Annotated in this window: 32 protein-coding genes; 15 read left to right on the top strand and 17 right to left on the bottom strand. The window is 65.3% G+C overall.

Features of this window, described 5'->3' with window-relative positions:
• From MBELCI_RS10110 to MBELCI_RS10095, 4 genes are all read right to left on the bottom strand, one after another.
• A partial coding sequence (locus tag MBELCI_RS10110) for a DEAD/DEAH box helicase (protein ID WP_045319988.1) occupies positions 1-1,705 on the bottom strand: 1,705 nt, incomplete at its 3' end.
• Between the two features lie 217 nt (positions 1,706-1,922).
• Positions 1,923-3,665 carry an OFA family MFS transporter gene (locus MBELCI_RS10105; protein WP_021694098.1) on the bottom strand — a complete coding sequence of 581 codons (1,743 nt, stop codon included), beginning with the start codon at positions 3,663-3,665 and terminating at the stop codon, positions 1,923-1,925.
• 205 nt (positions 3,666-3,870) lie between these two features.
• Complete coding sequence (locus tag MBELCI_RS10100; protein ID WP_369385428.1) at positions 3,871-5,346, bottom strand: sensor histidine kinase; 1,476 nt, start codon at positions 5,344-5,346, stop codon at positions 3,871-3,873.
• 549 nt (positions 5,347-5,895) lie between these two features.
• Positions 5,896-7,215 carry a sigma-54-dependent transcriptional regulator gene (locus tag MBELCI_RS10095; RefSeq protein WP_200861267.1) on the bottom strand — a complete coding sequence of 440 codons (1,320 nt, stop codon included), beginning with the start codon at positions 7,213-7,215 and terminating at the stop codon, positions 5,896-5,898.
• Between the two features lie 194 nt (positions 7,216-7,409).
• On the opposite strand from MBELCI_RS10095, the gene MBELCI_RS10090 reads away from it, so the two are divergent.
• The 3 genes from MBELCI_RS10090 (at position 7,410) to rfaD (ending at position 10,673) form a co-directional block, all read left to right on the top strand.
• Positions 7,410-8,144 carry a hypothetical protein gene (locus MBELCI_RS10090; protein ID WP_021694092.1) on the top strand — a complete coding sequence of 245 codons (735 nt, stop codon included), beginning with the start codon at positions 7,410-7,412 and terminating at the stop codon, positions 8,142-8,144.
• Between the two features lie 235 nt (positions 8,145-8,379).
• A complete protein-coding gene (locus MBELCI_RS10085) occupies positions 8,380-9,636 on the top strand; it encodes a glycosyltransferase family 4 protein (protein ID WP_021694090.1) in 1,257 nt (418 codons plus the stop codon).
• 29 nt (positions 9,637-9,665) lie between these two features.
• On the top strand, positions 9,666-10,673 hold the full coding sequence (gene rfaD / locus MBELCI_RS10080) for an ADP-glyceromanno-heptose 6-epimerase (protein WP_021694089.1): 1,008 nt from the start codon (positions 9,666-9,668) through the stop codon (positions 10,671-10,673).
• Here the strand turns inward: rfaD and MBELCI_RS19905 are convergent.
• The 5 genes from MBELCI_RS19905 to MBELCI_RS10060 form a co-directional block, all read right to left on the bottom strand.
• Positions 10,558-11,181 carry a D-glycero-alpha-D-manno-heptose-1,7-bisphosphate 7-phosphatase gene (locus tag MBELCI_RS19905; protein WP_081698547.1) on the bottom strand — a complete coding sequence of 208 codons (624 nt, stop codon included), beginning with the start codon at positions 11,179-11,181 and terminating at the stop codon, positions 10,558-10,560. The two genes, rfaD and MBELCI_RS19905, sit on opposite strands and share 116 nt — an antisense overlap.
• Positions 11,178-12,299, bottom strand: coding sequence for a glycosyltransferase family 9 protein (locus MBELCI_RS10075; RefSeq protein ID WP_045319986.1), 1,122 nt, complete (start codon positions 12,297-12,299; stop codon positions 11,178-11,180). Before MBELCI_RS10075 ends, MBELCI_RS19905 begins: the two co-directional genes overlap by 4 nt.
• 1 nt (position 12,300) lies before the next feature.
• Positions 12,301-13,752, bottom strand: coding sequence for a D-glycero-beta-D-manno-heptose 1-phosphate adenylyltransferase (gene rfaE2 / locus MBELCI_RS10070; protein ID WP_021694087.1), 1,452 nt, complete (start codon positions 13,750-13,752; stop codon positions 12,301-12,303).
• On the bottom strand, positions 13,749-14,798 hold the full coding sequence (locus tag MBELCI_RS10065; RefSeq protein ID WP_235047613.1) for an AGE family epimerase/isomerase: 1,050 nt from the start codon (positions 14,796-14,798) through the stop codon (positions 13,749-13,751). The genes rfaE2 and MBELCI_RS10065 overlap by 4 nt, the downstream gene beginning before the upstream one ends.
• Before the next feature lie 106 nt (positions 14,799-14,904).
• Complete coding sequence (locus MBELCI_RS10060; RefSeq protein WP_021694084.1) at positions 14,905-16,107, bottom strand: polysaccharide pyruvyl transferase family protein; 1,203 nt, start codon at positions 16,105-16,107, stop codon at positions 14,905-14,907.
• Positions 16,108-17,658: 1,551 nt separating this feature from the next.
• Here MBELCI_RS10060 and MBELCI_RS10055 point away from each other — a divergent pair.
• Positions 17,659-20,241, top strand: a complete 2,583-nt coding sequence (locus tag MBELCI_RS10055; RefSeq protein WP_158497380.1) for a S8 family serine peptidase — start codon at positions 17,659-17,661, stop codon at positions 20,239-20,241.
• 118 nt (positions 20,242-20,359) lie between these two features.
• Here the strand turns inward: MBELCI_RS10055 and MBELCI_RS10050 are convergent, their stop codons facing one another.
• Positions 20,360-21,010 carry a sugar transferase gene (locus MBELCI_RS10050; protein WP_021694081.1) on the bottom strand — a complete coding sequence of 217 codons (651 nt, stop codon included), beginning with the start codon at positions 21,008-21,010 and terminating at the stop codon, positions 20,360-20,362.
• 729 nt (positions 21,011-21,739) lie between these two features.
• On the opposite strand from MBELCI_RS10050, the gene MBELCI_RS10045 reads away from it, so the two are divergent.
• Both MBELCI_RS10045 and MBELCI_RS10040 read left to right on the top strand, forming a co-directional pair.
• The gene (locus tag MBELCI_RS10045) at positions 21,740-22,000 is read left to right on the top strand and encodes a spike base protein, RCAP_Rcc01079 family (protein ID WP_021694080.1); all 261 of its coding nucleotides are present in this window, start codon (positions 21,740-21,742) and stop codon (positions 21,998-22,000) included.
• A 309-nt stretch (positions 22,001-22,309) separates the two neighbouring features.
• The gene (locus MBELCI_RS10040; RefSeq protein ID WP_021694079.1) at positions 22,310-24,337 is read left to right on the top strand and encodes a sialate O-acetylesterase; all 2,028 of its coding nucleotides are present in this window, start codon (positions 22,310-22,312) and stop codon (positions 24,335-24,337) included.
• 55 nt (positions 24,338-24,392) lie between these two features.
• On the opposite strand, the gene MBELCI_RS10035 is transcribed toward MBELCI_RS10040, so the two are convergent.
• Together MBELCI_RS10035 and MBELCI_RS10030 are read right to left on the bottom strand one after the other, a co-directional pair.
• Entirely contained in the window at positions 24,393-26,099 is a 1,707-nt protein-coding gene (locus MBELCI_RS10035; RefSeq protein ID WP_045319985.1) for a glycoside hydrolase family protein, read from the bottom strand.
• Between the two features lie 25 nt (positions 26,100-26,124).
• On the bottom strand, positions 26,125-27,519 hold the full coding sequence (locus MBELCI_RS10030) for an FAD-dependent oxidoreductase (RefSeq protein ID WP_021694077.1): 1,395 nt from the start codon (positions 27,517-27,519) through the stop codon (positions 26,125-26,127).
• An 869-nt stretch (positions 27,520-28,388) separates the two neighbouring features.
• On the opposite strand from MBELCI_RS10030, the gene MBELCI_RS19320 reads away from it, so the two are divergent.
• Complete coding sequence (locus tag MBELCI_RS19320; protein ID WP_158497379.1) at positions 28,389-29,117, top strand: calcium-binding protein; 729 nt, start codon at positions 28,389-28,391, stop codon at positions 29,115-29,117.
• Between the two features lie 91 nt (positions 29,118-29,208).
• Here the strand turns inward: MBELCI_RS19320 and MBELCI_RS10020 are convergent, their stop codons facing one another.
• The 4 genes from MBELCI_RS10020 to MBELCI_RS10005 are packed head-to-tail and all read right to left on the bottom strand — an operon-like array spanning position 29,209 to position 33,746.
• The gene (locus tag MBELCI_RS10020) at positions 29,209-30,270 is read right to left on the bottom strand and encodes a glycosyltransferase family 4 protein (protein ID WP_021694075.1); all 1,062 of its coding nucleotides are present in this window, start codon (positions 30,268-30,270) and stop codon (positions 29,209-29,211) included.
• The gene (locus MBELCI_RS10015; protein ID WP_021694074.1) at positions 30,267-31,376 is read right to left on the bottom strand and encodes a glycosyltransferase family 4 protein; all 1,110 of its coding nucleotides are present in this window, start codon (positions 31,374-31,376) and stop codon (positions 30,267-30,269) included. Before MBELCI_RS10015 ends, MBELCI_RS10020 begins: the two co-directional genes overlap by 4 nt.
• A gap of 12 nt (positions 31,377-31,388) precedes the next feature.
• Positions 31,389-32,234 carry a sulfotransferase family 2 domain-containing protein gene (locus MBELCI_RS10010; protein ID WP_021694073.1) on the bottom strand — a complete coding sequence of 282 codons (846 nt, stop codon included), beginning with the start codon at positions 32,232-32,234 and terminating at the stop codon, positions 31,389-31,391.
• Between the two features lie 51 nt (positions 32,235-32,285).
• Complete coding sequence (locus MBELCI_RS10005) at positions 32,286-33,746, bottom strand: oligosaccharide flippase family protein (protein WP_235047612.1); 1,461 nt, start codon at positions 33,744-33,746, stop codon at positions 32,286-32,288.
• Between the two features lie 199 nt (positions 33,747-33,945).
• Between MBELCI_RS10005 and MBELCI_RS10000 the strand changes: the two genes are divergently transcribed.
• The 8 genes from MBELCI_RS10000 to MBELCI_RS09970 all read left to right on the top strand — a co-directional run bounded on the left by MBELCI_RS10000 (position 33,946) and on the right by MBELCI_RS09970 (position 44,162).
• Positions 33,946-34,575, top strand: a complete 630-nt coding sequence (locus MBELCI_RS10000; protein WP_158497378.1) for a hypothetical protein — start codon at positions 33,946-33,948, stop codon at positions 34,573-34,575.
• On the top strand, positions 34,575-35,366 hold the full coding sequence (locus MBELCI_RS09995; protein WP_021694070.1) for a hypothetical protein: 792 nt from the start codon (positions 34,575-34,577) through the stop codon (positions 35,364-35,366). Before MBELCI_RS10000 ends, MBELCI_RS09995 begins: the two co-directional genes overlap by 1 nt.
• 61 nt (positions 35,367-35,427) lie before the next feature.
• Entirely contained in the window at positions 35,428-37,632 is a 2,205-nt protein-coding gene (locus MBELCI_RS09990; RefSeq protein WP_045319984.1) for a GumC family protein, read from the top strand.
• Positions 37,616-37,975, top strand: a complete 360-nt coding sequence (locus tag MBELCI_RS22570) for a polysaccharide biosynthesis/export family protein (RefSeq protein ID WP_110546458.1) — start codon at positions 37,616-37,618, stop codon at positions 37,973-37,975. The genes MBELCI_RS09990 and MBELCI_RS22570 overlap by 17 nt, the downstream gene beginning before the upstream one ends.
• Positions 37,888-38,826 carry a coiled-coil domain-containing protein gene (locus MBELCI_RS09985; RefSeq protein ID WP_021694068.1) on the top strand — a complete coding sequence of 313 codons (939 nt, stop codon included), beginning with the start codon at positions 37,888-37,890 and terminating at the stop codon, positions 38,824-38,826. The genes MBELCI_RS22570 and MBELCI_RS09985 overlap by 88 nt, the downstream gene beginning before the upstream one ends.
• A 557-nt stretch (positions 38,827-39,383) precedes the next feature.
• Complete coding sequence (locus MBELCI_RS19315; protein ID WP_021694067.1) at positions 39,384-41,399, top strand: acyltransferase family protein; 2,016 nt, start codon at positions 39,384-39,386, stop codon at positions 41,397-41,399.
• Between the two features lie 568 nt (positions 41,400-41,967).
• Positions 41,968-43,881: a hypothetical protein gene (locus MBELCI_RS09975; protein WP_131505531.1), complete on the top strand. Its 1,914-nt coding sequence runs from the start codon at positions 41,968-41,970 to the stop codon at positions 43,879-43,881.
• Positions 43,770-44,162, top strand: coding sequence for a calcium-binding protein (locus tag MBELCI_RS09970; RefSeq protein ID WP_110546450.1), 393 nt, complete (start codon positions 43,770-43,772; stop codon positions 44,160-44,162). The genes MBELCI_RS09975 and MBELCI_RS09970 overlap by 112 nt, the downstream gene beginning before the upstream one ends.
• A gap of 75 nt (positions 44,163-44,237) precedes the next feature.
• Here MBELCI_RS09970 and MBELCI_RS09965 read toward each other — a convergent pair whose 3' ends face one another.
• A complete protein-coding gene (locus tag MBELCI_RS09965) occupies positions 44,238-45,158 on the bottom strand; it encodes a glycosyltransferase family 2 protein (RefSeq protein WP_045319983.1) in 921 nt (306 codons plus the stop codon).
• Positions 45,159-45,301 lie beyond the last annotated feature (143 nt).

Genomic DNA, 45,301 nt, shown 5'->3' with positions numbered 1-45,301 from the left:
CGGGACGCTCCGCGCGCTCGGGGCGGGGTTCACGATCCGGGCGAGGTTCACGATCCGGGCGGGGGCCGCGGTCGGGCCGGGGCCCGCGATCGGGCCGCTGTCCGCGTTCGGGCCGGGGGCCGCGCGACAGGTCGGGCGCCGTGTCGAGCGCGGTCATCTTCAGACCTTCCTCGGGCGACATGTCGGGACCGATGGCGCGCAGGAAGCCCGGCACGGCGGTTTCAAGGATCTCGACGTAGGTTTCGGTATCCTGAATGCGGATCGCGCCGATCGCATCCTTGGAGATGTCGCCCGCGCGGCACAGCAGCGGCAGGAGCCAGCGCGCCTCGGCCCGCTCGTTGCGGCCCGCCGAAAGCGAGAACCACTTGCTCGGACCGAAGCTCTCGGTCGCGCGTTTCTGCGGCTTCGCGTCGGGGGCCTGAAGCTCCTCGGGTGCCGAGCGGCGGGCGCGGTAGAGCGCCAGATAGGCCGCGGCGATGGTCTCGGGCGCGTGGCGCTGCAGGAGCTTGGCAGCGAAGACCTTCGCATCCTCGGTGATTTCGGCGTTCCAGACCGGATCGTCGAGCAGCCGCGCCTCGTCGGCGGCGAGGATGTCCTCGGCCGAGGGCGGCACGGTCCAGTCGGCGGAAAGCTTGGCGGTGCCAAGCAGGCGCTCGGCCTTCTTGCGCAGCTTCATCGGCACGATCAGGGCGCTGACGCCCTTGCGGCCCGCGCGGCCGGTGCGGCCCGAGCGGTGCAGCAGCGTCTCGGAGTTCGAGGGCAGCTCGGCGTGGATCACCAGTTCGAGGTCGGGCAGGTCGATGCCGCGCGCGGCCACGTCGGTCGCCACGCAGATCCGGGCCCGGCCGTCGCGCATCGCCTGAAGCGCGTGGGTCCGCTCGTTCTGGGTCAGCTCGCCCGAGAGCGACACGACCGAAAAGCCCCGGTTCGACAGCCGCGCGGTGAGGCGCGCCACGGTGGCGCGGGTGTTGGCGAAGACGATGGCGTTGGTGGCGTCCTGATGACGCAGCGTGTTGATGATCGCCGCCTCCTCGTCGCCTTGGGCCACCTGCAGCGCCTTGTAGGAGATGTCGGCGTGCTGGCCGCCCTTGGTGGCGACGACGACGCGCTCGGCGTCGGTCTGGAAATCCTTGGCCAGCTTGGCGATGGCGGGCGGCACCGTGGCCGAGAACAGGAGCGTGCGGCGGCTCTCGGGACAGGCCGAGAGGATGAATTCGAGGTCCTCGCGGAAGCCCAGATCGAGCATCTCGTCGGCCTCGTCGAGCACGACGGCGCGGATGTCCGACAAATCGATCGCGCCGCGGCGGACGTAATCGGCGAGGCGGCCGGGCGTGGCGACGACGAAATGCGCGCCCCGGTCGAGCGCGCGGCGCTCGTCGCGGATTTCCATGCCGCCGATGGCGGTGGCGAGCTTGGCGCCGGCGCCGCGATAGAGCCATTCCAGCTCGCGCATCACCTGGCTCGCCAGTTCGCGGGTCGGCGCGATGGCCAGCGCCAGCGGGGCGGCGGCGCGGCCGAGCTGGCCGTCATCGTCGAGGATGGTCGGGCCGATGGCGAGGCCGAAGCCCACGGTCTTGCCGGAGCCGGTCTGCGCCGAGACCAGCAGGTCGCGCTCGGAAAGCTCGGGCGCGGTGACGGCCTCCTGCACGGGGGTGAGCGTGTCGTAGCCGCGCGCGTCGAGCGCGTCCCTGAGGGTCTGCATCATATGTAAGAAAGGTCCGTTGGTCTGGAGGCGGCCGGATTGGGGCCGGGGGCGGCCCCGGGGGACCACGTCAAGCGCGGACCCTTACCCGCAATCGGACGCGATGTATAGCGCCATTCCACGCATGGCCGCTGCCCGCAAAGCGAAAGGACCGCGCAATCGCGCGGCCCTTTGCCCCTCACCTGGATCGCGGCGGGCCGTTGCACCGGCCCTGCCTGCCTCACTCGCCGGGTACGGCGCTCATGCCCGCGTCGGCTTCGCGGTAGTGATGCTTCTCGCGCACGGGGCGCATCATGAGGTTGGCGAAGAACGCCACGACCAGCAGGGCGGCCATCACGTACATCGTCGTGTTGTAGAGGCTCGATGTCGGGTCGACCGTGCCGGCGGGCGCGATCTCCATCAGCCGGGCGATGGTGACGGTCTTGGCCGCCACGAGCTGATCGAGCTGGTCGAGCCCCGCGCCGAACTTCTCGGCGAAGGCCGCCGGATCGACCTTGGCCGCGAGATCGGAGATCGCCGAGGTGACCGACATGTCGCGTAGCGAGGTGATCAGGAGCGGCCCGAGCACGCCCGCCGTGGACCATGCGGTCAGCAGTCGGCCGTGGATGCCGCCCACATGCATGGTGCCGAACATGTCCGCCAGATAGGCCGGGATCGTCGCGAAGCCGCCGCCATACATGGTAAAGATGATCATGGTCGCGACATAGAAGCCGATCAGCCAGATGATCGAGGGATCCGACGCGGTGGCGCTGGCGAAGAACGGGATCGACAGGTAGAGCGCGGCGCCCAGCACGAAGAAGATCGTGTAGGTGGTCTTGCGGCCGATATAGTCCGAGGTCGAGGCCCAGAAGAAGCGGCCCACCATGTTGAAGACCGAGATCATCAGCACGTAGGTCGAGGCGAAGGCGGCCGTCACGATCAGCGGCATCGAGGTGCCGTAGATCTCGCTCATCATCGTCTTGGCCACGCCGATCACGCCGATGCCGGCGGTCACGTTGAAGCACAGCATCAGCCAGAGCTGCCAGAACTGCGGCGTCTTCATCGCCTGATCGATATGCACGTTCGAGCGGGTGATCATCCCGGCCGAGGCCGATTCCGGCTTGGGCTGCCAGCCCTCGGGCTTCCAGTCCTTGGCGGGCACGCGGAAGCCGAAGGCGGCGATGATCATCACCACGAAATAGGCGATGCCCAGCGTCAGGAAGGTCGAGGCCGCGCCGGTGTCGCCGGTGCCGACGGCATAGAGACCGTTGGTCACGACGCCCTCGATCTGCGCGGCCTGTGCTGCGGTGGCGGTCACGGCCTCGACCATGGTGCCGTTCTGCTCCACGAAGAGGCGGCCCTGTTCGGTGGTGGTCGCGACCTCACCGGACATGCCGAGGAAGGTGGGCGCCTCGGAGTAGAGGCTCAGCAGCCAGCCCTTGAGCGGGGCCGCGATGATCGCGCCGCCGCCGAAGCCCATGATCGCCATGCCGGTCGCCATGCCGCGCCGGTCCGGAAACCAGCGGATCAGGGTCGAGACGGGCGAGACGTAACCGAGGCCGAGGCCACAGCCGCCGAGCACGCCGTAGCCGAGATAGACCAGCCACAGCTGATGCGCCGCGATGCCGAGCGAGCCGATGACGAAGCCGCCGCCCCAGAGGCAGGCGGCGAGCACGCCGACCATGCGCGGGCCGACCTTTTCGAGCCACTTGCCGCCGAAGGCCGCGGCGAGGCCGAGGAACACGATGGAAACCGAGAAGATCCAGACCACCGAGGAGAGCGACCAGTCGTCACCGGCGGCCGAGACCACGCCCAGTTCGCGCGTCAGCGCCGGGTTGAACACCGACCACGCATAGACCGAACCGATGCACAGGTGGATCGCGATGGAGGCGGGGGGCACCCGCCAGCGGTTGAAGCCGGGTTCGGCCACGATGTTGTCCTTGTGAAGAAAGCCCAAGGGCCCCTTCGAGTCGCTCACGCTCATTGTCGTCTCCTCCCAGAGTTCGGCACGCGCGCGGCGGCGCGCGCCGTCATGGCGTGGATGCATGACCGCCGCCACTTGACCTGTCAAGAAGAATACATATATGAAACAATAGGTTAGCTGGACATTCTGTCCGCCAAGCATGGTGCCGGGGGCGGCAAAGTGGACATTTTGTCCGACGCTACCCGGACGGGCCTGCCGCTTTCGGTCAAACCGGCCCGCCCACGGGCTCCGCCGCCGGAAGCCGGATCGTGAAGCGGCTGCCCGCGCCGGGCGTGCTTTGGGCCAGGATCGTGCCGCCCGCATGGGTGACCAGCGTCTGGCTGATCGACAGGCCGAGACCGGTGCCGAGGCTGCGCTTGGTGGTGAAGAACGGATCGAAGATCCGCGCCAGCACCTCGGGCGGCATGCCGGGGCCGTCATCGGCGATCTCGATCTCGACCTCGGCCCCATCTCCGGCCCCGGCCTGCGCGTCGGCCTCGACGTCACGCGTTGCGATGCGCAGCGCGCCGCCTTGCGGCATCGCATGGGCGGCGTTGACCACGAGGTTGATCACCACCTGCGTCAGCTCGCCGCGATCCATGGCGACGCGGGCGCGGGCGACAAGATCGGTCGAGATGTCGAGAGCGTGGGTCTCGGCCTGATGGCGCGCAAGCTCCAGCGCCTCCTGGATCGCCTCGCTCGTGTCGAGCGCCGGGGCAGAGGCGGCGTAATCGTCGGGTCGGGCGAATTGCAACAGCTTGGACACCATGGCCGAGATCCGGTGCACCTGCGCGTCGATCAGGTCGAACTCGGTCTTCACCGCCGCCGCCGCATCCGCATCGAGGCTGTCGCGCGCGACGTCGAGATTGCCTTGGATCACCGCGACCGGGTTGTTGATCTCATGCGCGACGCTGGCGGTGATCTCGCCCACGGCGGCGAGCTTTTCCGACAGGACGAGCTGGCGCGTCGCCTGCTCCAGCCGGTCATTGGCCTCGCGCAGGTCGCGGGTGCGGTCCTCGACCTTGCGTTCCAGCTCGGCGGCCCAGTCGCGCAGCTTCGCGTCACGCTCCTGCACCTGATCGAGCAGCGTGTCGAGATGACCCGCGACCTGCCCGATCTCGTCGGGACCGCGCGCGTCGATGCGCGCGCGCAGGTCCCCCGCCTCGACCCGCGCCATGGTCTGGGTCATCCGCTCCAGCGGCAAAAAGATCCGCCCCGCCCATCGCAGGAACACCGGCACCGTGATCGCGAGAACCGCCAGAAGCGACAGCGCCACCGCGAGGAGCGAGTTGGCGCGCGCCGCCGAGAAGGGCGCTTCGAGAAAGCCGACATAGAGCATGCCGACGGCCTCACCGTGGCTGTCGAGGATCGGCTCATAGGCCGAGACGTACCAGTCGTTGACCACGAAAGCGCGGTCGAGCCATGTCTCGCTCGCGCCGAGCACCCGGTCCGAAACGGCGGCGGACACGCGCGTGCCGAGCGCGCGCACGTTCTCGAACAGGCGCACATTGGTCGAGACGCGCACATCGCCCAGAAACAGCGTCGCGGTGCCGCGGCTGCCTTCGGGCAGGGAACGTTCGCGGTAGACGAGGTCGTTGATCGTGTCGATGAAACCGAGGTTGCGATTGAGCAGCACGCCGCCCACCAGCGCCGCGCGGCCGCCGCCCGCCAGCGTCACCGGCGCGGCGGCGTGGACCATCATGCCGCGATCCTCCTGCACCCGGTCGGGTGGGGCGGGCGGCGGCCGTGGGCACCAGCGGGATCGCCGCGCGCGCGGCCAGATCGGGCGAGAGGGCTTCGAGCGTGCCCGCGTCGAAGAGATCGACGGCGCTCATGGCGCGGCCTTCGAGCGCGGCGGCGATGACCGGCCAATCGTCGGCGGGCAGGATCGCGTCGAAGCGCGAGATGCCGCCGGGCCGCGCCAGAAACAGGAAATCGAAGCCGAGCGTGTCGCGGCGTTCGGCGAGAAAGCCCTGCGCCGAAGGGTCGCGCGCGAGGGCGGCGGCGAATTCGGTCGAGGTGCCGAGCGCGTCGAGCCGCTCGGCCGCGTTCTCAAGGAGCCGCCCGAGATACTGGTCGGCGATGGTCAGGTCGGAGTTCACCTTGACGATCAGAAGCTCGTCGAGCCGGTCGGACCAGCGCAGCACGATGACGCCGATGAAAAGCGGCAGCAGAACCAGCACCGGCAGCAGCGCGATCGCCAGAAGCCGCGCGCGCACCGAGCGGGCGAAGATCCCGAAGGGGCGCAGGATCACAGCCCCCAGGCCGCGCATTTGCGGTCGATGGTCTTGCGGCTGACGCCAAGGCGCCGCGCGGCTTCGGCGCGGTTGCCGCCCGTGGCCTCCAACGCGGCGAGGATCTCGCGCCGCTCCACGTCGTCGAGCGGCTCGATCGGACCGCTGGGGGCGGGGGAGAGCTGCTCGATGGGGAAGCGCGCAAAGATCAGCGCGCGTTCGACGAAGTTGCGCAGCTCGCGGATGTTGCCGGGCCAGTCGTGGCGCAGGATCGCGGCGCGGGCGGCGGCGTCGATCTCGATCCGCGGCAGTCCGAGCTGCGCCGACAGCTCCTCGACGAAAAGCCGTGCCAGATCGACGGTGTCGGCGCCGCGCCGCCGCAGGGGCGGCATGTGGATTTCGAGCACGTTGACCCGGAACCACAGATCCTCGCGGAAGCGCCCCGCCGCGACCTCGTCCGGCAGGTGCTTGGAAGTGGCGAAGACGAGACGGATATCGAGCGGCAGCTCGCGCTCGGCGCCGATGGGGCGGATGGTGCGATCCTCGATCACCCGCAGCAGCGCGGTCTGGGCCGAGGCCGACAACTCGCCGATTTCGTCGAGGAACACGGTGCCGCCCTGCGCCGAGACCAAAAGCCCCTCGCGCGGGGCCTCGGCGCCCGGAAAGGCGCCGCGGGTGTGGCCGAAGAGTTCGATCTCCAGCATCTCGGCGGGAATCGCGGCGCAGTTCACCGGCACGAAGGGGGCGTGCGCGCGCTCCGACAGCCCGTGCAGATGCCGCGCCGCGACCTCCTTGCCGGTGCCGCTCTCGCCGGTGATGAGCACCGGGGTCGGCACCCGCGCCACCCGCGCCAGCATCCGGCGCACCTCCTCGACCTGCGCGGAGTCGCCGATCAGCCGGGCGCGGCGCGACCGGCCCGGATCGCCGGTGCTCAGCTCGTGGCGCAAAAGCGCGTTCTCCCGGCGCATCGCGGCCAGCTCCACGCAGCGGCGCACGGCGTTGAGGATCTGGTTCGAGCGGAACGGCTTCAGGACGAAATCCACGGCACCCGCGCGCATCGCCTCGATCGCGGTGTCGAGATCGGCGAAGGCGGTCATGATTATGGTGTCCGACAGGCTGCCGCGCCGCCGCTGTTCGGCGAGCCATTCGAGCCCGGAGGTGCCCGGCATCCGGTTGTCGAGGATCACCACGTCGAACATCCGCGCCGCGACGAGCGCCTCGGCCTCCTCGGCGCTGCCGGCCTGCGCGACGTCGAGGCAGTGTGGCGTCATCGTCTTGACGATGAAGTTGCGTATCCCCGGCTCATCGTCGATAACGAGCACCCGAGTGCGCAGCATGCCGCGACTGAACCCGCCGGAACCGACAGAGGCATTATCCGCTGATATCATGGGTGCCTCGACAGTGGCATTGCGTATGCCTGTGTTACATGAAACTGGCCTTCTGGCATCAAGTAGCCCGAAAGGGCTGACACATCCATCGTCGTGTGAGATACATTAATGGTATTTAAACTATTTGCCGTGGTGGATGCCGGATGATGAATGCCGTCGTGGAAACTGTCATGGTCAACAGTTTCAAGGTTCAAGTATACGCCGATCTTTACGAGCGCGCCGCGCGTAGTCATTCGAAGGTTCTGAGGAATTTCGCGCTTCGTGGTATTCCCAAGCAGATCTACAAAAACCGGACAATATTCATTCACGTGCCGAAGAATGGCGGTACGAGCGTTTCCCGCAGTCTTTACGGCCGTAGCATTGGCCATCGTTCGGCGGAGTTCTATCGTAGGACGGACCCGGAACTTTTCGCGAGCGCCACGTCCTTTGCGGTCTTGCGCGATCCGATATCCCGCTTCGGCTCGGCCTGCAACATGCTGATCAACGGCGGCGCGACCGATGTCAGGGTGCCTCCCCGTGTGGCGCGGCTATTGGCCGATCTGCGCACGGTACCGGATATTCTCGATTGGCTCGAGGGCGAAGGCGAGAACGCGTTCCGGTTGAATGCCAGCTTCAGGAGGCAGAGTTGGTACGTCACGGATGCCGTCGGCAAGGTTCTGGTGGACCGGCTGTTTGTCCTGGGCCGCGACGATGCGGAATTGAGTGAGATGGTCGAGACGTTGTCGGGCAAAGCCTTGTCACATGCCAACCGCGGGTTGAGCAAGCCGATTGAATTGTCGACGTCGGATGAGGCAAGGGTGCGCGAATTCTATGCCCCGGATTTCGAGTTGTTGGCAAATGTAGATGCAATGCGAGAGGTCACGATCGCGGCGTCGTAATGCCAGGCGATCCGGCCATTGCTGTAACCTCCTGACAATTGGTTTCGCGATAAGATACAAAGTCCCATTTTATGGGGGTCTGTCCAGGACGCCCGCGCTCGACACATGGGCGGGAGTGGAATGCCGCGTTCGGCGGGGGCGAAACCGCTTGCCTCCCCCGCTCTATCGGTAAAGGTAGTGGCAAATCGAAACGCGAGCGCGACAGGCGCTCGACCGCAGGACATGAGGGGCTGAAATGCCGAAAGTCGTGATCATCAACGATGCCAGCGTCGCGCGGGGCGGGGCCACCGGGCTGGCGCTGCTTCAGGCGCGCAGCCTGCAGGCGCGTGGCGTCGAAGTGGTCTACGTCGCCGGCGACCGTGGTGAGGATTCGCAGTTCGAGGCGCTCGGCATCGAAGTGCACAACATCGGCGGAGATGCGCTGCTGCGCGCCTCGCCGCTGCGCGCGGCGACCCGCGGGCTCTACAGCCAGGCGGCGCGCAAACGCGTGGCCGAGGTGGTGGCGCTGCATGACGGGCCCGATACGGTTTATCATGTGCACAGCTTTTCCAAGGCCCTGACCCCGGCGATCTTCGGGCCGTTGCAGCGGGTCGCGTCGCGGTGCTTCATTCACGCGCACGACTTCTTCCTTGCCTGTCCGAACGGCGCCTTCATGGATTACCAGGCGATGCAGCCCTGCCACCGGGTGCCGCTGTCGCGCGATTGCCTCGGCACCAATTGCGACAAGCGCAATTATGCGCAGAAGCTCTGGCGCACCGGCCGGCAGGCGGTCCTGCACCAGAGCATGCCGCGGCAGGCGCCTTGGGGCGGGATCCTGATGATCCACCCGGGCATGGCGCCATTCCTGCGTAAGGCGGGCTATCCCGAGGACACGCTGCACAGTCTTCGCAACCCCGCCGAGGCCATCGGCCCGACACGGGTGCAGGCCGAGCGCAACGACCGCTTCGTCTTCATCGGTCGCGTCGAGGCCGAGAAGGGCATCGAGGAGCTGATCGCGGCGGTCGGGGCCGTCGGCGTCCCGCTGACCGTGATCGGCGAGGGGCCTTTGCGCGAAACGCTGACCGCGCGCCACCCGGAAGTGACTTTCCGTGGCTGGATGGATCGGGCGGGGATCGCCGGTGAGATCGCCTCGGCGCGGGCGCTGGTGATGCCGACCCGCTACCCCGAGCCGTTCGGCCTCGTCGCCGCCGAAGCCTCGCTCAGCGGTCTGCCGGTGATCCTGTCGCGCAGCGCGCTGCTCGGCCCCGAGATCGACGCGCAGGGGCTTGGCTTTGCTTGCGACACCCGCGATCCCGCCGCCTTCGAGGCGATCTTGCGCCGCATGCGCGATCTGCCTGCCGAGGAGGTCGCCAAAATGAGCGAGCGCGGCGCATCGGGGCAGGCCGGATTGTGCACCAGCCCCGAGGAGTGGATCGACCGGCAGCTCGCGCTCTATGCCGGGGCGACCGGGCACGACACCAGCGCCGCACCGCGCCGCGCGGCGGCGCTCTGACGATATTCAAGGCAAGCAAGGAGTCCTACATGACTGACAGCGCGCTGCGCGCCGACGGGCTGGTCCTCGTGACCGGCGGCGGAGGTTTCATCGGATCCAACATCGCCCTCGCCCTCGCGGCGGAAGGGCGCGACGTGGTGATCTGCGACGACCTCGGCACCGACGGGCGATGGCTGAACCTGCGCGAGGGGCGGTTTCACGACGTGATCGCGATCGACGCGTTGCCCGACTGGATCGCCCAGAATGGCACGGCGCTTGCCGGGGTGGTGCATATGGGCGCGATCTCGGCCACCACGGAGACCGACGTCGACTTGATCGTACGGCTCAACATCCGGGCGACGCTGGATCTGTGGGAGTGCTGCACCCGGCTGGGCATTCCCTTCGTCTACGCGTCCTCTGCCGCGACCTATGGCGACGGCACCCGCGGGTTCGAGGATGCGGACACGGCCGAGGCGCTGGCGCAGCTGCGCCCGCTCAATGCCTATGGCTGGAGCAAGCACATGGTCGATCGGCGGCTGGTGCATGACCGCGATACCGGTCGACCCACCCCGCCAAGCTGGGCCGGGCTCAAGTTCTTCAACGTCTATGGCCCCCGCGAAAGCCACAAGGGGTCGATGCGTTCGGTGATTCACCAGATCCGGCCCGGCGCCGAGCGTGGCGAAGCGGTGCGGCTGTTTCGCTCGGACAATCCCGATTACGGCGATGGCGGACAGCTGCGCGACTTCGTGCATGTCGACGATTGCGTTCGCTTCGCGATCGCCGCGCTCAAGACCCCGGGGTTGGGCGGGATCTTCAACGTCGGCACTGGTCAGGCCCGCAGCTTCGAGGATCTGGCCCGCGCCACCTTCGCGGCCGTGGAGCGCGAGCCGGTGATCGAATACATCGACATGCCCGAGGCGCTGCGCGGACGGTACCAGTACTTCACCGAAGCCCGCACCGAGCGCGGCGTCGCGGCCGGGCTGGCGCCGAACTGGCGCTCTCTCGAAGCGGGCGTGGCCGACTATGTCGGCTGGCTGCGCGACAACCCCGACTTCTGAAGCGCCGGCAGGCGCGGGGCGGCGAACTCCAGCAGGTCGCCGCCCTGAAACAGATGGCCTGCGACACCCGCGCCCGGGCCGCCTCGACGTCACTGGGCTTGTCGCCGATCATCGCCGACCGCGCCGGATCGAGGTCCATCTCGCGGATCGCACGCAGCAGCATGCCCGGACGGGGCTTGCGGCAGTCGCAGTCGACATCGAATTGCGCCACCGCCGCGCCCGGAAGATGCGGACAGTGATAGACCGCGTCGATCCGCGCCCCTTGGCTTGCGAGGTCGGCGCGGATCATGTCGTGAAATGCGTGCATCTGGCTTTCGGGAAAATAGCCCCGCGCCACGCCCGATTGGTTGGTGACGATCACCACGGCCCAGCCCGCGCGGTTCGCCGCCGCCACTAGATCGGCGATCCCGGGCACGTAATCGAGCCGTTCGCGCGTGGCGACATAGCCGTGATCGACGTTGATGATGCCGTCCCGGTCGAGAAACAGCGCGGGGCGCGCGCCGCTCATGCGTCCTCGTTCGCCCGAAGGCGCGGCTGGGCTTCGAGCTTGTCCAAAGCGGCGGACAGAACGCGTTCGGGTGTGAGCATGGGCATGATCTCCTCGGCCTGCGGGTGATCTTCCCAACCGTATTGCACGAAGCCCCCGGCCGGGTGCGGCGAATCGAGGCCGAGCGCGGCCGGGCTGACCGATCCCCAGCGCGCCGCATGCGTGGGCCCATGCAGGCCGATCGCGCGGCCCGACACCGCCGCCGACAGGTGCAGCACCCCGGTATCGACCGAGATCAGAAGCGGCACCTCGGCCAGAAGCTCGGCCAGTGCCGCGAGAGACAGTTTCCCGCACAGGCTGAACGCACGATCCGCAGGCAGCGCCGCGACTTCGAGGATCGGGGCGACCGCCTCGGCGTCGGCGGGCACGCCGGTAAAGCCGACCTGGTAGCCCTGCGCCACGAGACCCCGCGCTAGCGCGACCCAGTTCTCGACGGGCCATGCCTTGGCGGCGGCACGCGCCCCGCCGGCCGAGACGTGACACAGGACCAACCCGTCGGATGCGGGGAGATCGGCGCGGGCCGAAGCGTCGCGCGAGATTCGCATCTCTCGCGCGGGACCGGCGCCGATCGCTTGCGAAAGCGCGTCGAGATTGTCGATCTCGTGGCGATCCGTGCGATGCGGAACGCTGAGATCGAACAGGCGCCCGCGACGGCTGCCTTGGGGGTTGAAGCCCGCCGACCACGGCGCGGAAAAATGCGCGCAAAGCGCCGTGGCATAGGGCCAGGGCGTCAGATCGACGATCATGTCGGGGCTCAGCGCCTTGAGGGCCGCGACCGCGCGGGCGGGGTTGGCAAAGCCGACCTGCACCGGGCGCACCCGCGCTTCGAGCATCTTCACGGCCGCCGCGTTGGAGGGACCATGGGCGACCACGATCTCGGCTGCGGGATACCGTCGCTCGATCGCGGAAATTAGCCCCGAGGCGATCAGCGTGTCGCCGATCGCGGTGGGCTGGATCAGCAGGATGCGGCGCGGATCGGCGGGCTGCGGCCGGGACGATCTGAACGGGGAGAGCAGGGATGCCGCCGCCGTGCCGACGGCCCGGTCGAGCCGCCGCGTCAAGTTGGAAGAGCGCGCCATGTCAGCTTGCCGCCAAGGCGCGCGATTTCGCCACGATCCGGGTGGTGGAATAGCCATCCACGAGGTCGATCAGCTCAACCTCGCCGCCATAGCCCTGCACCAGCTCGTGCCCGACCACGGTGTCCACGGTATAGTCGGAGCCCTTGAACAGCACGTCGGGCCGCAGCGCGTCGATGATCGCGAGCGGCGTGTCCTCGTCGAACAGCAGCACCATGTCGACCGCACCAAGCGCCGCGATCACCTCGGCGCGCGCGGCCTCGGATTGGATCGGGCGTTCCGGCCCCTTGAGCCGCGAGACGGAAGCATCGGTGTTGAGCGCCACGACCAGACGGTCGCACCGCGCCCGTGCCTGGGCGAGCAATGTCACGTGGCCGCGATGCACGATATCGAAGCAGCCATTGGTGAAGCCCACCCGCAGCCCCTGTTGGCGCCAATCCTCGCGGATGTTACGGGCCGTGTTGAGCGGCGCGACCTTGGATTCGAGCACGGTCTCGTTGGTGTTGCGCAGCATGGCCGAGATCAGCTCGGGTGCCGTGACCACCGAGGTGCCGCTCTTGCCGACGACCACACCGGCGGCCGCGTTGGCCGCGCGCGTGGCATCGGCGAGGGCCGCGCCACCGGCCAGCGCCAGCGCCAGCGTCGCGGCGACCGTATCGCCGGCGCCGGACACGTCGCGCAGTTCGCGGTTGCGGGCGGGATCGTGCATTTCGCTGCCGTCGCTGTCGAACAGCGAAATGCCCTGCTCGGACCGGGTCAGGACGATCGGCCCGCCGAACTGCGACATCGCCACCGGCACCGCAGCCGCGATCTCGGCGTCGTCATCGGCCGGAAGGCCCGTCGCGGCGGCAAGTTCCTTGCGATTGGGGGTCAGCACGCGGCAGCCGCGATAATCCGCGAAGTTGGGCCGCTTGGGGTCCGCGATCACGGGCACGCCGATCCGCTGCGCCACCTCGATCACCGCCGCGATCAGGCCCGGTGTCACCAGCCCCTTGGCGTAGTCGGAAATCACCATCGCGTCGCAGCCCGCCGCCGCGATACGCTCGATCGCCTCGATCAGGCGGGCCTCGACCGTCTCGGGGATGCGCTTGCTTTCGCGATCGGCGCGCAGCAGGTGGTTGTCGCCGGCGATGAACCGGGTCTTTTCGATGGTGGGCCAGTTCGGGTCGGCGACCAGATGGCTTTCGAGCCGCGGATCGTCGGCGAACAGCGCCTCGATCCGGCGGGCGGCGTCATCCTCGCCCACCAGACCCACGAGACAGGCCACGCCGCCGAGCCCGGCGATGTTCTGCGCCACGTTGCCCGCGCCGCCGACCGCCCAGTGATCATTGCTCACATGCAGCACAAGCGCCGGCGCCTCGGGCGACACCCGCCCCACGGAGCCGCGTACGAAATGGTCGAGCATCACATCGCCGATCACGAGGATCCGCTTGTCCTGAAATTGGTCGACGATCATGCCGGAAGTCCCTCTTCGTGCGCGGTCAGCCCGAGCGCGGTCGCGCAGCGGCGCAACTCGGCATAGGCCAGAAACAGATGATACAAAGTGCTCGCCGGCACGTACTCGACCTTGGGCTGCAGATCGGCGCCGATATGATCGACCCAGCCGCCGGGGGTGGCCGGGGCGATGTAGTGGCGCCAAAGCGCCTCGAGCGCGGCCGAGATCGCCTCGGTCTCGGGCCGGCCCGAGATCTCGGCGCGCACGGCCAGAGCCTTGAGCCGCTCCGTCTGCGGCCAGGAGCGGTGCGCCGCCGAAAGCCGCGCGCCGCTCCTGTCGAGACCGTCATGGATCAGGGCCGAACCGGGCAGGACGCCGTGACGTTCGGCAAAGTCCCACAGGTGGGTCGCCGCGGGCTCGGCAGTGCCGAAGCCCGCGCGCTCGGCCATGTGCAAGAGCCAGAACCATTCGTAATGATGCCCGGGCTCGATCGCATCGTCCGGGCGCGGCGCCCAGTTCATGTCGAAGCGCTCGCCCAGCGTTCCGGTCTCGGCATCGAGCAGGACCTCGTCGAACAGGGCGCGCAGCCGCGTGATCCGGGCCGATGCCGGACCTTCGGGGTCCACCGCATGAAGCGCCAACAGCGCCTCGAGCAGGTGCATATGCGGATTTTGCAGGGCTTCGCCCTGATCCGGGAGGCGCGACAGGTAGCCCCGGCCATCGGGGCGCGCGAACAGCTCGTCGATCTCCGCGAGGGTGCGCCGGGCTTCGGTGATGGGGGCCGTTTCGCCCGACGCGCGGGCCCACCAAGCCAGCGCCAGGATCACGAAAGCCTGGTCGTAGAGATCGCGCTCGGGATCGACGCAGCCGCCGGCCTCACCCATCTTCACGACCCAGCCGCCATCCTCGGACCGGCCATGCGCCATCAGGAACCCATGCACCTCGCGCGCGGCCTCGAGCATGCCCGGCACGCCGAGCACATGCGCATGCGAAAAGACATAGAGCTGCCGGGCATGGACCCGAACCCGCTTGAAGCCCGGACGATCAGGCTGCCCCGCGAGGGTCAGCCGTTCAACCGCCCCGCCGTCGGGGCAAGGCCGGTCTCGCTCCAGAATGGCAGCGCCTGATCGCGCATCCATGTCTCGAACCGCGCGAATCGCGCCTCAAGCATGCTCATGCGCGGCGCTCCATCCGGCCCTCCGGCTCGAGCACGGCCCACATCCGGGCCACGTCGGCGCGCGCCTCGGCCACCACGGCGGCCCGCTCGGCCTCCGGCAGCCCGTCGCGCGCGGCCGCGATGGCCATGTCCACGCAATCGCCCGCCGGAACCTTGGCCACGTCGAGCAGGAACTCCTCGCGGTTGACCGAGGCCATGAAGGAGCGCAGCTTGCGATCCCACGAGAGCGCGATCGCGGGCACGCCGTAGGCGTAGGCGGCGATGACCGCATGCATCCGGTAGGCGATCAGCACGTCGAAATCGGCGATATGCGCACAAAGGCCGCGCGGGTCGCGCTGCGTCAGGAAGCTGATCTGATCGGACGAGCCAAGCGCGGCCAGACGATCATGCATCTGCGCGGCGTAAGCCTTGTCCTCGGGACTGCCATTGGTGAAGACCCGCACCTCGCAGCCCTGCTCGATCAGCCCGCGCGCGACATCGAGATACCATTGATCGAGATGCTCGGAACGCGGCGCGTCGGTGGCATGGTAACGGATCGCGATATGGCTCATCAGGCCGAGCCCCGCCACCGGGCGGCGGTCACGCGGGCGCGGCGGTTGCGGATAGAGGTCGGCGGCCATCAGCCCGGGATCGCGCACCACCTCGCCGACGATGCCCGTCGCCTCGGACATCAGATCGTCCCACAGAACCTTGCTGTCGGTGTCGCGCAGGAACACGGCTCGAACATGGGGCCGGGCAAAGGCAGCGCGGCACATCTTGAGACCGGTGGCGCTCCAGCCTTGGGCGACGCCGCAGGCGTAGAAGGCGGTCGGCAGGTTGCGCCGCTCGGCTTCGGAGATGGCGAGACCGAGCTTGGTCGGGAAGTTCAGGTCGATGTCCGAGATGAGGTTGCCGCCGCCGATCACGACGCGGTCCGCGCCTTCGAGGCCGCGCGCGAAGTGGGGCCGCCAGCTTCGGATCGACTGCGCCTTGAGCGGCAAACGGACCGCGGCCCGCCGAAGCGTCGGGGGCAGGGCATCGAGCAGCGTCATGACCGTCCCACGCCCCATCATGACATCGCCGTAAGCCTTGCGGGCGGCGAGGTCGATCGAGTGAGTGTCGGGATCGGCTCCGAGATCGATCAGCGCCTTCTCGAGGCATTCCGACAGCAGGCCGTCTCCCAGATTGGGGCTGAATTTTACATTGAAGCAGCGAACCACGCTGCCGGAGCGTCCCAATTCCTTCGGCTTGTCCGCCGATTGGAGAGATGCGTCAGTAACCACTACGCCGACCCTTGTACCATTATCGTTTCTGCATGAAGCCTCACCCCGGACCGGTCAAGGTCCCGCGCGCCACTTCTTTGTGCCCTCATGACCCAGTTATCCGGAATGCTCAATCAAGAGCCGCCACGCCCTCTCGAGAGACGGGATCGTGATCTGCCACCGGGCCGGAATATCGCAATTGCGACAGTCATATAGCGCGCGCGCCTGAAGGTCTGTCATTTCGGGGCCATGAAACACTCTGTTGCCGCATCGACCGGTCCCGGACATGGCGACCCCCTGAATCGCGGCCCGAAGGCCCGGTCGGTCAATCATGGATCATTCTGATGCGAAGGCGCGCCTCGAGCGCCGAATCCGGTGTCGCGGCATCACGTGGGCGTCCGCCCCATGCCGCCCCGGGCTGTGCCGGGCTGTGCCGGGCTGAGCCGCCATGGTGCGCTGCCATGCGCGACGTGGCGCTGTGGCCGAAGCGCAACGACCGCTCATCCCATCGCGCGGAACATGGCTGCGGTTTCAGCCGCATGTCTCGCTCAGGACGTTTCATTACAATTGGTAGGATCTCGCGAAATCAGCCAATCGGCGAATCGTTTCGATGGAAACGCCCGCCATGTCAGCGAATCAACCCCGGATCACACAGGGAGTCGGCGAGTTTCGGCCAATAAAAGCCCCTGTATATCATGAGGATAAACCCTGGACGGCGGATCTTGGCCGAGTGTCCGGCCTGAGTCGGGGTCATTCTGGACCCTCCAGATCTTGTCAGATAGGCACTGCAGCGCCGCCATTGCGAGATGGCGTCGAAAAGGCAAGAAATTTCTTCGAAACGAATTGTTTCGCGACCGCGAGGTCTTCGGAGGAATGGGGGGCCGGTAGGTTTCGCGGCCTGTCCGACAGGATCTGCAACGTTGCAGACACATTGCGCCGGACATGGCTGATTTTTTGTGGTGTAGCGATGGGTTGCAATGCCTGTCGATGCCGTAATGGCTCCATGTGCCATGACGGGTTTGGTAGGTTCTGCAATGAAACGGGTTCATGATTCAGACCATTGTTCCGCGGCATCGATATGCGCGCTCGCCCGGTCTGTGAGAACCGCTTGTTAAGAGTTTGCAAAACTCTTCTCGCAATCATCAATTTTGAAACAATGTCTAGGAGCCAGTCAGGGCCGGGGCACGACCCTGTTGCCAAAGTCCAAGCCAGATTTCGCTCTGATGCTGCCATGGTCATCCGCTCCGCACCTTAATGGTGTCATCAAGCGGACCCAATCCAAAGCCAGTGTCTGCAAGGCGGGTCAGCCAGAAGGCGTCCACCCTAGAGAAGCCCATGACCGAGGAGAGCCGTGTGTCCACCAAGCAAGTCATTTCAGGTGCATCTACCCTACCCGGAACTGAAACGTTCAGTGACCCGGTAATGTTCCGCAGCTGGTATTTCGCTGCGAACCGTTCCGCCGTGAACATCGATATCGAGTCCGTGTGGGACGAATATCGTGGAAAAGGCGTGAAGATCGGGGTCATCGATTCGCAGATCGACTTCACCCATTCCGATCTCGATGGAAACTACGACCTGAAATCGGATTACAACTTCGATCAGAAGAGCGGTGACGTCAGCTTCACGGTCAAGGGCGCGGATCACCACGGTACACTGGTGGCGGGCGTGATCGCGGCCGAAGGAAACAATGGCGTCGGAAGCGTCGGCATCGCCAGCGAAGCCACTCTCGTGGGCTACGGCGTCAACTACGGCGCCGCGGATGCGGTCGATCAGGTGATCAAGGCATTGCACATGTCGAGCGCCGTCGACGTGGTCAACAACAGCTATAGCTTCAACCGTCCCTTCACCGACAACTTCAACAAGGTGTCCACGTTGGAGGCGGCGGTGGCCGACCCGGCCGAGACCGGCCGCGGCGGGCTTGGAACCGTGGTCGTCTTTTCGGCGGGCAATGGCGGCGGAGACGACTCGTCGAACTTCCACAACCTGCAGAATTCCCCCTACAGCATCGCCGTGGGCGCGGTCGATCGCGACGGCGAAGCCTCCTCCTTCACCAGCCTCGGAGCGAACGTCCTGCTTTCGGCTGCCGGGCGTGACGTGTTCACGACCGAACCCGGCGAGCGGTTCGAGACGAAAGCGACCGGCACGTCCTTTTCCGCGCCCGCCGTTTCGGCGGTGGCGGGCCTCATGCTCGAGGCCAACGATCAGCTGGGCTATCGCGACGTGCAGCAGATCCTCGGCCTCTCGGCCCGGCGCGAGGGCTTGGGCGAGGGCATCTCGTGGGGCGACGGCTGGGTGATGAACGGCTCCGACCACTTCAACGGCGGCGGCAAGGCGTTCAACGATTCCTTCGGGTTCGGCTTTCTCAACGCGCATGACGCCGTTCGTCTGGCCGAGACCTGGACGCTGCAGCAGACCGCTGCGAACCGCGACACCGTCTCGGTCGAAAAGGACACCTCCAATGCCAAGCTGATCAGCGACAAAGTCAGCCACCTGCAGTTCGCGATCGACGTCGACAAGGACATCGCGATCGAGCACGTTCAGCTCCAGCTCGACTTCTTCTGGCGCAACACCGCGGATCTGGACGTCTATCTGACCAGCCCCGACGGCACCAAGATCCGCATGGTGCACGACATTCCGCTGACCGGCGGCATCGATGATCTGCGCAATTTCAAGTTCGGGTCCGTCGCTACGATGGGTGAGAACGGCTCGGGCCGTTGGATCGTCGACATCCATGACCGTGCCCCCGGATCTCGGGACAAGAACGGCGATGCGCATATCGGCGTGGTGAAGGATATCACGTTGTCCATCCATGGCCGTACCGATGGGCTCAAGAACGACACGTATTTCTATTCGGACGAGTTCGACAGCATGGCGGCGGCGGACATGTCGCGGCGCGGCCTGATCGACGCGAATGGCGGGATCGATGCCATCAACGCGGCGATGGTCACCACCGACAGCAAGCTCGACCTGAGCGGTGCGTCCGCGAGCCAGATCGCGGGCGTCGCCCTCAAGATCGACGCCTCGATCGAGAACGCCTTTGCGGGCGATGGCAACGACATGCTGATCGGCAACGCCTCCGACAACCGGCTGCGCGGCGGTCGTGGCAATGACGTGTTCCAGGCCAGCGCCGGCAAGGATCGGATCGACGGCGGCGCCGGCAGCGACCGTTTCCTCGTGGGTCAGGCCTTCGCGGATGTCACGGGATCCCTGCTCAAGACGGGCGAGGCGCTGTTCGAGCTTGCCGGAAAGGCGATGACGACGGTGTCGAATGTCGAGCTTTTCGAGTTCAGCGACGCGGTCTATGGCTTGAGCGATCTGGTGAAGCTCTGGAATGGCTCGACGGGTGTCGAAACGAAGCCCGAGCCCGAGCCCGAGCCCGAGCCGAAGCCGGAACCCAAGCCCGAGCCGAAGCCGGAACCCAAGCCCGAGCCGACCCCCGAGCCCGAACCCGAGCCGACCCCGGAACCGACGCCCGATCCCGAGCCGATCTGGACCTTCTCCGGAACGGAAGGCAGCGACAGGGTCGATGGGGACCACAGGAATGACGTCATGCGTGGCCTTGGCGGGAACGACCGCTTCCGCGCCCGGGACGGTGACGACATCGTCTATGGCAACGACGGCCTCGACTACATCATGGGCAACAACGGTAACGACGAGCTGTTCGGGGGCAATGGCGCCGACGTGCTCTTGGGCGACGCGGGTCACGACTATCTGTCGGGCGGCGCCGGAGACGACATGCTGTACGGGGGAACCGGCAACGACATCATCGAAGGTGGCGCAGGCCGCGACGTTCTGGTCGGTGCCAAGGGCGCGGACAGCTTCGTCTTCGACCTCAAATCGATCGACGCTATCGACTTCGTGCGCGATTTCGACAGCCGGGAGAACGACCGCATCATTCTCCACAACGCGGATGCGCTTCAGGTCAACCAGGTGACGATCGAGACCGACGCCGGACGGACATTCGTCAGGCATATCGCCGACGGCGAGGTGACGACGCTGTTCGAAGTGGCGATGACGGGCGGCGGCGATCTGTCCCTGGCCGAGGTGCTGCAGAGCAACAACAGCGATGGCAGCACGTATATCTTCTCGTGATGCCCAAGAGAGTGTGTCGGACACCACAACGAAAGGAAGCCGCCCCTCGGGCGGCTTCCTGTTGATTCCGTCTGTTGCGCGCCGATGATGGCGCGGAGAGTCTATTTCCCGGTAGCCTTCACGACGCGCCGGCGGTCTGGGCGATCACGTTGAGGTCGAGGCCAAGCGACCGGCGACCGTGATATGCCATATCGAGCTGCACACGCTCTTCGTAGCTCACATCGTTGCGGCCGGAGACCTGCCACAGACCGGTGATGCCGGGGGTCGAGGTCAGGTAGCACCACTGGTAGCCTTCGTAGCGCTCCAGCTCGGCGGCCACGATCGGACGGGGGCCGACAAAGCTCATCTCGCCGCGAAGGACATTCCAGATCTGCGGCAGCTCGTCGAGGCTCGTGCGGCGCAGCAGGTTCCCCATCCGGGTCACGCGCGGATCGTTCGTCAGCTTGTAGTCGCGGGCCCACTCGGCGGCGGCGGTCGGGTTTTCCGCAAGATGCTTCTGCAGGATGGCATCGCCGTCGGACCGCATCGTGCGGATTTTCCAGCAGCGGAATTCACGGCCGTTCTGGCCGACGCGCTTGTGTCCGAAGAACCCGGTCTTTCCCCCATCGCTGCGCGCGACGAAATACAGCACGGCGACGACGATCGCGATGGTGGGGAGCAGGATGAGTGCGAGAGTGAGGTCGAGAAGGCGCTTGCCCCTGCGCGTATAAAAGGTTTCAGAGGCGGTTGCGCGAAGGCCGGAGGCCTGGGAGTTCGACGTAACGGTCATAATGATATCTCTTAACGTGGGCGTTGAAAACGGGGCCGGCAAATTGCGGTGTCTCTGACGTCCCTCGGTGCGGCAGTCTTGCTTCGAACACAGAAATGACATGGTTGGCGCGTGCCGGTCAATCAAGGCTCCGGCAACGTCGCAAGCCATATGTCAGCATTTGTGCACAAAAACGGCAGATTTTCTATATTGGTGCTACTTCTCCTGCTCACGGCAAACTTGCAAGAGGAAATCCGCATCTGCCGCTATCGTGATCAGGGGAATGAAATCACTGAAATCGTGACGTTTTCATGACCGTTCGCCCCAATTTCGCCAAGGATCACGCCACTTAGCGGCTCTGGCCGCACGTGCCGTGCCCAAGGTGACTGATCGTGAACCGGAAACAGTCTATTGACGGTTTTTCGATCAGCGGGTCCACTTTTCGTGCGGACCGTGTTCGTCCGGCAGGCACATCAATCGGCCACAGATTCGTCGTCGATGACCGGGGCCGTCCCGCCTGAGGCTTCGCCCTTGGAAGGACGAGCGGCGCGGACGCGGCGCCCGTTTTGACCACCGCGCGCACCGCGTCGAGCGGGGCGGGGCCCCGGAGCGGACGTGTTGCGCGCCGCGCGCCCGAAGCGCGCGTTCGGGTCAGCGATCATGCACCTGTGCGGCGCTATAACGGTGTCGCCGCCCGGTGAGATACGGCCGATGCGGCGCGAACGCCGATGCGTCACGAGGGAGATCACCATGACCGATGTATTTGCAGGCCGCCAATCCGGCCTCGAGAGCCCTGCGACCGATCTGTATGAGATCGTGCCCGACGACGCGGCGGACCTGTCGCTCTGGGTGCGCGCGATCACCGCGACCGAGCCGGGCACCGTGCGGGTGACGGCCATCGGCGGCAGCACGGCGACACTCTATGTCGGGGCCGGATCGGTGCTTCCGGTGCGGGTGCGCAAGGTCTGGGCCACGGGCACGACGGCCGCGGGCGTCGTGGGGCTTGTCTGATGCGGCTGGGGGCGGGCATCGGCCATGGCACGGGCCTGATTGCGGGGACTGTGGCGGGTCCGTGAATCAGGTGGCGCCGCAGATCACGGGCAGCGGGCGCGTCGGCGATCCGCTCACCTTTTCGCCGGGAAGCTGGACGGCAGCGGTCCGGTGACGATCGCATATCGCTGGCTGCGGGAGGGGGCGCCGATCACGGGCGCGACAACGAAAAGCTATCTGCCTTTGACGAAGACGAGGGGCTGCGCCTGTCGGGGATCGTCACGGCAAGCGACGACACCGGGTCGCGGGGTCGCGGGGTGAGTCGGCCCCATGGTCGTCTGGCCCGCCCCGACCGCCACGCGCCCATTGCCGTCCCTCGCGCTGGACCCCGGCGTGGCGATGACGCCGGCCGACCTCGCGGGGGGCTTTTCGGGGCGCGACATGCGATTCGACCTTGGACCGGGGTCGGCCCCGTTGCCCGACGGGCTGACACTCTCTGCGGCGGGGGTGCTGTCGGGCACGCCATCGGCCGAAACGCCGGATGCGCGGATCGTCATTCGCGCCCTGAACTCCGGCGGCGCGGCGCAAAGCGCGTTCCAGCTCAGGGTCGGCCTGAGCGGTGAGACGCCCTTGCTGTTGATCATCGCGGGCCAGTCCAACGCCGACAAGCAGGGCACATCCGGCATCACGCCCCCGGCCAGATACGGCAACCTGAGCGACGTCGAGATCTGGAACCCGGCCGCGGGGATTTTCGAGGCCTATGCACCGGGCACCAATGCGGGCGACGACAGCCGCAACGCATGGGGATCGGAGGCCGAGTTCGCCCATCAGCTGCGCGAGGCGGGCGACACGCGCCCGATCCGCGTGGTCAAGCGGGCGCAGGGCGGTACCGGCCTTGAGGCCGAAGCCGGGCGCGACGATTGGCACCCGGTCACGCAGACGGGCGGGCGACAGCTTTTCGACGAGCTGGAGGCGCGGGTGACAGCGGCAAGGGCCGCCATCGGCACCACGACAGAGGACGTCACGATCTGGGCGCAAGGCGAATACGACATGGCGAAGGGGTTCGCCGGCTCCTATGCCGCGAATTTCGGGGCGCTGCTGTCGGAATGGCGAAGCCGGATCTCGACCGGGCTGTTCATCGTGGAGCGCACGCGGCCGCGTCTCGACAGCACCACGGCGCGCGCGGGCACGTGGATCGTGCGTCAGGTGCAGCTCGATCTGGCGCTTGCCGATGGCAATGCCGCCGTGATCGACACCGACGCCGCAACCAACGGCGCCCCGTTCAGCCAACTCCATCCCAATCACCTTTGGTGCGAGGACTGCGGGTTGCGCGCCTATCGTGCCTGGAGAGGCAACTATACGGAGTTTCATGGCGATATCACCGGTGCCGTGCCGGCGGCTTTCGCCTTCGCGGACCGGACCGGCGTGGCCCAAGGGGCGGTCGTGACGTCCGATGTGCTGTCGCCACGAGGCTTCGAGCGCGACATGGACATCTCAATAACAGATGGAGAATACCGGATCACCAATCCAGACGACACTGTCTTCGCGGACTGGACCGCTGCGCCGAGCAAGATCCACAAGCACCAGAAGGTCCAGCTTCGGATCACCGCGAGCGACAGCGCCGAAATGGCCGTTGCGGCCACGCTCACCATCGGCGGCGTGACGGGGCGTTGGTCCGTCACGACGCAGGCAGCGCAGGTTCCGGCAGGCATCACCCATGTCGCATCGGGCCTGCCGACCACCGCCAACGGCGCCCATGACGTGCCGATGCCCGCAGGCGTGGCGGCGGGGGATCTGCTGCTTTTGCATGTCTCCACCCATTCGAACAATTATACCGAGACGACACCTCCGGGCTGGACCGCGCTCCCCGAGGTGAGGAGCGGCAGCACCAACTCCGATCAGGCGCGCGGCATCATTTATTGGAAGCTGGCCGGGGAGGCGGAGCCCGGCGTGACCCTCACACAGGGGGGTTACTACAGCACCGGCATCGTGACGGCGTTTCGTGGTGTGGACCCGTCGGACCCGATCGCCGTGGTGCAGCCGGGCGCGGCCACGACGAGCAATTCCATCGCCGAAGGCCTTGTCGCAGCACCCGTCATGGCAGGAACCCATGTCGTCTATGCGGCCGTGATCGGGGAGATGCATTCGGCGACATGGTCGGGCGATCCCGATCTGACCGATTTTGCCGAACGCTACGACGTGCAGCGTCAAGGAAGCTCAGGCGCGAAGCAGACGCTTACCATGGCGTCGGGCGGATCCGCCGTGGCGCAGTCGGTGGGGGATGCGGTGACCGCCACCATCGACGGCGGCGCGAGGCGGAACATCAACGCGCATCTCCTCGCCCTGCGGCCTGCATGACCGCGAGCACCGGATCGAGGCGCGGGCCCTCGATCCGGTGGCAGCCTCCTCGAACTCAGGGAGCGCGCAGGGTGATGCGGTAGCGCGTCACGTCGCCATTGGCGTTGCCATCGGGGCCGACCGCGATCTCGAGCCGATCTCCGGCCGCGAGGGAAATCGTCTCGGGGGCCAAGGTGATCGCGCCCTTGCCGGACTGCGTCTCGAGTTCCTCGTCATTGAGCAGGAGCCGCACGGCGATACCATCGTCGCTGCGCTCCGCCACCTCGAACGTCGCTTCGAGCGCGACCTCCATCGCCTCGGTCGCAACATAGCGATGCACGATCTCGACCGGCCGCTCGGCCGAGCCTCCGGGCAGCAACTGCTCCGCCGTCAGGCGCAGCGGCCTTTGCCCCTTGTCCCCGAGATACGGCGTCCAGAGCGTGCCGCTCGCCTCCTGGCCCGGCATGGTGCTCAGCGCCGTCTCTTGCCCGTCGACGCGGATAAGCCGCTCGAACGGGTCGGTGGCGGCAGGCGCGCCATCGGCGGAGGGATAGCCGAACTGGTCGAAGCTGTCGGCGATCAGCTCCTGATCCCCGAGCTTGACCTGATCGCCCAGGGCGATGGGGCCAGCGGCCTGCAGGATCAGCGGCGCGTCGCGCGACAAGGTCTGTGGCCCGTCGAGCGGCTGACCCTCGGCATCGAATATTTCGACCGTGTCGGTGACCGTCACTTCGCGCGGCTCGCCCCAGAGCAGCATCGCGTCCTCGCCGAAGCGGCAGCCATAGGTGAAGGGGTCCGCGTCGATCCCCGTCACGGGCTTTTCGGCGAAATGCGTCTGCACCGCCCGGAAGGCGCGCCCCGCGCCGGTCAGGCGCCCGTCCTTTTCCATCAGCGGCACCAGACCGTCGCCCCGCGGGGTCAGCGGGTACCACACGGCGCGGGTGACGCCTGACAGGGCCATCTGACAGTAATCGCGCAGCATGTAACCGGCGGCGGTCTCGGGATCGCTGCTGCCGAATTCGGTGATTTCGATCGGCATGTCCGCTGCCGCCGGATGCCGCCGGAGAACCTCGATCTGCCGCGCGAGCTGTTCGGGCGGGGTCGTGTAGGGGTGGAGCGCCAGGGCATCCATGTGGTCGCCGCCGCCCGCGTCGAACACGGCCCAAAGGTAAGCGAGCGGGATGGAATGGCTGGCGCCGCCGAGAATGCGGATGTCGTCACGCACGCCGCGCGCCGCTTCGGATGCGGCGGCGAGCAGCTGCGCATGGGCCTTGGCGCGCTCCTCGGGAGAGACATCCTTCAACGGGCCGCGAACAAAGTCGACGCCGTTGAATTCATTCCCGATCTCGATCGCGTCCAGATCGGGAAACCGTTCGGCAAGAACGCCTGCGAAGGCCCCGAAGGCGGCGATGCCTTCGGGGGTGGTCGGCGTCGCACCGTCTTCGAACAGCGGATGGCCCCAATTCAATGTGAGGCTGAGCGACAGGTCCTCGGAGAGGATCTCATCGGGAAAGGTTGTCTGCGGGCCGTCGAACTCGAACTCTCCCAAGGTCGTCTCGACCCTGTCCCAGTAGAGGCCGTCGCGCAGATCCGTCAGCCCCAGCGCGATGGCGTTTTCGAGCACGCCGGGCTGATTGCCCTGTCCGAAGTTGCTCACCGCTCCGAGAAGCGGCGCCATGAGGGGCGTGGCGGGGGGCTCTGTCTGTGCCGCGCAGGCAAGCGGCACGGCCGTCAGGACGGAAAGCGCGGCAATGTTCGGTATCGGGGGGAGGCGGAAGGGCATGTCATGGTCCGGGTCTGGTTGGCGACTATGGCGTCGGCCCGGCAGCCTGCTTCATATCGGCGGGCATGGAAAGCCCGGCGGCGGCCAACTCTTCGAGAACACGCCGGATCACGCCGGACGAGGTTGGCAGGTATTCGAAGCGGCCCTGACGCCCCACGGTGACGACGCCGGTCGCCTCGATCCGCTTGAGGATCTGGGGCCGCAAGGCGTGCGTGCCGGGGCGGTAGAGCGGATAGCAATCGCTCACCCTGTCATGCCCCTCGAGCCGCAGGTCCTCGGCATGGCCGAACCCCTCCAACTGGGCCTTGAACTCCGCGAATGCGGTTTCGGGGTCGGCGGCGGCCCCCGGCAGGATCGTGTGTTCGACCGACAGATACTCGCGGGCGACCGCCGGGTCGGAATAAAGGCGCGAATAGATCGTCGCCCGTTTCCAGCGCCCGGTGGTATGGAAGTTGAACAACACGTTGCCCATGGTGGGGGCGAGGCGGCGCGCCGATACGAAGAGCGTCATGAGGTCGAGGCTGCCGATCCCGCTCGGCGTGCCGAACAGCGCGGTATGAAGCGTATCGAGCGGGATCGTGTTGACCACGATGTCGCAGCGATGCGTCCCGGCCGACGTCCGCACGACATATCCTGCGGGCGTGCCCTCGATGCGCTGCAACTCCTCGTTCATCGCGAACACGACGCCCGCGGCTTCCAGCCTTTGCTGAAGCGGCGTGAACAGGGCCAGAAAGCCGTCCCGTGGCCGGACCCGCAGGACCGATGGCCGCAGGTTGGCCGCCCGGAACGCCTGACCGAAAAGCGCCCTCCGGACGTGGCCCAAGAGCGCGCTCGGCCGCGTCTGACGCTCGATGAAGCCCATGCGGTAAAGAAAGAACTCTTCGTCGAGCAGCCGGGGATCGGTGTGATTGAACCGGGTGATGTAGGATCTGAGGCCGGTATCGGTGTAGATGGTCCGCCCGAGCCGCGCGAGGCAGATCGTTTCCAGAGTACCGTCGAGACGGGTGATTTGCCGTCGGAGCAGGAGGTCAAGCAGCGCCTTGCTCAGCTTGGGATACCCCCAATGCAAGAGCTCGCGCGGTTCGATCGGGTAGGAGAGCAGTTTTCCATCTGGGGCGATCCGTCGTTCGATCCTGTGAACGGCGGGACAAAGCTCGCGGTTCTCCGGCGCGAGCGAGAAGATCAATCCCTTGTCGTCGTAGAAGATGCTTCCGACGTCGAAGGTATAAGGACCGATCTGATGCGAGCGGTGCGCGCCGCCGGGGGCGGACCCCCGCTCGAGAACCGTGACGCGATAGCCTGCGCGGTTCAGGGTATCGGCTGCCGCGAGGCCGGCGATGCCCGCCCCGAGCACGAGCACATGTTGCGCGGACGGGATCGGCATCTCGTTGGTCGGCGCCTTCGGTACGATCATCTCCATCTCACCAATCCTATGGTTGAATCAGGCTGACTTCGTGTCCGCCGCCATGATCTCGGCTTCGCCATCCCATCCCTCGGATCCGAGGCAATCGCGCGCCAAGAGAGAATCACCATCGAGTGGTTAGATCACGAGATGTCATTTTACATAGGGACCACAATATAAATCGGCAGGAAGGGCGCCGAACCTTCGTCGTTGTATCATGTCCATATGATGGGCCCCGTGCTGGATAGCTCAGGTCATTGGCTATCGGGATGATGCTTTGCCGGACACGGTGACAGAGGTCTCCAGCGAAACTTGTTCCCCAAGCGATCTCAGCCGTCTCATTTGTAACCGAAGCGAACTCAGGCGCGGCGGCTGGCTTGCCAGATGGGCCCAGAAGAAGATGAGATTCGGACGCCTTCGCGAGTGCCTCGGCGACAATGAGGGCGAGATGAAGGCATTGTGGCGGAATTTCGCTGCCAACGGGGCGGAGCGGCGTCTCATGCCGTGTCAACCCACCGAAAATATTTAACCAGACGCCAGAAGGAGTGATTCGATAGCCGGTTGACGCGGATTACGTAGGGGAATGGCGCGGAAATGCCGTAAGTTAGGTGGAACTAAGGCGGAAATTGGCCGTTACATGCCCGAGTTCACAAAGCGAACCGCACCGCCGAGCCTATCACCTGTAACCCTCTGACATCAGCCGCATCTCTGTAAGCGCCCTGTTCGCCCCAAGGTCGATCAACATTAAGGCATCACGGCGTAAATGCGGCAAAATTTTGTTGAAAGGGGTCCCTGCAATATGCCACATCTACCGGAGCGGAATCCTGCCGATCTCCATCAGACTGTGAGCGGATGGGCGCCCCGCCGGATGTGCATCGAGCTTGAAGGTGAGCTGCCATTTTCGAACCAAAGTCGTGTTTTTTAAGGATGTAACTCCCATGGCTATCCAATCGAACCAACTGAACTCGACCAACATTGGTCAAGACAACTTCGTCATCGGCACCTCGGGCGCCGACCAGTTCACCGCAGGCTACGGCTCCGACACCATTGACGCCGGCAACGGCGACGACACGGTCTATGGCGGCATCGGCAAAGACATCGTTCGTGGCCAGAACGGCAACGACTATGTCAACGGCGACAACGGCAACGACCGCGTTCGTGGCGGCGAAGGCAATGACGCCGTGTTCGGTGGCGGCGGCGACGACCGCGTCTTCGGTGGTTGGGGCGACGACATCATCGCCGGCAACTCGGGCAATGACGAGCTGTTCGGCGGTCGTCCGAACGCCGGCCCGCTGCCCGATGGCATGTCCGACGATGACGCCTTCATCTTCGACCAGCGTGATGGCAACGACATCGTTTGGGACTTCAACAAGTTCGGCGACGACAAGGTTGTCCTGATCGATGGCGGTTCGTACGAGATCATCTACAACGCGAGCAACGGCCACTCGAAGCTGATCTACGGTGAGACCACCGTGGTCTTCAAGAACTTCGAGCTCACCGATGACCACGTTGCGACGATCGACTTCAGCACCGGTCAGATGTCGCCGGGCGCGTCCGACTCGCTGAGCGACAACCAGATGCAGCAGATCATGGACGCCGATCCGCTCATCATGTGAGCCATGGTACCATCCAAACGAAAAGGAGCCCCGAGGGGCTCCTTTTTGCTTTTCGGCCTGACGGTTCCATGGGTTCGTGAGCCAAGGCGCATCAGGCCAAGGGGAGCACGAGCTCGCGCAGCCGTTCACCGGCACGGGCCCATGTGAGCTCCGCCGCCCTCGCGCGTCCCTTTGCCTTCATTTCGGCTTGTGCCGCCGGATCGGCCAGCAGGCCCCTTATGGCGTCGCGCCAAGCGGCCGCATCCTGTGGCGGGACATAGCGCGCCGCATCCGCACAGACCTCGGGCATCGCGCCGGCACGGGCCGAAATCACCGGGGTGTCGGACCACATGGCCTCCACGGGAGGCAGCCCGAACCCCTCGGTCAGCGACGAGAACGCGAAGCAGGCGGCGTTTTCATAAAGCGCGCGCAACTCGGCATCGGATACGAAACCGGTGAAGATCGTGCCCGGCGGCGGGGTCCAGCCGGCAGCGACGTAGCGCGCGGCGGGCGGTCCGCCGGCCACGACAAGCGGAGGGTCTTCGGGACGCCGATCGCGAAAGGCGTCGAACAGCACGCGCATGTTCTTGTAGGCCTTGGCCGATCCCAGGGCGAGCACGTAGCCTCCGGCGGTCAGGTCGTGCCGGGCCAGCACGGAAGCGTCCGCCGCCGTGGATTGCAGGTGATCGGTGCCATTGTGGATCACGTCGATCTTGTCGGCCTTGCCGATCCCATGCGCGACGAGCGAGCCCTTCGAAAACTCGGACACCGTCAGGATTCGCCGGGCGCCGCGTGCGATCCAAGGCAGCAGCGATCGGTAAGCGGTGGCCTGGCGCCCCGAATAGTCCTGCGGGTGCAGAAACGTCTGCGCATCGTGGATCATGACAATGGAGTTGCGATGCAGGATCGGTCCGAGATTGCAGAAGTTCACCAGCAGATCGCCCTTGGCGATGCGCGGCAGCGACAGCATTTCCCAACCTTGACCCGCTCCGAAGCGTCCGGGCAGGGCCTCGGGGACGAGAGTGGGAAACTCCGGGTCCGGATCATGCGGTCGCGGTGCGACGATGCGGGTCCGATCCGCCTTCAGCAGCTCGGTCGCATAATGGGCGGCGGTTCGGTGCACGCCGTTCAGCGAGGCGCCGAGAAATTTGCCGTTGATCGTAATGCGCTTCATTCGATGAATTCCTTCGTGGCGGCCGGTTGCGATTCGCGGGTCAGCGCGGCGCGCCAACCGTCGCGGAACGCCGCCGGGGTAAACCGCTCGATGGAACGGGCGAGGTCGGCCTCTCGCGTCGCGCGCTCCTCGGGATCGAGGCTCACCAGTTTGCGCAGCCCCTCGGCGATGTCGGCCTCGTTCAACGGGTCCGCGCGCAAGGCCCCCGCACCGGCGACTTCTTCGAGCACGCTGTCGCGCGCGACCAGCGGCACCAGTCCGGCCGCGATCGCTTCGGCGACGGGGACGCCGAACCCTTCGAGGCGGCTCACGAGGACAAAGCCCGCGGCGGCCTTGTAGAGCCATGCCAGCTGCGCATCGGTGACATAGGACAGAAGCCGGACGCCCTCCGTGGTTTCGGCGAGTTCGGCCACTTCCTCGGCACCGGGCTCGCGAGAGCCGCACAGCACGTATTGCACGCCTTGCGCCGCCAGACCCGATCGCGCGAAGGCCCGGATCGTCGCCGCTTGATTCTTGCGCCGCCCGATCGACCCCACGGTCAGCAGGAAAGGTGCGGTCAGCCCCTCGACCGGCGCCGTCTCGGCCTCGGTGAGATCGGGACGCAGCGGCGGATAGATCACCTCCATGCGCGGCAGCGGGCCGAACAGGTCGACATAGGCATCGCGCGAGGCGCGGCTGACGAAGACCATGCTCGGCTGTGTCTCGGAAATGCGCCGGTAGGCTTCGTCGTAGAGCCGCGTGACCTGAGGGTCGAAAAGCTCGGGATGGGTGAGCGGACCCATGTCATGGCACAGCACCATGTCGCGCGGGTCCTGCCGGTAGAGCAGAACCGTATAGGGATCGAGATGCAGCACGGGGTTGCGGCTGCGCACCCCCAGCGGCAGTGACGGCCAGCGCTTGATCGCGGCCATCTCGGCGTCGGACGCCTTCTCGACGAATTTCCGGAGCGCGCCGGTGGGCACCTTGAGCGGCGTCGTGCCGCTGTGCCGCACCCGGCCATAGCGGAGCCCGGCGATGAGATCGGCGTTGTCGAGCACCACGTCGCGGCCGATGTAGTATTTGCCCGTCCGGTTGCGCAGGGCGAGAGAGAAATCGACATCCCACATGACAGATACCGCTCAGGCCGCTGTGGACGCGCGGCGAAGCGTCGCGGCGTGCAGCCGGGCATCTTCGGCATAGCGCTTGGCGATGAACGCTTCGGTCGCCGTGCCGAGATCTATGTCGCCATAGTTCTGGGATGCGGATTCGTAGACGCCGCTTTTGAGCCACAAGGGCCGCAGGGCGGCACGCAGGGGCCGCGGCAGGGCGCTGCGCGACAGCGCGCGGACCGCGGGCTGCACATGACGAAACCAACGTTTGGGCTGGCGGCTCTGGTTGGTCGATTGCTCCAGAAAGCGCGGCACGCCATAGGTTCGATGCAGCCAGTCCTCGAGCTGCGGAAGTTGTTCGAGCGCGAAAAGCTCGTCCACGACCTGCCGACCATCGAGCATCAGGTAGTCCGTCTGCCGCGCGAAATGGATGTATCGCAGGTCGGCGAACTCTTCATGGGCCTCGAGCCAGTCGCAGATCCGGGCCGCGGCGTCGCGCAGCATGTCGTCGGTGATGCTCAGGGCGCCGACATTCTCGAACTCGCGCAGGTGCTGACGCAGCGCCGAGATGAAACGGTCGCGTGGATCGCGTAGCACCGCGAACGAGGTGCTGTGTTCGAGCAGGGCGAAGGTTTCAGGGAAGTCTCGGGCCAGAATGGCAAGGGGAATATGGGCCTGATGGATCTCGCCCAGCTCGGCATGGGTGTAGCCGAACGGCGTGACCCTGTCCCGCAGAGCGGCTTCGGCCTCCTTGTTGTCGCGCGCGAAGCTGGCCCACGGAAACTCGGCGATGGCATCGAGACCACGGTAGATGGAGAGGCCCGCGCATTTCGGGATATGCACGAAGAAGAGCTTTTGATCGGCGGAATATTTCATACTGGATATGAACCTTCTGAAACTGTCATCACATCGAGCGGGCGGGGCGCCTTATCCCGAGAAGGCTGCGAGTTGGAACACCCGCAACCGCGCTGCGACGGCCATGGCGCCAAGGCCGAGGATCACGGCGCTTGCGAGACCGGCCACGAGGGCGATGGTCGGGTCGTCGATCCGGGCGTGAAGCGCCTCGCGCGTGGCATAAAGCACGAGCGCATAGGCCAAGACGAGGATCAGTGCCACCGCAAAGCTTCGCATCGCGGGCCAGACCTTCAGGTTGCCCATCCGGGCGAGGACATAGACCGAACCGAGGCTGAGCAGGGCGCTCGTGCCCGCCTGCGCCCATGCCAGCGCGGCAAGGCCGAAGGGTGCTGCGGCGAAGACCGCGGCGATCGAGACGACGGCGCCGAACATGTTGAACCGCATGACGATGCCGGTGCGACCCATGGCCGCCGCAGCCGGTTCGAGAAGGAACGGCCCGATGGCCAGCACGGCCCGCGCTGCGAGGGCGTAGGTCACGGTCATCGCCGCGAGGTAGGCGGGCTGGAACATCAAGGCGACGAGATCGGCCGCAAAGACGAGGATCACCGCCGCGATGCCTCCGGTCAGGACGGTCACGGTCCCCGCGAAGCGCGCGAGCTGGTTCTCGAAGGAGAGCCCGGCGCGGCCCGCGGCCCCGAACTGGGTCTGCGCAAAGCTGCGCATCGGTTGGGCCACGACGTCCGTGGCACCCGACGCGACCCGGTTGCCAAAGCGGTACAGGCCGGTCTCGGTGGTCGAGAACATCACGCCCAGCACGAGATCGGCGCCGTATCGCGCCGCGAAGGTCATGATGCGCGCGCCATACAGACCGCCCGAGAACGACATCGCGGTCCGTGCCAGACCCCGGTCCAGAGTGAAGCTCGGCCTTTCACGCATCGACACGAGATAGAGGGTCGTGCTGACCAGCAGCTTGGCATAGCGAAACGCGACGAGGGCGTAGATCGATTGCCATGACCACAAAAGGGCGACGCCCACCACCAGTCCGACGACGTTCTGGGTAAACATCACCAGAAAGTGCCGGTTCACGGCCTGTCGTCGCAGCAGCACCGCCGCGCACCAGGCCTCGATGGAGGCGATCGGCTGCGCCAGAGCGAGCAGGATCAGCACCCAGGCCAGTTCGGACGCCTCGAACACGATGGCGAGCGGCCAAGCCGCGGCGACGAGCAGCAACGCGCCCCCGGCGCCGAGCCCGAACAGCAACCAGAAGCTGGTGTTGAGCACCGAGCGGTCCTCGGCGGGCGAGGTGATGATGAAATGGTAGAACCCGGTATAGGTCAGCGTCTGGATCAGCGTGACGCAGATCACGGCGATGCTGTAGATGCCGTAATCCGCCGGCAGCATGAACCGCGCCGCGAGCAGCATCACGACCAGCATCGTGATCTGTTCGAGACCGCGTGCCGAGAGCGCGAAAGCGGCAAGCGCGATCTTTCGTCCGCGCCGTTGGGGAGGGGGCGTCATAATGGAATCGCTCAAGGCTTCATACTCGTCACATTGCCGTCCGGGCTCTCTATGACGTATCGCGAGGAACTGTTACAGGTGGCCGGGGTCAAATTGAGGCGCTACCCAGCTCTTTTGATTAATGGACGGCGAAAAGCACGATGCAGATCGTTTCGAGTACCTTCATGCTTTCGCTGTTCTGGCCTTCATCCTCGCCCGGGGGCCGTATCGTGGATTGCTGTTCTTCTTCGCCGTGACGCCGATGGGGGCCATGGCCGCCATCAACCTGCCGGCGCTGGGGGGGACCTCGATCACGGTGATCGATGTCACGGTGGCGGGGCTGTTCGGGCTCGTGCTTCTGGGACGCGACGCGCCAACCTCATCGCTCTTGCGACCGTTCCTGCCGGGGACGCCGGGCGGTTATCTGCTGTTGTTCCTCGTGTATGCCGCCGTGGCCTCTGCGTTCCTGCCGCGGATCTTCGCGGGAGACTCGCTTGTTTTCGGGATCGGGCGGGGCGCCAATGATGACGGGATCGCGCTGACCCCGTTGGGTCCGGGCAACGGCAACCTGTCGCAGATGTATCGCCTGATCCTGGGGTTGATGATCTTTTCGGTCACCGCGGCGCTGATCCGGCGCAGGCCCGACCCCGCGCATGTGCTCAAGCTGATGGTCGTGGCGACGACGGTTAATGTCGCGCTCGGCCTGTTCGACATCCTGAGCTATGCGGCGGGGTTGGAGGCATTGATGGATACGTTCCGCACCGCCAACTACTCCATGGCGATCGGCCACCACATGGCCGGCATGAAGCGGATGGTCGGCGGGTTTCCGGAAGCGTCGGCCTCGGATATTATTCCATCGGCGTGATGGGGTTCTGGATCAGCTACTGGTTCAGCACCCGCAGCGGCGGGCGTCTGGTGCCGCTGATGCTCTTGATAAGCATCTTCGTCGTGCTGCGCAGCACGTCCTCCTCGACCTATGTCGCGACCCTCGCGTTCTGCGGGATCTTCGCCTTCTTCAACATGACCGGCAGCCTCGGCCAGCTGATCACGCGGCGTGGCGCGACCCTGCTCGTCACCTTCCTTGGATTGGTCCCGCTGGTGATCTACGGGCTGTACCTCTCCTACGAGATGCTGCCCGGTTTCCAGTCCTTCGTCGACCGGTCGCTGCTCGACAAGATGGCGACCGATTCGGGTCAGGAGCGGATGAGCTGGAACACGCAGGCGATCCAGAACATGATCGATACCAACTATCTCGGGACCGGTCTTGGGTCGATGCGCGCCTCGAGCTGGCTTTTCGCCTGTCTCGCCAGCACCGGGATCATCGGCACCTTGCTGCTCCTTGCCTTTCTGGCGAAGTTCTTCCTGATGCGGACCCGAGGCAGCGATCCCGACCGCGATGAGCGCGCGCATCTGGCGCGCGCATTCAAATACGGCTGCGTGGCGCAGCTGCTGTCGGCGATGTTGAGCCAACCGACCCCCAATCTGGATTCGTTCTTCTTCGCCATGGCAGGGCTGGCATTCGGACTGAGTTCGGTCGGGAGACAGACTGTTGCCACGTCCGAAGCCACCGGAACGCCCCCTTTCATGTTGCAGCGCGGCATGCGACACGCCATGGTCGCCCCGGCGGGTGCGCAGAGGGATGTCTCCGGACAATGATGGTCTTCTTGGACGGGAAGTGGAACGGAATTTGACAACTGCGCGACCCGTAGTGCCGGCAATGAACGCAACCAATGGCAGCCAGGGCGGCGATGAAGGCATCGATCTGTCGATGCTGTTCCGATCCCTGTGGCGACGCAAGTGGATCGTGGTGATTTGCGCCTTGCTGGGGGCCGCGCTCGCCCTTGCGGCCGTGTCGCGCCAGACGCCGCTCTATACCGCGCAAAGCAGCCTGATGCTCGACCCTCGCTCGATCAGGGTCATGTCCGACGAGGCGGTGATTTCCGATCCCGACCTGAATGACGGCTTGATGGAGTCCGCGGTCGCCGTGCTCAGGTCGAACCTGCTGATCGAGGACGTGATCAACAGCTTCGAGCCGGAAGTGCTCGCGCCGCTGGACCCGGTCAGCGCGGCACCCGATGCGGGCGACGGGCTGGGGGCGAGGATCAAGAACGGCATCGACGGCCTCGCACAGACCATCGGGTTGACGTGGGCCGATGCGCCGGAGCCGGTTCCTGCGATCGAGGCCATGTCCGCACAGGACCAGCGGCTGCGCCGACTGGTCGCAAAGATCCGCAGCAGCATCCGCGTCTGGCGCGCGGGGGATTCCTACGTGATCATGATCTCGGTCGAGATGGAATCGCCCGAACTCGCCGCGCTCATCGCCAACCGGATCGCCTCGCAATACATCGACCGATCGGTCCGCGAACGCAGCGAGACCGCACGCGCCGCGGCGACATGGCTCGGCGAACGTACGGCCGAACTGCGCGAGCAACTCGAGACGGCAGAGGCGCGGGTCGAGGAAATGCGTGTGACGCAGCTCGATGAGGACGGCGTTTCGCTCGAGGCGATTTCGCAGCAGCAGCTTCAGCTCAACACCCAGCTCGCGGTGGCGCAGGCTGATACCGCGTCGGCGACCGCGCGCTACAATCAGATCGAGCGGGTGATGGAAGACGGGGGCATGACCGCGGCGGCGGAATTGGTGACGTCGCCATTCGTGCTGTCCCTGCGGCAGGAGCTGTCGAATCTCGAAAGACAGGATCTGGATCTGGCCTCGCAGTTCGGACCGGAATATCCCGAACGGCAGCGCATCGCGGCCTCGATCGAGCTGACCGAGACCAGCCTTGTCAATGAGGTCAGGTCGATCGTCTCGGGCCTGCGGAACGACGTCGCCGTGGCACAGGCCCGCGAGGCCGTGCTTCGCAGCAGCCTTGCCACGCTCGAAGCCCGGCATGCCGCCGTGTCCCGGGCCTCGACCGATCTGCGTCAACTCGAGCGTGAGGCCGAGTCCGCGCGCAAGACCTATGAGGAGGCGCTGTCGCGCTTCAACGAGACCCGGACCGCCGAGCAGTTCCAGAACCCGGACGCCCGGCTCGTGGAGCGGGCCGTCGTCCCGGCCGGTGCCTCTGCACCGCGCCCCAAGCTATTCACGGTGTTCGGCGGGATCATCGGCTTTTCGATCGGCCTCGTCCTCGCATTCCTTTCCGCCTTCATGCGGCGCGGCTTCGGCCTCGCTCACGAGGTCGAGCACGCGACAGGCGTAAGGGTGCTGGCGTCGCTGCCCGCAGGCCGTTGGCGCAGCCGCAGCCGGATGCTGCAGGATCTGGTGAAGGACCCCTATCATGTCTTCGCCGAACGGGTGCGGCAGCTTCGCGCCGTTCTGGGGGGGCCGCGCGGAGAGCGCGCGCCGCGCAGCGTGATCGTCACCTCCGCACTGTCGAGCGAGGGCAAGACGAGCACCGCGCTCGCCCTCGCGCTTTCCGAGGCGCGCAGCGGCAAGAGGACCATCCTGCTCGATCTCGATACGCGGCGCTCGCCTCTTCAGCGTGAACTTGGCCTGACCGGAAGCTATGATCTCGACGCCTATCTGCGCGGGGAGTGCGATATCCAGTCGGCGATCTGTCCCCTGCCGGGGCTCGATTTCGACCTGCTGACGAACATCGCTCCGAACCGGCAGTCGCATCAGGAGATCACCCCCTCCGCGCTGCGCGATCTTCTCGACGTGCTGGGCGAGACCTATGACCGGGTGATCATCGACGCGCCGCCGCTTCTGTCGGTGTCGGAAACGCTGACCTATTGCAGCGAGGCGCAGGCCGTTCTCGTCGTGGTGCGTCACCGGGCGACGTCGGCTCCGGCGTTGCGCGACGCGCTCAAGCGTCTGCGCGACATGCAGATCGAACCCGTGGGGCTGGTCCTGACGATGACCGATCTGCGCGAGGAAAGCATCCAATACGCGGCGGAGCAGTCTTATGCCTACAATTCGTGACGCCCTCGCACTCGTCACCCTGTCCCTGTTCGTGGGGACGGCGGTGGACGCCGAAAATTACCTGCTGACGCCGGGTGACGAGTTGATGATGTCGCTCTCCGCCTCGGATGAACCCCGTTTGGCCCGTATCGGTCCCGACGGGACAGTGCGGGTCCGTAGCGCGGGCGGCGTGCCCGTCGCCGGGATGACTCTGGATGCGGCCGAGGCGCGATCGAAGCGGCGGTCGCGGCTTCCGGGATCTTCGTCGCGCCCGATGTGGACATCGCGGTCGGCAGCTATGCCCCCATCCTCATCACGGGCGACGTGGCGACACCGGGGCGCTACGATTATCTGCCGCAGCTGACGGTGGAGTCGGCCGCGGGACTGTCGGGCGGTATCTCGAAGGTGAGGGGCGCCGAACGTCTCGATGTCGCGCGCGCGCAAAACCAGATCGATGGCGAACTTCTGACGCTGCGGCTTGATATCATGGCGACGGTCGCGCGGATCGCCCGCCTCGAAGCGGAAATCGACGAGACGACCGATACGGTGGTTCCAAGCGAGGCCCTGCGCCAGTCGGTGCCGGTCACCGACGACGCGGCACTGGCAACGATGGTCGCCGATCAACAGGCGATCCTCGACAACTCCCGCGCCCGCAAGATCGAACTCGTCCAGGGCTGGAACGAGGAAATCGAGGGATTGCTGCGTCAGCAGGAACTGCTGCAGGAGCGCATGCAGCTTCAGGACCAGATCGTGGAATCGCTGCAGGCGGAGTTGTCCAACGCGCAATCCCTCGCGGATCGCGGCCTGGCCACCACGAACTCGCTCAACCGGGCCGAACAGCTTGCCGGGGACGCGCAGGCGCGCACCCTCGAGCTGGAGGCCGCGCTGACCGGTATCGAACGCGGGATTTCCGCGGCCAAGCGTGGCCGTGACGGATTTCTTCGCAACAGCACCGAAGAAGCTCTCCTCGCACTGCGTGCCTCTCGAGAGCAGCTGAATGAATTGCGCGTCCGGTACGGCACGGCCGAGAGCCAGAGCCTTTTGCTTGCCGATGGCAACCTTTCCACGCTTCTGGACGAAGGCGTCTTCGAGGTGGATTACACCTTGATCGACGGGCGCACCGGCGAAGCGCGACGCGACGTAGCAGCTACGACGGCGTTGCAGCCCGGTGATACCGTGCAGGTCCAAGTCTCGCGTGACACACCCGAAGGCTGATATCCTCGCGGGTTCTGAGCAGGAGACACGCCGCAGGTTCGCCGCTATACCCGGTGGCCGCGGTCGTGCGACCTGTCGCCACTCGACGAGGGGCGGCGTGGCTGCGAGCTCAGCATGCGAGGAAACGGGCGCCCCCGATTTCGGTCGATGTATGGATATCTCTGCGCGAATTCTGATCCGCTTCTGAAAATGGCTGAAACGATCCGGCTGCCGATCACGGGTCGCAAGTGCCAGATTCCCCCCGAATAGAAATCGTCGTGACCGCGACGATCGTGTGATCGTTCGTCGCACAGCGCCCAAAAATCCCGCAAAATACCGAAATTCGATGCAATGCGACGCATGAGGTTTCTTCCAAAGCATCCTCGGCTGTCGCAATTTGCGGTCTGCTTGCGGCGGCCACATTTCGATAAGCCTCCGGCGTCAGGACAACATCAGATATCCGATGGTCGGAGTAATGACGCATTAACACCAAATTAACCATGAGCTGCCACCTGTCTAACAGGCAGCTTTTGCCAGATTCGCCTTTATTCGCTCAACTTTCATGAATGGATAGCGCAGTGGCATTTGTGGCCGACGAGGGTTCGCAATCTTTTGGTACCAGCGGGAGCGGCAACAACGCCGCGCTACCGGTCGTGCGAACGGAATACAGGCCGGAGATCGATGGGCTTCGCGCTGTCGCGGTCATACCCGTTTTGCTGACCCATGCCGGTTTCACCGCGGTGAGCGGTGGGTTTCTGGGGGTCGATGTCTTCTTCGTCATCAGCGGATATCTCATCACCACGATCCTGCTGCGGGAATTTTCGAAGACGGGCCATGTTTCCATCATGTCATTCTACGAGCGGCGAGCGAGACGCATCCTTCCCACGCTGTTCGTCGTGACCGCAGTGACGTTCGTGCTGGCATGGATGATAATGTTGCCGAAGGAATTCCGGGATTTCGGACAGAGTGTCGTCGCGAGCGGAGTTTTCCTGTCGAACGTGTTCTTCGCGAGCGAAAGCGATTATTTCGCGTCGGTCAGCGCGTTCAAGCCATTCCTGCACACATGGTCACTCAGCGTCGAAGAGCAATTCTATCTGGTGTTTCCCGTCCTCCTCCTGACGATGGCAAAGTTCAGCCCCGGAAATCTCAAATGGGTCCTGGCCGCCCTTGCCCTCACAAGTTTCTCGGTCGGACTGCACGGTTCGAAGACCGCGCCGACCGAAGCGTTCTTCCTGCCCGCCGGTCGCGCATGGGAGCTTCTGGCGGGTGCCTTGCTGGTCTTCATCAGACCCGCTGCGCCGGCGGACCACGTCCGGCGCCTGATGGCTGATCTGTTTTCCCTGGCCGGTCTCGTTGCGATACTTCTGGCCTATATGCTGCTTGAGGAGACCACCCCTAATCCCGGCACCGCCACCCTGCTACCGGTCGTAGGCACCTGCGCGATCATCCTGTTCGCGATGCCGGGCACGATGGTCTACCGCTTCTTGACCATGAAGGCGCTGATCGGGATCGGATTGATCAGCTATAGCGCCTATCTTTGGCATCAACCTCTGTTCGTCATGTCTCGGTTCTACTTCATCGAGATTTCCGTGGTCGGATGGTGCGTGCTGATCGGGATCACGCTTCTTCTGGCATGGGCAAGCTGGGCATTCGTAGAGGCACCGTTTCGCAGCAGTGATCGTATTGGGCGGCGGACGATCCTGATCGGCGGCGGGGCCGGACTTGCGGCCATGGTCGCTGCGGGACTGACCGTTCATCTTGCGGATGGTTTTCCGGGTCGGCTCGATGAACAGCGCCGGTTGGCCGCGATCGGTCAGCAAAGCATCAGTCCTTACCGTGACAGCTGCGGCAACACCTTGCCGCAGGACTTCGAGAGCTTCTGCGTTTTTGGCGACAACGACAAATCTCTAGTCGCCTTTGTCGGCGACAGTCATGGAAAAGAGATTTTCTGGCGCACGACAAAACAGATGGAAGGCCGTGATTACGCGGTACAGGGGTTTCTGTGGAATGGCTGCCTGCCTTTCGCCGCATATGACGAACCGCGCGCCTGCGACATGTTTCTTGAGGCTGCGAAGGCGCATATCCTTGCCTCGGAGAACATCTCGACGGTGGTGTTTTTCGTGAACTGGCAGGCGCATCTGGGATGCGGAAAGTTTTGTGATGAGAACAACTGGTTCGGTGGTGGAGCAGAGCGGGCTCGCGGGATGGAGAAGATCATCCAGACCGAGATCGAAGCCTATCTCGAAGCAGGAAAGGAGGTCGTGCTCAGTGGGCAGATCCCCGGGATGAGGTCGAACATTCCGCATAAGTTGAACGCCCAAGCATTGCGCGGCCTTCCCAATGATCCGGTGGGAATTGCCGAAGCGGAACATGGCGCGCAGGCGGCCCCTTCGATCAGGATGCTCTCCACCCTCGAACGAAAGCTCGGTGTCAGCATCTTTCGACCCAGTCAAACACTGTGCTCGGACGGCTTTTGCAGGGCTACCGATGGCGTCATGCCCCTGTATTTCGATCATGGGCACCTCAATGGGTTCGGGGCGGACAAGCTCATCGGGCCGCTGCTGCAGGCGATCGATTTGTCCACCTCGATCTGAAAAGGGCTGGGCGAGGGGCGTTGACGATGGGTTGGGTAACCCCTCTTGGCGGCATTTGTGCGACGTTGCCGCGCCTCTCGGTGAGGGGGATTTTCCGAGCGGGGCCCTGACTGTCGGCTCATTGGGGTGTCGAAGCCTCCTCCCTCGACCCGCTATCGCACGACGAACTGGCCCACCTACCATGCAGCGCCGTGCAAGCGCGGTTCGCCATCGGTCTGGTTCCGTTCCGAGATGGCCTGGCATGCGGAGAAGTCTGGCAAGTGATGAGACGACGCACTTTTCAGAACTGGTCAGTCATGAATTCAGGGACCGGTCTGACAGATACAGTTCCGAGGAGCCATCACTCGAGAACACGAAAATTTGGCACCAGTTGCACGGAACATTTCTTGATTTGGTCCGACCTTTCGCGCGGGTTGGCCATATTCGGCCTCTAGTTCCTAGCCTTACATAAGAAGGCAGGAACATGATCATGACGGCGCATTCGACGACGGGCTTCAATCTCGGCGTGGCCACCCATTATGGACAAGGCGGCCCCTATGGAGCAACGGCGCGCGCCGACCTCGACACGGTGGCCGCGAGCTTCGTCCGCGGCGGGCTGAACTGGCACCGGGTCGAAAACAAGGCGGGGCAGTACGATTTCAGCGATCAGCGCAGCAATTATCTCGACTGGGTTCTCGCCAAGGGCGGCGATCCGATCCTGACACTGTTGCCGCAGGGCAATCCGAATTACCAACACGGCAAATGGGCAGCCAGCGACGAGGCCATCGAGGGTTTTGCCAACTACGTACTGGCCGTGCTCGACCGTTTTCCCGATCTCAAGAAGATCGAGATCGGCAACGAGTACAACGGGAAATCATCGGCCTTCGTGTCAGGAGAAGCGGCCACCGACAACCTGCCTTTCAAGGCGGAGCTGTTCACGCGCCTCCTGAAGGGCGTTTCCGACAAGATCGGAGCCGCTCATCCGGATGTGGAGATCATCGGCGGCGGCCTGCACTCGGTGCCGACCGGCTTCGTGCAGCACCTGATCGATGCAGGCGCCTTCAAATACATGGATACGCTGAGCTTCCACCCTTACGGTCTCACTCCCGAAGCGGCGGGCGAGGCTCTGGATGTTCTCAACAGCGTTCTCGACAAACTGCCGGCCTCCGAGCGGCCATCGCTCATGGTCACCGAATTCGGCCAGTCCTCCTTGGTCGGGCCTGAGGGGGCCGACGCGAACTACCTCGTGAAGATGACCGCCGAATTGGCAAGCCACGGGGTGGATTCAGCCGCGTGGTACGCTCTTTATGACGAGGATGGCTCGTCCCATGCCGAAATGGGACTCTACGATAAAGTGGGTGTCACCAACAGCGTCGCGACCGCCTATAAGCATCTCCAGACGCTCGTCGGGGACGGAGGACCGATCCAGCGGGTCGAGACCGACGGGACGCTGCGGGTCTATGACCTTGGCGAAGGTGTCAGCGCCGTTTGGGGTGCGCCCCAGGCTCTGACCTTGACCGGCAACGGCATCTCGGTCCGCGACGTCTATGGGCAAGTGATCGAGCAGCCAAAATTCCTCGATGGCCAAGTGATCTTCGTCGAGGGGCAGGACGTCACCATTCAAGGCCATGGCGCGATCGCCGACAGCTTCCTCGAGTTCGACCTGCAGCAATCGGGTGCGGGCGGCTGGTCCCAGCTTCTGGAGAAGGTCAACGGGCGCGGCGCGGTCATGGAAACGCTTGAAATCATGGGCGGGCAGGAGCGGTCGAACGAGATCTGGAATCCCTTTCTCGGCTCCGGTTGGGCGCGGCCTTTCCGCATGGATCAGGTCGAGGTGCTGGGCGCTGATTTCAGCCGCAATTCGCGCGACGATCGCAATCCGGTCGACCGCTATGTCGCCGAGCAGAGCGGCCCGGTCGACATCGTCGCGAGCTACAGCGTCGCCAAGGCGAGCGCCGACGGCATTGCCGTTTCCGTGCGCCTGAACGGAACCGAGATCGATCGGCTCGTCACGCGCGACATGGGCGAGCTGACGCTTCGGGGGATCGACCTTGAAAAGGGTGACACCGTGGATTTCGTCGTGGAAGACAACGGCAACGCCAAGGGCGATCTCACGACCAGACATATCAGGCTGTTCGAGCATGATGCCGGGCGCAGCGACGAAGATCTGCGGGTCCTCCACGTCAACAGCGACAACATCAACGGCAATGAAGTCGAGGTGAAGTCAGAGCCCTATGCCGTGGAACTCATGCCCGTGGCTCCGGAGATTCCCGAGATGACGGAAGTCTTCGGCAGCAAGGCCAATGACAGGCTGTCAGGCACGGCCGAAGACGACAGGATTCTCGCCCGGGACGCAATGACTTCGTCTCTGCCGGAAAGGGGGATGATTTTGTGTTCGGGGGAGACGGCAAGGACACTCTACGAGGCCGGGGCGGAGACGATTGGCTCGATGCCGGAGCAGGCAATGATCGGGTTTTCGGGGATCTGGGCCGCGACACCATGATGCTCGGAGCGGGCGACGATTGGTTCCGGGCCGATATGGGTCGAAACGGCGAGAAGTACGCGGATGTTTTCGTGCTCGACGTCTTGAACAACGGGGACGATATCATCCACGATTTTTCCAGAGAGGATCGCATCGACCTTCGCGGCGCGGATTACGATATCGAGTTCCGTGGCAACCGCGATCGCAGCACGGTCGTAGAGATCGAAGATGGTGGTCGGATCTTCCTGCAGGCGTTTTCTCGTGCCGATTACGAGGCGATGAACGGCGACATCTTCCTTTGAACGGGGCCGCGCCCCCGTGGCCGGCTGGACCGCGGGGGCGCAGGGATGCGGCAGTTCCGGTTCGCGGAATGGCCCCTACCGCTTGCGAGAAAGCTGCAATATTCTCTCGGGTGCCGATCGGCCCCGCAGGATGTCGATCAGCGCGAGCCAGTTGCCTTTGGCTCGACCGCGACGATCAACCCATGGCTCGGGGCGGAAAGCGCGTGCGTGGTTGGACAGGATGTTTCGCACACCGAGCCGCAGGCCGAACGACAAGGGCATGGAGCCCTTGCGGATCAGGTAATAGGGATTGGCGACCTGGCTGTAGCCCAGCGGGCCGCCATTGCGCTCCCGGCCCACCTTGACGCCGCAATGCACGCCCACCAGCGCATCGCACTTGATCTTGCGACCTTCGAGGCGGCTCGCGAAATCCACGTCCTCTTGCCAGCCATAGAGGGGAAGCCGTTCGTCGAATCTCTTGTCCCCGATACGACTGCTGCGCATGGCCATGTTGCAGCCATAGAGCCCGACCCCGTCGGCCATGAAGGTTTTCGGCTCCGTGACGGCGCCGCTCTGGGTTTCGTCCCATTCGGCGACCATACGCGCCGCTTCGGCCGGAGAGATGCCGCTGCTCTGGATGCCATCGGCAAGCAGGCGCCCGGTCAGCCCGGCAATCTCGGGAAACGCCTCGAAGGCGTTGGCTATGCCTTCGAGAGCGTAGCGGCTGGGGAAGAAGTCGTCGTCAAAGAAGACGATGATGTCGTTCTCGGGAAGCGCGACGTCGAGCGCATGGTTTCTCTGAATGCACAGTCCCTTCGGCGTTTGGAGGACTCGGGTCGGTACGGGCTGCGCGGACCAGTCGATGTCCGAGGGAACGTCATCGGCGCTCGGGACGGAGAGAATGATTTCGTTGGCTGGCAATGTCTGCGCCATCAAGTGAGGGATGAGGCTCCGAATAAGCTCCGGGCGTCCCAGTGAGCAGATGATGACAGCTATTCTTGGTTCCGTTCGACCCATCGAGACTCGTTCCTGTTCAGATAATCGCTAGCTACGCTCTTCTAGCCTAGAGCATCTGAAAACAAGTGGAAGTACACGACCAGGCTTCTGATCCGATCGACGTTGATGATGGGTTGGGTAGCCCCTCCTGACGGCACTCGTGC

It is taken from the genome of Limimaricola cinnabarinus LL-001, from assembly GCF_000466965.1.
GTDB lineage: Bacteria > Pseudomonadota > Alphaproteobacteria > Rhodobacterales > Rhodobacteraceae > Limimaricola > Limimaricola cinnabarinus.
The sequence above is the reverse complement of the archived record's forward strand: the minus strand, read 5'-3'. Positions and strand labels throughout refer to the sequence as shown.

What these genes read in the sequence shown, in the direction of transcription:
- MBELCI_RS10075 (WP_045319986.1), bottom strand. Translation starts at nt 12,299, where the DNA reads ATGGCGCGCTCTTCCAACTTGACGCGGCGGCTCGACCGGGCCGTCGGC.
- MBELCI_RS10045 (WP_021694080.1), top strand. Translation starts at nt 21,740, where the DNA reads ATGACCGATGTATTTGCAGGCCGCCAATCCGGCCTCGAGAGCCCTGCG.
- MBELCI_RS10085 (WP_021694090.1), top strand. Translation starts at nt 8,380, where the DNA reads ATGCCGAAAGTCGTGATCATCAACGATGCCAGCGTCGCGCGGGGCGGG.
- rfaD (WP_021694089.1), top strand. Translation starts at nt 9,666, where the DNA reads ATGACTGACAGCGCGCTGCGCGCCGACGGGCTGGTCCTCGTGACCGGC.
- MBELCI_RS09965 (WP_045319983.1), bottom strand. Translation starts at nt 45,158, where the DNA reads ATGGGTCGAACGGAACCAAGAATAGCTGTCATCATCTGCTCACTGGGA.
- MBELCI_RS19905 (WP_081698547.1), bottom strand. Translation starts at nt 11,181, where the DNA reads ATGAGCGGCGCGCGCCCCGCGCTGTTTCTCGACCGGGACGGCATCATC.
- MBELCI_RS10020 (WP_021694075.1), bottom strand. Translation starts at nt 30,270, where the DNA reads ATGAAGCGCATTACGATCAACGGCAAATTTCTCGGCGCCTCGCTGAAC.
- MBELCI_RS22570 (WP_110546458.1), top strand. Translation starts at nt 37,616, where the DNA reads ATGCCTACAATTCGTGACGCCCTCGCACTCGTCACCCTGTCCCTGTTC.
- MBELCI_RS10030 (WP_021694077.1), bottom strand. Translation starts at nt 27,519, where the DNA reads ATGGAGATGATCGTACCGAAGGCGCCGACCAACGAGATGCCGATCCCG.
- MBELCI_RS09995 (WP_021694070.1), top strand. Translation starts at nt 34,575, where the DNA reads ATGGGGTTCTGGATCAGCTACTGGTTCAGCACCCGCAGCGGCGGGCGT.
- MBELCI_RS10015 (WP_021694074.1), bottom strand. Translation starts at nt 31,376, where the DNA reads ATGTGGGATGTCGATTTCTCTCTCGCCCTGCGCAACCGGACGGGCAAA.
- MBELCI_RS10105 (WP_021694098.1), bottom strand. Translation starts at nt 3,665, where the DNA reads ATGAGCGTGAGCGACTCGAAGGGGCCCTTGGGCTTTCTTCACAAGGAC.
- MBELCI_RS10010 (WP_021694073.1), bottom strand. Translation starts at nt 32,234, where the DNA reads ATGAAATATTCCGCCGATCAAAAGCTCTTCTTCGTGCATATCCCGAAA.
- rfaE2 (WP_021694087.1), bottom strand. Translation starts at nt 13,752, where the DNA reads ATGATCGTCGACCAATTTCAGGACAAGCGGATCCTCGTGATCGGCGAT.
- MBELCI_RS09990 (WP_045319984.1), top strand. Translation starts at nt 35,428, where the DNA reads ATGAACGCAACCAATGGCAGCCAGGGCGGCGATGAAGGCATCGATCTG.
- MBELCI_RS10035 (WP_045319985.1), bottom strand. Translation starts at nt 26,099, where the DNA reads ATGCCCTTCCGCCTCCCCCCGATACCGAACATTGCCGCGCTTTCCGTC.
- MBELCI_RS10095 (WP_200861267.1), bottom strand. Translation starts at nt 7,215, where the DNA reads ATGCTGCGCACTCGGGTGCTCGTTATCGACGATGAGCCGGGGATACGC.
- MBELCI_RS10050 (WP_021694081.1), bottom strand. Translation starts at nt 21,010, where the DNA reads ATGACCGTTACGTCGAACTCCCAGGCCTCCGGCCTTCGCGCAACCGCC.
- MBELCI_RS10100 (WP_369385428.1), bottom strand. Translation starts at nt 5,346, where the DNA reads ATGATGGTCCACGCCGCCGCGCCGGTGACGCTGGCGGGCGGCGGCCGC.
- MBELCI_RS10040 (WP_021694079.1), top strand. Translation starts at nt 22,310, where the DNA reads ATGGTCGTCTGGCCCGCCCCGACCGCCACGCGCCCATTGCCGTCCCTC.
- MBELCI_RS10090 (WP_021694092.1), top strand. Translation starts at nt 7,410, where the DNA reads ATGATGAATGCCGTCGTGGAAACTGTCATGGTCAACAGTTTCAAGGTT.